Origin of the sequence: uncultured Halomonas sp., from assembly GCF_947501415.1 — a bacterium.
Taxonomy (GTDB): Bacteria; Pseudomonadota; Gammaproteobacteria; order Pseudomonadales; family Halomonadaceae; genus Halomonas.
Window position 1 is genome coordinate 56,527 of the sequence record NZ_CANMVL010000021.1, and the last position, 54,990, is coordinate 111,516.

Consider the following 54,990-nt stretch of genomic DNA (forward strand, 5'->3'; position numbering starts at 1 on the left):
GCCTGCACGAGCTGGGTGCGGTTCGTGAGGAGAGCTTCTGTGAAGAGGGTCAGACGCGCCTGCAGGTACGCCTGCCGCGCCGTGACTTCCTGCAGTTGATGGCGCGGCTCGGTGAGCGTGCCGATGACTACCTGCCGGCGTCACTGAGCGAGCGTGAGGCGTGGGAAGAATCCCCGTAGGCGGGACAAGCACAAGACAGGATCGCAACCGAGGCCCCCGCCGGCACTTCCGGTCGGGGCAGCAACGCATAGTGGAGAAGACCTATGGCCTGGAATGAGCCTGGTGGTGGTGGCAACCAGCACGACCCCTGGAGTGGGGGCGGTCGCCGTGGCGGTGGAAACGGCGGCGGTGGCAAGGGCGGTGGCAACCAGCCACCGGATCTGGATGAGGCCCTGAAGAAGTTTCAGGACAAGCTTAACGGCATGCTGGGTGGCCGCGGTGGCAAGAAGGGCGGTTCCGGGGGCAAGGGCGGCGGTGGCAAGCCACGCAATGCCTTCACCCTGCCGGGTCTGTTGCTGCTGGTGGCCCTGGCCATCTGGGCGGCGTCGGGCTTCTATCTGGTCGACCAGTCCGAGCGGGGCGTGGTGCTGCGCTTCGGCAAGTTCCAGGAAGTTGTCACGCCTGGCCTGCAGTGGAATCCGCCGCTGATCGACGACGTGCGCATGGTCAACGTGACCCGCGTGCGCTCGCTGACCCAGACCCAGTCGATGCTGACCCGCGACGAGAACATCGTCGAGGTCGAAATCTCGGCTCAGTACCAGGTCGCCGACCCGCGTGACTTCGTGCTCAACGTGCGCAACCCGCAGCTCTCCATCGAGAATGCTCTCGACAGCGCCCTGCGCCATGTGGTCGGTGGTACCGACATGATCGATATCCTGACCTCCGGTCGTGAGATTCTCGGCAGCTCGGTGGCCAGTCGCCTGCAGTCCTATCAGGACAGCTATGGCACCGGTATCCGCCTGCAGACCATCAACATCGAGTCCACCTCGGCACCCGACCAGGTCATCGATGCCTTCGATGACGTTATCCGGGCCCGCGAGGATCGTCAGCGCACCATCAACCAGGGCATGGCCTACGCGAACGCCATCATCCCCGAGGCTCAGGGTCAGGCGCAGCGTATCGTCGAGCAGGGCCAGGGTTATCGCGAATCGGTGGTCGCCGAGGCGCGGGGTCAGGCGAGCCGTTTCAACGCCCTGCTGGGCCAGTATGAGGAAGCGCCCTCGATCATGCGTGAGCGTCTCTACCTGGATGCCATCAGCGAGGTCTTCGGCAGCACGCCGAAGGTGATGGTCGATGTCGCCAACGACTCGCCGCTGATGTATCTGCCCCTGGATCAGATGGGCAAGGGCGGCACCCGCAGCGCAGAGCCGCAGGGCGAGCAGGGTGAGCTCGATCCGCGAGTGCTGGAGCGCCTGCGGAGCTCGCAGGGCGCCTCGTCATCTTCCAGCAACACCAGCAACAGCAGCAACACCGGTGGTATCCGCAGGGAGGGCCGCTAAATGATCAATAATCGTTCCCTGCTCATTGTCGGCGGCCTGGCGGCCATCGCCTGGCTGGCCAGCAACAGCCTGTATGTGGTCGACGAGACCGAGCGTGCGGTCAAGCTGCGCTTCGGCGAGATCATCGAGGAGGACATCCAGCCCGGGCTGCACTTCAAGGTGCCGATCACCCAGACGGTGCGTACCTTCGATACCCGGCTGCTGACCCTGGACACCGATCCCAGCCGTTACCTGACCCTGGAGCAGAAGGCGGTCATCGTCGACTCCTACGTCAAGTGGCAGGTGGTCAATCCGACCCAGTACTACGAGGCCACGGCCGGCGACGAGCTGATGGCCAGTCGCCTGATCCAGCCGCGGGTCGACGAGAGCCTGCGTAACGCCTTCGGCCGCCTCGACCTGCAGGAGATCATCGCCGAGCGTCGCGATGATCTGATGACAGGACCGACCGAGGAGCTCGATACACTGCTGCGCGACGAGCTGGGGGTGGCCATCCGGGATATCCGGGTCAAGCGCATCGATCTTCCCGAGGATGTCTCCTCGGCGGTCTACGAGCGGATGCGCTCCGAGCGTGAGCGTGAGGCCCGCGAGTGGCGTGCCCAGGGTCAGGAGGAGGCCGAGCGCATCCGTGCCAACGCCGACCGTCGGCGTCAGGTGCTGCTGGCCCAGGCCAACGAGCGCGCCGAGACCTTGAGGGGTGAGGGCGATGCCGAGGCGGCAGCCATCTTCGCCGAGGCCTATGGCAAGGATGAGGAGTTCTTCACCTTCTGGCGCAGCCTGAATGCCTATCGCGACAGCTTCGCCAGTGATGGCAACATGCTGGTCCTCGATCCCTCCAGCGACTTCTTCCAGTACCTGAAGAGCCCCACGCCTTCCGCGGGGGAGTAGAACGACCGACCGGGCCTGCGGGCCCGGTCGGGGTTCATCCCGGGCCCAAACGTGATAGACTCCTGTAACCGGGCGTGGCCCGGTTTTTTTGTGGCCGTCTATCGCAAGCCCTGACCGCAAGCCCTGACATCAGTCAGACGCTCGCCGAGCTCTCGGCAGTGTCCCCAACACGGCCATTCATTGCCTTGCAGGATGATTGACATGACCATCGCTGACCGCTGGCTGCTGCCCGACGGCATGGACGAAGTGCTGCCGCCCCAGGCAAGCCGCATGGAAGAGCTGCGCCGAGGGTTGCTCGACCTCTATCACCGCTGGGGCTACGACCAGGTGATGCCGCCTACCGCGGAGTTTCTCGACTCCCTGCTCACCGGTACCGGCTCCGATCTGGCCCTGCAGACCTTCAAGCTGACCGACCAGCTCACCGGCCGCATGATGGGCATCAGCGCCGACGTCACCCCCCAGGTGGCACGCATGGATGCCCACTCCCTGAAGCGCCAGGGGCCGGTGCGACTCTGCTACTGCACCAACGTGCTGCGCGCCACGCCCGACCAGCATCAGTGCGGTCGCAGTCCCGTGCAGGTCGGGGTGGAGCTGTTCGGCCACGCCGGTCGCGAGGCCGACCTGGAGATCCTCAACCTGGCCCTGGCCTCGCTGAGTGCCGCCGGCGCCCGCGAGATTCACCTGGCGCTGGGCCACATCGGCATCTACCGTAGTCTGGTGGAAGCGTCCGGTCTCGAGGGAGATGCCGAGCGCGCGATGTTTGCGGCCCTGGAGCGGAAATCACCAGGCGAGCTGGCCGCCCGGGTCGAGGCGAGCGTCGGTGATCCTGGCCTGGCCGAGATGTTCATGGCGCTGGGCCGCCTGCATGGTGGCGTTGAGGTGCTCGACGAGGCCCAGGAGGCCTTCGCCGAGGCGCCTGCCGCCGTCACTGCCGCCCTGGAGCAGCTGCGTACCCTGTTGAGCGGTGTACAGGCCGCCCACCCCGGGGTATCGCTCTACCTGGACCTGGGGGAGCTGCGCGGCTATGCCTACCATACCGGCATGCTGTTTGCCGCCTATGTGCCCGGTTACGGGCAACCGCTGGCCAAGGGTGGGCGCTATGATGACACCGGGCGTGCCTTTGGCCGGGCTCGCCCCGCGACCGGCTTCTCCATGGACCTCAAGCAGCTGGCCACGCTGTCGCCCGCAGAACCGCCCCGTGATGGCATCTGGGCGCCGGCCGAGGGAGAGGGACTGGTAGACGCCGTGATGGCGCTGCGCGCTCGAGGCGAGCGTGTGGTGCAGGCGCTACCGGGACAACGTACCGGGCCCACAGAACACCGCTGTGATCGTCAGCTGGTGCTCGATGATGGCCACTGGCAAGCCGTGACACTGTAGACTGGGTTACCACCTTGGCGCGACGGCCCGCCGCCGCGCGGCAACGAGAGACGAGAGAGCAATGGGCAAGAATGTAGTCGTATTGGGCACCCAGTGGGGTGATGAGGGCAAGGGCAAGGTCGTCGACCTGCTCACCGAATCCGCTTCCACCGTGGTGCGTTTCCAGGGCGGTCACAACGCCGGCCACACGCTGGTGATCGATGGCGAGAAGACCGTTCTCCACCTGATCCCTTCCGGCATCCTGTGGCCCGGCAAGATGTGTGTCATCGGCAACGGCGTGGTGCTGTCACCGGAGGCACTGATCACCGAGATCCGCAAGCTGGAAGAGAAGGGCGTGCCGGTACGCGATCGTCTGCGCCTGTCGCCGGCCTGCCCGCTGATCCTGCCCTATCATGTGCGTCTCGATCAGGCCCGCGAGAAGGCCCGTGGCATCGCCAAGATCGGCACCACAGGGCGTGGCATTGGCCCGGCCTATGAGGACAAGGTGGCACGCCGTGGCCTGCGTCTGGGCGACATGCTCCATCGCGAGCGCTTTGCCGCCAAGCTCGGCGAGGTGCTGGATTACCACAACTTCGTGCTGACCCAGTATCACGGCGAGCCGGCGGTGGACTTCCAGGAAGTGCTCGACAGCGCCATGCAGATGGCCGAAGAGCTGCGTCCGATGGTGACCGATACCGTCAGCCTGGTGCATGGCGTGCGTCGCGAGCGCGAGAACATCCTCTTCGAGGGGGCCCAGGGCTCGCTACTCGATATCGATCACGGCACCTACCCCTACGTGACCAGCTCCAACACCACCGCGGGGGGAACTGCCACCGGTTCCGGCGTGGGTCCGCTCTACCTGGACTACGTGCTGGGCATCACCAAGGCCTATACCACCCGTGTCGGCTCCGGCCCGTTCCCCACTGAGCTGTTCGACGACCATGGTCGCCACCTGGCCGAGAAGGGCCACGAGTTCGGCGCCACGACCGGACGCGCACGCCGCTGCGGCTGGTTCGACGCCGTGGCACTTCGCCATGCCGTGCAGGTCAACTCCGTCTCCGGGATCTGCCTGACCAAGCTCGACGTACTCGACGGCCTGGAAAACATCCGCGTCTGTGTCGGCTACCGCAGCAAGGATGGTGAGCTGTTGGATAACCCGGTGGACTCCGAGGGCTACGAGGCCGTGGAGCCCATCTACGAGGACCTGCCGGGCTGGAGCGAGTCGACTCTGGGCGCCAAGCGCGTGGAGGATCTGCCGGCCAACGCGCGTGCCTACATCAGCTACCTCGAGGAGAAGACCGGCGTCAGCATCGATATCATCTCCACCGGCCCCGACCGCAACGAGACCATCGTGCTGCGTAACCCGTTCGACGACTGAGCGACTCGCCGCAGCGGTATGGCGCTATGATATGGCGCTATGAGGAAGGCCCCGCACAGCGGGGCCTTCTGCGTTTTCAGCGGGCCTAGGGCGTAGGCTTAGTAGTCGATGCCGCGTCGGGCCTGCACGCCAGAGTTGAAGGCGTGGCGCACCTCCTGCATCTCGGTGACGGTATCGGCCATGGCCAGCAGGTCGCGGTGGGCATTGCGACCGGTGATGATCACGCTCTGCTCGCCGGGGCGGTTCTCGAGGGCACGCCTGACGGTCTCGATATCCAGGTAGCCGAACTTGAGCATGTAGGTGATCTCGTCGAGCACGACCAGATAGACCTCGGGGTCGGCCAGCATGCGCTCCGCCTCGACCCATACCTCACGGCAGGCGGCGGTATCCGTCTCGCGGTTCTGGGTCTCCCAGGTGAAGCCGGTGCCCATGATGGCGACCTCGAGGTTGGGATCCTCGATCAGCCGTTCGCGCTCGCCGCACTCCCACTGTCCCTTGATGAACTGGATGACCCCGACCCGGTAGCCATAGCCCAGGGCACGGGTGACGGTGCCCCAGGCGGCGGTGGTCTTGCCCTTGCCGTTGCCGGTGAAGACCATCATCAGGCCGCGCTGCTCGGTGGCGGCGGCGACCTTGTCGTCGACGTGGCTCTTGAGTTTCTGCATCGACTGCTTGTGGCGGGTATCGCGATCGCTCATTGGGGCTCCAGTTCTGTACAAGGCTTGTCAAGGTGCGTCATAGCATACGCGAGCCATGGCGAGGCGTCAGCCTCCTCGCCTGACGAAAGCCGGGAATCGGCGGCGCTGAGAGGAGAGGGCTGATAGAATCCCTGCTTCCATCCCCTTTGCCAGGAGCCGCCATGCCCTCCTTCGATATCGTCTCCGAGTTTGACAAGCACGAGGCCAGCAATGCCGTCGACCAGGCCAATCGCGAGATTCAGACGCGCTTCGACTTCAAGGGCGTCGATGCCAGCTTCAGCCTCGAGGGTGACAGCGTGAGCCTCGAGGCCGAGGTCGACTTCCAGCTCAAGCAGATGCTCGACGTGCTGCGCAACAAGCTGATCGCCCGCGGCATCGATGCCCGCTGCCTTGACGTTCAGGAGCCGGTGCTTTCCGGGGTGCGTGCTCGCCAGGAGGCGCAGCTCAAGCAGGGCCTCGACCAGAAGGAGGCCAAGGATATCGTCAAGCGCATCAAGGACTCCAAGCTCAAGGTACAGGCTCAGATTCAGGGCGAGAAGGTGCGTGTCACCGGCAAGAAGCGCGATGACCTTCAGGCGGTGATGGCGCTGCTGCGCGGCGAGCAGGGCCCCGATCTGCCGCTGCAGTTCGATAACTTTCGCGACTGACGCCATCCGGCATCTGCTCGTCCAAGGTCACCATAGTCACCTCCGATTGGCGTGCCGGGGCAGGCTGCGCTTCAATACCAGTATCACTGGGAAAGGAGCGCGGGATGTCAGAGTTGAAGCGCCTTGTCTTGATCGCGATCGCCGGCATCAGCCTCGTGCTGGGTATTGTCGGCATGTTCCTCCCGCTGATGCCCACCACCTGCTTTCTGCTGTTGGCGGTATGGGCGGCATCGAGAAGCTCGCCACGCCTGGCCGGCTGGATACGTGAGCATCCTCGCTTCGGACCAGCCGTGGTGGCCTGGGAGGGCGAGCGGGCCATTCCGCGTCACGCCAAGTGGCTGGCCGCCGGCATGCTGGTCCTCTCCATGCTGGTGCTGGCGCTGACCGTCAGCCTGCTATGGCTCAAGCTTGCCCTGATCGCCGGGCTGACGCTGCTAGGCGCCTGGATCGTCACGCGTCCCGAGCCGGCGTTGTGAGGGTGCTTTGAGCTCGGCGGGCGAGGCGCCGTACAATGGTCGCAATTCTCGACAGGAGCATCACGCATGTCCGACCCCCAGGCGACCTACCTGAGCGACTACCGCCCCCCGGCCTACCGCGTTACCCATACCGAACTTACCTTTGATCTAGACCCCGGCGCCACGCGAGTCAAGGCGCGCCTGCATCTGGAGCGCCATCCGGAGCGTGAGGCGGGCGAGCCGCTGGTACTCGACGGAGAAGGCCTCGTCCTCAAGGCGATTGCCGTCGATGGCGAACCGCTGGAGGCTGACGAGTATGCGGTGGGCGACAGCAGCCTGACCGTGCACCGAGTGCCCGAGGCCTTTCTCCTGGATACCGAGGTGGAGATCGCCCCCGAGGCCAATACCGCCCTGGAGGGGCTCTATCTCTCCAATGGCATGTACTGCACCCAGTGTGAGGCCGAAGGCTTCCGGCGCATCACCTACTATCCGGATCGCCCGGATGTCATGGCGACCTTCTCCACCACCGTGATCGGTGATGACGAGCGCGAGCCGGTACTGCTCTCCAACGGCAATGCGGTGGAGCGGGGCAGCCTGCCGGGTGGCCGGCACTTCGTCACCTGGCAGGATCCCCATCCCAAGCCCAGCTATCTGTTCGCCCTGGTGGCCGGCGACCTGAAGAAGGTCGAGGATGATTTCACCACCATGAGTGGCCGCGAGGTGGCCCTGCAGATCTGGGTCGAGGAGGAGAACCTCGACAAGACCGACCATGCCATGGCCTCGCTCAAGCGCGCCATGCGCTGGGATGAACAGGCCTATGGTCGCGAGTATGACCTCGACCTGTTCATGATCGTGGCGGTCAATGACTTCAATATGGGCGCCATGGAGAACAAGGGGCTCAATATCTTCAACTCCGCGGCGGTGCTGACCCACCCTCAGACCGCCACCGATACCGCCTTCCAGCGGGTCGAGAGTATCGTCGCCCACGAGTACTTTCATAACTGGTCGGGCAACCGGGTGACCTGCCGCGACTGGTTCCAGCTCTCTCTCAAGGAGGGTTTCACGGTATTCCGCGACCAGTGCTTCTCGGCCGATACCAACTCCCCGGCGGTCAAGCGCATCGAGGATGTTGCCTTCTTCCGCACCGCCCAGTTCGCCGAGGATGCCGGGCCCACCGCGCACCCGGTGCGCCCCGATCACTATATCGAGATCGGCAACTTCTACACCCTGACCATCTACGAGAAGGGCGCCGAAGTGGTGCGCATGCTGGCCAACCTGGTGGGCGAGGAGGCCTTCCGCCGGGGTAGTGATCGCTACTTCGAGCGGTTCGATGGCCAGGCGGTGACCATCGAGGACTTCGTGGAGTGCATGGCCGAAGCCTCTGGCCTGGATCTCTCACAGTTCATGCGCTGGTACTCCCAGGCCGGCACCCCGGAGATCGACGCCTTCGGCGAGTATGACTATGCCAAATGTGAGTATCGACTGATCCTGCGCCAGCGCACGCCAGCCACCCCCGGCCAGCCCGACAAGCTGCCGCTGCATATTCCGGTCCGCCTGGGGCTGGTGGGTACCAAGAGCGGCCGTGACCTGCCGCTGTCACTGGATGGTGAAGCGCTTGGCAGTGACGCCGTCATCCATCTGTGCGAGGCGGAGCAGGAGCTCGTGTTCACTGATGTCTCAGAGGCCCCGGTGCCGTCGTTGCTGCGCGGCTTCTCGGCGCCGGTGAAGCTGCGCTTCCCCTATGGTCGCGAGGATCTGGCCTTTCTGCTGGCCAACGACTCGGATGGCTTCAACCGCTGGGAGGCCGGTCAGCGCCTGGCCATGCTGGCCCTGGACGACCTGATCGCCGCCCACCGCAATGGAGTCGAGAAGGTGATGGATTCGCGGGTCGTCGAGGCCTTCCGCGGGTTGCTCGAGGGGGAGCCCGAGGATCGTGCGGTGCTGGCCGAGATGCTTGTTCTGCCCAGCGAGGCCTATATCGCCGAGCAGCAGCCGCTGGTGGATGTCGACGCCATCCATGCGGCGCGGGAGTTCATGCGCCAGGGGCTGGCGGCCGCCCTGCGCGACGACTTCCTGCGCGTCTACCGCGAGAACCAGCACGATGAGCCCTATGCGCCGACACCCGAGCAGATCGCCCGACGCAGCCTGAAGAACGTGGCGCTTGCCTACCTGATGGCAATCGAGGACGAGGATGGCGTGGTGCTGGCCCGTGAGCAGTTCGAGGCCGATCACAACATGACCGATGTGCGTCATGCCTTGACCCTGCTGACTCACAGCAGCCGCGATGAGCTCAGCGAGCCGGCCCTCAAGGCCTTCGGTGAGCGCTGGGCGCATGACCCGCTGGTGATGGATCAGTGGTTCGCCATCCAGGTCGGTCGCCCGCAGCCCGACGTGCTCGAGCGCGTCCGCTTCCTGATGGAGCATCCCGCCTTCTCGCTGAAGAACCCCAACAAGGTACGTGCCCTGATCGGCACCTTCGTCGGTCAGAATCGCATCAATTTCCACCGTCTGGACGGGGAGGGCTATCGCCTGCTGGCCGACACCGTGATCGAGCTCGATCGCCTGAACCCGGAGATCGCGGCTCGCCTGATCATTCCGCTGACACGTTGGGCGCGCTTCGATGAGCAGCGTCAGGCCTTGATGAAGGGGGAGCTCGAGCGCATCCGTGCCGAGAGGCTCTCGCCCAACGTCTATGAGGTGGTGGAAAAGGCACTGGCCTGATCATCCGCCCGCTTCACCAACGGAAAGCGCCGCCCCTTGGGGCGGCGCTTTCACGTTGCAGGGAGTCAGTAGATCAGCCAGCTCAACACGGCGAAGCCCAGCAATAGCCAGACCAGGGTGGCGACGATGGCCCGGCGGGTCAGGGCGCGGAAGGCCTTCCACAGCATCCACAGGCCCACCGCCAGGATCAGCAGACTGACGATCGATGTGGAGATCCCAAGCGAGCCGGCCAGTTCCTGCAGGAAGCTCCTGGCGGAGGCGCCGAGGTTGGCGAAGAAACCGGTCAGCAGGTCGACGACGAAGCGGATGACCTCGCCGAGGGTGCGGCCGATCCAGGCGAAGAACTCTTCCATGTTCTGGTTCCCTCGTTGTTCGGTAAGGTGCCAAAGGTAGCATGCCGGAGACGATTGTCATCATCGGCATGCATGGCGTTTCATCCAAGCTGGCTTGAGATCGGCTCGATCCCCGACTCCTCGGCGGCGCTGTCCGCCAGGGCCCGGCCTGCCTTGTCATAAACATGAAAGACGGCGCTGGCGCCCAGCTCACGAATGGGTTCGATCTCCTCGGGGAACTCGACCACGGCGGTGATCCTGCCATCGAACTGGCGCGAGCGCAGCTGCTTGAGGGCGAAGAGGTTACCGGCATGGTGAGGCATCGACAGCACCACCATGCGCACGTCGGGAGACATCAGCAGCTTGTCCCAGAAGTCGGAGTCCAGGGCATCGCCTTCAACGATGTTGAACCCACGTTCGGCCAGCATCTTGACGCTGGCCGGGTTGCTGTCGATGCCGAGTACACGCAGACCGTACTGCTTCTGCAGACGGCGATAGACGCTGCGCCCGATCCGGCCCATGCCCAGCACTACCGCTTCGGCATCACCGACCTCGATGGGCCGGTCGCTGGGGGAGAGCTCACTTGGGTCACGCTCGGGCAGGCGCGGCTCCAGCCAGCGGTAGATGCCCTCGCTGACGGCGTTGAGCATTGAGGAGAGACCAAAGCTGAGGGCGACCGCCAGCGAGATGACGACCAGCCAGTTTTCGTCGAGCAGGCCGCCTGTTACCGCGATGGCCCCGACGATCAACCCGAATTCGGAGTAGTTGGAGAGGCTCAGGGTGGCCAGGACCGCGGTGCGGTTACGCATCGGAAAGCGCATGAACACCAGCAGATAGAGCAGGCTCTTGAGTGGCAGCAGAGCGACCAGCAGCAGCGCCATCTGGATGTGGTTGGCGTTCGGCATGGCGGTGAGGCCGATGCTCAGGAAGAAGCCGACCAGCAGCAGCTCCTTGATATTGAACATCGAGCGCGAAAGGGTCTGGGCGGCTGGGTGGGGAGCCAGCAGCAGGCCGATAATCAGCGCGCCGAGATCCCCCTTGACGCCCAGCGCCTCGAACAGCGCATAACCCAATACCAGGGCCAGCAGCATGCCGAACAGAATCTGCATCTCGCCGTGCCCCAGACGATCCAGCAACTGGCGCAACAACGGGGCCAGTGGAATCAGCAACACCAGGCCCAGCGCCCAGGGGCTCGGCAGCTTGCCGGTTGAGGCGGTGATGAACAGCACGGCGAAGATGTCCTGCATGATCAGCACACCGATGGCCAGTCGGCCATAGGCGGTCTGGGTCTCGCTGCGCTTCTCCAGTACCTTGATCACGAAGACCGTACTCGAGAAGGAGAAGGCGAAGCCCAGCAGCAGCAGCGTATGCCACTGACTATCGACCAGCAGCGACAGGCCGAGCCCCTTGAGCCCGACCAGCAACCCGCAGAACAGCAGCGATGAGCCGATCATGTGCAGGCTGGTCCCGCCCCAGACCTCACGGCGCAGCAGGGTGCGTACGTCGAGCTTCAGGCCAATGGTGAACAGCAGCAGAGTGACGCCAACCTCGGAGACCAGCGCGAGCAAGGGGGTCTTGTCGTAGCCTATCGCGTTGAGCACGAAGCCGGCGGCAAGGAAGCCGACCAGCGGTGGTAGCCGAATGGCCAGGGCGGCGACGCCGCCCAGAAAGGCGGCGAGAAGAAAGGCCGGTTCGATCATGCACGCTCCATGTTCGTTCAATCACGCGATGACGATAGTCTACGGAAGACGGTCGAGGAATGGCACGAGTTCGTGGCGGGGTCGAGTGATGCGGTCTGTCCGCCGCCGAAAGCGCTGGGTGAGAGAAATCGTCAACGGCCCCGGCAGCGGTTAAGGTAGCTGCTGGGCGCCGGTAAGCGGCGCTACCCCACTCCCTGTTCGCCACTCGAGGATGCCATGGACCTCTCGATGATCCTGCCAGTCGTGCTGCTGGCTGCCCTGCTGATCTATGCCGTCAGCATCTACAATCGCCTGGTGGCGTTGAAGAACCGCTTCCAGAATGCCTTCGCCCAGATCGAGGTACAGCTCAAGCGGCGCCACGACCTGATCCCCAACCTGGTGGAGACGGCTCGGGCCTACATGAGCCACGAGCGTGAGACACTGGCTGCGGTGACCGAGGCCCGCAATGCCGCAGAGGTTGGCCTGAAGCACGCCGCCGCTGCCCCCGGCAACGCCGCCGCCATGGCCGAGCTGGCCGGAGCCGAGGGAGCGCTGGGAGCCGCTCTTGGCCGTCTCAATGTGGTGATGGAGGCTTATCCCGATCTCAAGGCCTCGGAGAACATGCAGCAGCTCTCCGAGACCCTGACGAGCACCGAGAACCGTGTCGCCTTTGCCCGCCAGGCGTTCAACGATGCCGTCATGCAGTACAACACCTACAAGCAGAGCTTCCCCCCGGTGGTCCTGGCGGCTTCCTTCGGCCACAAGCAGGATGCTGCACTGCTCGAGTTCGAGGACAGCGCCGAGATCCAGACCGCCCCGCGCATCAGCTTCTGAGCGGGGGGCGCATGGACTTCTTCACGGCACAGGATCGCGCCCGGCGCCTCTCCGGACGACTTGTCCTGCTGCTTCTGCTCGCCGTCGTGGCGCTGGTGGCATTGACCTGCATACTGGTGTCGCTGGCGGTGGTCATGCTGGATACGACGGGAATGCATACCGGCGATCCGCTGACGGCGGCGCTCGAACCGCGCCTTCTCGCCATGGTGGCCGGTGGAGTGATGACGGTGGTGATCCTCGGCGGCCTGGTGCGTCATCTGCAGCTGCGCGTGGGGGGCTATGCGGTGGCCGAGGCGCTGGGCGGGCGGCCACTGGCACTGGACACCCGCGATGCGGGTGAGCGCCGCCTGCTTCACGTGGTGGAGGAGATGGCCATCGCCTCAGGGCTGCCGGTGCCGCCGGTCTATCTGCTGGATGACGATGCCATCAATGCCTTCGCTGCCGGTCATGATCCTAACGATGCCGTCATCGGCATCACGCGTGGTGCCATCGAGCATCTCGATCGCGACCAGCTGCAGGGCGTCATCGCCCATGAGTTCAGCCATATCCTGCATGGCGACATGCGGCTCAACCTGCGCCTGGTGACCTTGCTGCATGGCATCCTGGTGATCGGCCTGGCAGGGCGCTTTCTGCTGCGAAGCATGGCCGGGGGACGGCGGCGAGACTCGCGCCGAGGCGGCGGGCATGTGGCGCTGCTGGGCTTGGGAGTGGCGCTGATGGTGGTGGGGTATGCCGGCACCCTGTGCGGCAATCTGATCAAGGCCGCGGTGAGTCGCCAGCGCGAGTTCCTGGCCGACGCCAGCGCCGTGCAATACACCCGTAATCCCGAGGGCATCGGGGGTGCGCTCCAGACCCTGGCCGCCTATCGGCTCGGCTCGCGCCTGCTGGCAGCCAATGCCGCCGAGTTCAGCCATCTCTACTTCGGTAGCGGCGTACGTAGCCTGAGCCGATGGACCTCGACTCACCCGCCGCTTGAGACGCGCATTCGCCGTGTGCTGCCGCGCTGGGACGGCCGCTTGCCCGAGCCCTTCGCGCCGACCCCGCGTCAGCACGCCCCGCAACGGAGGCCATCTGCGGCGCCGTCCATAAGCGCCGTGAGTGAGGCAGTGAGCGCAGGGGCGAGCGGGGAGGCGAGCAAGGTGGTAAATGAGGAGATCACTGCCGGAACCGGCGTTGCCGCCGCCGCCGTGGCCAGTGTCGGCCGTCTCGACGATAAGGCACTGGCCAGGGCTCGCCGTCGCCTGGCGGGCATCGACAAGCGGTTGATGGAGTCGGCCCATGAGCCCTTCGGGGCTCGTGCGCTGGTCTATGCCATCCTGATGGGGGTCGACTCGAAGAGCCGTGATGCCCAGCGTGAGGTGCTCCAACGCCAGGCACTACCCGAGGTGCTGGCGGAGCTTGAAGCCCTGGATGAGCCCATGAAGAGCCTGTCGGCCGGCGATCGACTGCCGCTGATCGAGCTTTCGTTGCCCGCGCTGCGCGCATTGAACCCCGCTCAGGGGGCGCGCTTTCGCACCTGTCTGGATGGTCTGATGAGTGCCGAGCAGGCTCCGGGGGCACTGCAGTGGGCACTGCACCGGCTGGTAAGGGCGGGTCTGGAGGGTGAGCGGCGAGCCCTGCGGGATCGGCGCCTTGCCGACCTGGCCGGACCGTTGTCGCGGCTATTGTCGACGCTGGCCCTGGCTGGCCAACCCGAGCCTGATGCGGCCCGGGCGGCACTGGAACGAGTCGCTGCGGTGCTGGGCGTGGCGTTGGATCTGGTCACCGAGCCGGCTGATCCCCGGGAGCTGGACTGGGCGCTGGGCCGCCTGGCGCGGCTGCGCAACCAGGAGCGTGGTCCGCTGCTTGCCGCCATGGTCTGCTGCGTGGAGCAGGATGGTAGGGTCGACCCTGAAGAAGCCGAGCTGCTGCGTGCGGTGGCCTGGACGCTTGGAGTTCCATTGCCACTGGGGAGCCTCGGTGATGGGGAGCCTCTGTGATAGAGAGGTGAGGGTGACAGTAAAGGCTGTTGGAACAGGGTGAAGAGAGCAACAGCCGCCATTGCCTGGTGCTGGCGTCCCTGGCGCCACCCCGAGCCAACGGGCCAACTATTTGCCATGATTGTAGCTGCAGTTGCCTTGCGAGGAGTGGGGCGCTCTGCTGCAATGTGGCCTTTTCGTGATGGAGACGCTGGATGACCCCCACACTCTGGAAATCGATCCTGCTGGCCACATTGCTGGTACTGGGCCTGGCCGGTTGCGGTGATGGTAATGAGCAGGCACCCGATGCCGATGCGTCCCGGCCGGCACAGGATGTCGAGAGCGAAACGGCCCCGGCCGTCGACAAGACAGATGGCGTGGAAGCTTCAGGAGAGATGGAGGAAGCGCCAGTCCCGGATGAGCTGAACCAGGAGGGGGCGGCTACTGCGGGCCAGGGTGAGGAGCCGGCAGCGCCGGATGAGTCTGGCACAGCCGAGGAGACCCCTGACGATGCAGCGGTTTCCGCCGACGCCGAGACCCTAGCCGAGTCACCCGCCACACCTCTGGAGGATGATGCCGCTCTGCCCGGAGAGGCGACGCGTGAGGATGTCGATGCCATCATCGAGGAGAACGAGCGGCGCTTTGAGGAGGCCCAGCGGCGCATCGACGAACAGTTCCAGCAAGCCGAGCAGGAAAGGGTGGCCCCCGAGCCCATGGCGGATGGCGATATCGAGAGTGGTATCGATATCGACTCCTCCCTCGGTGAGGACCCGCTGGCCGGCGAGGAAGCCGCCAGGTCGGACATCGACGCGATCATCGAGGAGCAGGAGCGCCGCTTCGAGGAGGCGCAGCGAGAACTGGAGCAGCAGTTCGAGGAGATTGAGCGGGAAGTGCCCGAACTCGAGGGCTTCGACGGTGAGCCGTTGGACAGCGAGGTGTCGGCACCCGCCGAAGAGGCCCGCGAGGAGTAGCGGGCGGTCCATTCGACATGTTGCTGCCATAATGCTGTTTCACCAACAAGAAGGCCCACCGAACGGTGGGCCTTGCTCGTTGGTTCGGCGATGCCGTCCCATCGAGTCGACGCTTAGTCAGCGGCGCGGATATTGGAGGCCTGAAGGCCCTTCTTGCCCTGAGTCACCTCGAAGGTAACCTTCTGGCCATCCTGCAGGGACTTGAAGCCATCAGCCTGAATCTCGGAGAAGTGCGCGAACAGGTCATCGCCACCGTCGTCCGGGGAGATGAAGCCGTAGCCCTTGGTGTCGTTGAACCACTTGACAGTGCCAGTTGCCATTTATCAATTTCCTTAACATACGGATAGTGTTGCCGGCGCGAGTGCGTGGATCGCCCTCTTGCCGCGGTGCCCGGCGGGAAAGGTCATGTCGACCGCTCGCCTGCCAGTGCATCGATTGCGGTGCCCCGACAAGGCTTGCGCACGCTGTGTGACGCAAGGAGACTATGCCGAGCCCGCAAGATCACTCTAGTTGGAAACCCCCGAGGCGTCCAGCACGCCCGGAACCACTCTCCCACCAGATTCGAGAGCGCCATGACCGCCCAGCCCCTCACCTCCCGCGACACCCACAGCATGCTGCTCGGCTACCTGCTCTGGCTGTTCGGCTTCCTCGGTGCCCACCGCTTCTACTATGGCAAGCCGGTGACCGGTACCATCTGGTTCTTCACCCTTGGCCTGCTCGGCATCGGCTGGCTCATCGATCTCTTCCTGATTCCCGCCATGGACCGTCAGGCGGACCTGCGCTTCACTTCGGGGCCCATCAACTACTCACTCGCCTGGTTGCTGCTCACCTTCCTCGGTGTCTTCGGCCTGCATCGTTTCTATCAGGGCAAGTGGCTGAGCGGCATCGTCTATCTGCTGACCTTCGGTCTGTTCGGGCTGGGGGTGCTCTACGACTTCTGGACCCTCAACGACCAGATATCCATGCGCCACGCTCGCCGCGCGGAGTAGGCCAGCCATCATGTGGATCGATGCCCAGTTCTGGCCCTTCCTGGTGGCCATCACCCTGCTCTCGATCACCCCCGGAGTGGATACCCTGCTGGTGATCCGCAACACCGCGCGTGGCGGGGTGCGAGATGGGGTGTTCACCAGCCTGGCGATCTGCTGCGGCCTCTTCGTGCACGCCGCCGTCTCGGCCCTGGGGATCTCGCTGATCCTGCTGCAGTCGGCCTGGGCCTTCGGTGTGCTCAAGCTGGCCGGGGCCATCTATCTGGTCTGGCTGGGGGCTCAGGCGCTTCTGGTGGCACGGCGCGGCCAGGGACTGCCGGTGGCCGGGGTGAGCGTCGAGAAGCGTGTGCTTCCGGCCTGGAAGCCCCTGCGTGAGGGGCTGCTCTCCAATGTGCTCAACCCCAAGACCGTGGTCTTCTATATGGCCTTCCTGCCGCAATTCATCGCCCCAAGCGACCCGGCACTGGCCAAGTCGCTGTTCCTGGCGGGCGTCCACTTCGTGATCGCCAATCTGTGGCAGATCGGGGTGGCCTTGATGGTGGGCGGGGCAGGTCGATGGCTGGCCAGCCCTCTCTTCGCACGTTGGCTCAACGGGCTGACTGGCTCGGTATTGATTCTCTTCGGCATCAGGCTGGCGCTGGAGCGCCAGCCCGGCTGAGGCCGGGCTTCGCCCGGAGCTGTAAGCGATAAGCTTGACGCTGTAAGAAAACCCCATGATGTGAGTTTTGGTGGCGTTAGCCTGGCTTACGGCTTACGGCTTACGGCTTACTGCCGGGCTAGTAGCGAGCCGTCGTAGCGCACCCGCTTCTCGGCGGGGGTGAGCATCGAGACACCCTCGCTGCTGCTGCCGTTGGCCAGGCTTTCGAAGATTGCCCGATAGGTCAGCACCGCCTGCACATAATGGCGCGTCTCGCGAAACGGAATACCTTCGACGAACAGGTCGAAGGCCTCTGTCTCGCCGCTCTGTAGCCAGCGGTCCACGCGGCCGGGGCCGGCGTTGTAGGCCGCCGTGGCGGCCAGACGATTGCCACGGTAGCGTTCGAGCATATCGCGAATATAGGTGCTGCCCAGACGGATGTTGGTCTGGGGGTCGAGGACTCCATAGGCGCCTGGGTCGGCGATGCCCAGCTGGCGAGCCAGCTGGGTGGCGGTGGCGGGCATCACCTGCATCAGCCCGCGGGCACCGGCGGGTGATACCGCCTCGGGGTTGTAGGCACTCTCGCGACGGGCGATGCCCATCAGTAGATAGGGGTCTACTCCGGTCCGGCGGCCCCATGTCATGAAGTCGCCACGATAGGCTTCGGGAAAGCGCCACTCGAGGGCATCCCATAGTTGGCCGACGATGGTGGTCTGGACCAGCTTGGCATGCCAGCCGCGCCGGCGGGCGTAGTCGCCCAGCGCCCGGGCATCGCGTGGGGAGGCTCGACGCACCGCGGCGTACCATTCACTGGCGGCCAGGCCGGGCTCGTTGATGCGTAGCAGGGCTTCGGTACGCCTTACGGCCGGCCAGCGCGAAACCCGGTCTCGGTAGGCGGCGTCGATCTGGTTGCGCTCCATGTTGAGCGCGTAGGGACGACCCAGCCGGTCGGCGGCGGCAAAACCATAGAAGCTACGCTCCTCGGCGGCGGCGGCATAGGCACGCTCGGCGGCGGACTTGTCACCCAGCTGCTCCAGGGCGCGTGCTCGCCAATACTGCCAGCGTTCGTCCCCGCGGTTGTCCTCCGGCATGCGCTGAATCCAGTCGAGCACGCCGCGCCAGTCGCGATCGGCCAGGGCCGTGCGTACCCGAAGCTCGAGCAGGTCCGGTGAGGCGAGCTGGGGAAGGGTGGCATCCACCCAGGCGCGATTCGAGCGTACGTCCCGGACCAGGGAGTAGAAGATCAGGTCATGCTCGATCGCCTGACGATGCTCGGCCGCGATTCTCAAGCCTGGAGCAATCCTGCGCCACGCCTCAAGGGCTTCTGCGGTGTCGGCGCGCACATGGTCATGCATGGCGGCAGCGAAGAAAGGGCCGCTGCCGCGGCACTCGGGACCCAGGCAGTCGGGTATCTGAGTGATCGCGACAGGGTCCGCCTGGACGCGCGCCATGGCCTGCTGAGCGGTGTGCCAGCGATTGCCCAGCAGGCCCCCCAGATAGCTTACAAGGCCACTCTGCCCGGCCTGCCAGGCGAGCATCTGGCGCTCCCAGATCTGCTCCTCGCCGATTTCACCGCGGCGCCGCAGGGTGTCGAAGAGAGTGTCGCAGGCCTCGGGCTGGGAGCGCCCGACTCGCCAGAGCCGACGGCCTCCTGCGGCCGCCAAGGCGGGGTCACGGTCGAGCATGGCGGTGTAGTAATGACAGCGCCGGGCGGTGCCTTCGGGCTCTCCGGCGGCGACCTCGAGCAGGTCCGTGCGGCGCCCGGCCTGGCCGTAGCGATCGATGGCCTGGCCACGCATCCACTCGGCGAGGGGCGAGTCGGCGTGACGCTCGATAAAGTCGAGCACCCTCCGGGGCGCCACATCGGGCAGACGGTCGCGCAGGCGGTGATAGGCCACATAGCCGGCCAGTTCATGATCGGCAATGGCGGCTTCGTCGACCCGCTGCCAGTCACCGGCTCGGGCGGCCTGCAGGGCCTCGCGCATGCTGCGGTCGTCGGCCTGCCCCAGCAGCGGCAGGCAGCACAGGGTGGCGGCGGCCAGGGCACGCCAGGGTACGGAGAGGCGCAACGACATGGGGAACCCTCCAGCGTCGATTCGAGTGTAAATCCCCATCGTCGCCGATGGAGTGGCTAGGGGATAGTGTCGCCCGACCACGACAGCGTCGTCGAGGCTGTCGTCGTCTCATCGAATCGCTTATCGTGGCGTTCTATTCTCGCGTACGACCTGGTCACGCGCTCGCGCGCAGCGCATGACCTTTTTGCGCATATGACTTTTTTTCGCAAATGGCAAGGAGAGGCCCATGGCAGGCAAGGGTGACAAGTTGAAGACCCGGCTACGCGGGCGCTCCCGTGTGATCGGCCAGATTACCCGGGCCCTGCGGCTGTTCGTGCCGATGCTCGGCGATGTGCTGCGTGGCCGCTATCGTCCGGTGCCCTGGATGGCCATCCTGTGGATGCTGGCGGCGCTGGTCTACCTGATCTCGCCTCTGGATCTGATTCCCGACTTTCTGGTGCTGGTGGGCGTGCTCGACGACGCTGTGATCGTCGGCTGGTTGCTGACCCGGGTGGATAGTGCCCTGGGTCCCTATCGTGCCTGGCGGGAGGAGAGCGTTGACAGGAGCAAGGATAACTCCAGCGGAGTTTGATACGCTCGTTTGACTGTCAGCTGTTTATCACAACACGCCAAGCCGAGCCGCCCATGCACGCCGACTCCCGTCCCGACGCCGCCGACTGGCGGCGTGCCCTGACCCGTTTCGTCAACGTGATACCTCACACGCGTGAGCTGGGCCTCGAGGTGCTCGAGGCCTCGCCACGGTTCACTCGCATGCGCCTGCCCTGGCACGCGGAGCTGCTGGGCGACAGCAGACGCGGGCTGGTCCATGGGGGTGTGTTGACCATGCTGCTGGACACCGCCTGCGGCTCGGCGGTCCTGCCGGCATTGCCGGCGCCGGAAGTGTGCCCGACCCTTGACCTGCGCATCGATCACTTCCGTCCGGCGGTGGCCGGTCAGGACCTGCTGGTGGAGGCCCGGGTCGTGCGATTTACCGCCTCGATAGTATTCACCGAGGGGCGCGTCTGGCAGTCGGCCGAGGGGGAGGTGGCGCGTGCCGTCGGCAACTTCGTGCGGCTGGGGCCGCGCAACACCCCGCCGGCATTTGCCGAGGCGCTGTTTGCCGAGGAGGAGGGGCATGCCTGAAGGCATTCATGGAGTGGAGTGGCTGACCAGGACCCGTGACGAGGGTGATCTGTCGGCCTGGCTCGAGCTGATGCCCTATGCGCGGCGCATCGGCGTCACGACGTCTCCGGACCCAAAGGGGGACGGCCTGCTGTTCCGTCTCGACCCCCGCGCGGGCAATGTCGGCAACGTGATGCTGCCGGCGTTGCATGGTGGTGTGGTGGCGGCCTTTATGGAGACCGCGGCGACCCTGGACCTGATGCTGGCCACCCGCGAGCCGCGCTTGCCGCGCATCGTCGATATCTCCATCGACTACCTGCGTACCGCCCGGCTGGTGCCGACCCATGCGCGCTGTTCGCTGCTGCGCGAGGGGCGACGCCTGGCCAATGTCACGGTCAGTGCCTGGCAGAAGGAGGAGGCCACACCGGTGGCCACCGCCAGGCTGCACTTTGTGCTGGATGATCCCGAAGGAGGGCAGGCGTGAGCCACCCAGGGGCTTGAAAACCCCTGCGGAAACCCCATATCGATTGCCAGTTCCGAGTCGGTGGCCCGTCCACCGTCGTCATGTCGAAAGAGGGGGTTCACGCCACATGACCACTGCCACGCAACACGAAGAGACCCTTGGCTTCCAGACCGAGGTGAAGCAGCTGCTGCACCTGATGATCCACTCCCTGTATTCCAACCGGGAGATCTTCCTGCGCGAGCTTATCTCCAATGCCGCCGACGCCTGCGACAAGTTGCGCTATGCGGCCCTGGACAACGATGCCCTCTACGAAGGCGATAGCGAGCTGCGCATCGAGATCGAGCATGATGCCGAGGCGGGCACCGTGACGGTTCGCGACAACGGCATCGGCATGAGCCGCGATGAGGTGATCGCGAACCTCGGCACCATCGCGCGCAGCGGCACCGCCGAGTTTCTCAAGCAGCTCTCCGGCGAACAGCAGAAGGACGCTCGCCTGATCGGTCAGTTCGGTGTCGGCTTCTACTCCGGCTTTATCGTCGCCGATGACATCACCGTGCGTACCCGCAAGGCGGGCACCGAGCAGGGGGAAGGCGTGGAGTGGCGCTCCAGGGGCGAGGGCGAGTTCACCGTCGCCGATGTCGAGCGCGAGACCCACGGCACCGAGATCGTGCTCCATCTCAAGGAGGACGCCCGCGAGTTCGCCGATGACTTCCGCCTGCAGAGCCTGGTGCGCAAGTACTCCGATCACATCGAGGTGCCGGTGCGCATGCCCAAGGTCGAGACGGCCCGCGACGAGGATGGCAAGGAGATCGAGGGCAGCGAGACCGTCAGCTGGGAGACCGTCAACGAGGCCACCGCCCTGTGGGTGCGCCCCAAGAGCGAGCTCAGCGACGATGAGTACAAGGCGTTCTACAAGCACGTCGCCCATGACTTCAGTGATCCGCTGACCTGGAGCCACAACAAGGTCGAGGGCAAGCTCGAGTACACGAGCCTGCTCTACGTGCCTAGCCGCGCGCCCTTCGATCTCTATGAGCGCGATGGCGCCCGCGGCGTGAAGCTCTATGTGCAGCGCGTCTTCATCATGGACGACGCCGAGCAGTTCCTGCCGCTCTACCTGCGCTTCATCAAGGGCGTGCTGGATACCCGCGACCTGTCGCTAAACGTCTCCCGCGAGCTGCTGCAGCAGGACCCCCAGGTCGACAAGATCAAGAGCGCGCTAACCAAGCGCTCCCTGGACATGCTCAAGAAGCTGGCCAAGGACAGTGATGCCTACCAGACCTTCTGGAACACTTTCGGCAGCGTGCTCAAGGAGGGCCCGGCGGAGGACTTCGCCAACCGTGAGAAGATCGCCGGCCTGTTGCGTTTCTCCACCACCCATACCGACAGTGCCACTCAGGACCAGTCGCTGGCCGACGTGGTGTCGCGCATGAAGGAGGGCCAGGAGAAGATCTACTACATCGTCGCCGACGGCTTCAATGCAGCGAAGAACAGCCCGCATCTGGAGATCTTCCGCAAGAAGGGCATCGAGGTGCTGCTGCTCCACGACCGCATCGACGAGTGGCTGATGAGCCACCTCACCGAGTTTGAGGGCAAGGCCTTCGTCGACGTCGCCAAGGGCGAGCTCGACCTCGGCGAGATCGAGGACGAGGAGGAGAAGAAGGCGCAGGAGGAGACCGCCAAGGCCAAGGAGGATCTGGTCAAGCGCGTCAAGGAGGCGCTGGGCGATACTGTCCAGGAGGTCAAGGTGACTCATCGTCTGACCGATTCACCGGCCTGTGTGGTGCTGCCCGAGCACGAGATGGGCTTCCAGATGCGGCGCATCATGGAGGCAGCTGGCCAGGCCCTGCCCGAGGTCAAGCCGATTCTCGAGCTCAACCCCGAGCACGCCCTGGTGGCGCGCCTCGAGGGCGTCGAGGGCGAGGGCTTCGACGATCTGGCCCATATCCTGCTCGACCAGGCGATCATTGCCGAGGGGGGGCATCTCGACGACCCCGCCGCTTACGTCAAGCGCCTCAACGCTCTGCTGAGCGCCTGATACCGCTGTATTGACTGACCAATCTGCAGGCCGCCTTCGGGCGGCCTGCTTGCGTTGGGCCCGCTGTTGAACACTTGCCTTTTCGACTGTTTCCGGTCAGCGTGGCACTTCTCCAAGTGTCACTCCGATGCTGCGTTACTCCTTGCCTTCGACGCTGAATCGACGGTTGTGCAATGCGGCATTGTACGGTATGAATAAAAAGCCTGACCTATGCACGAATTCAATAACCAACCGGGAGATCCAACGTGAAGATTGGTGCACCCAGGGAGCTCGCCAAGGGCGAGGCGCGCGTCGCGCTGACCCCTGACAGCGCGAAGTTCATCCAGAAGCTTGGACACGAATGCTTGATCGAGAGCGGCGCCGGCGTGGCCGCCGGCTTCGATGACGAGGCCTATCGCAATGCCGGCGTCACCGTGGTTGACGGTGCCGAGGCGCTGTGGAGCGAGGCCGAGGTGGTGATCAAGGTTCGTGAGCCCGAGGAGGCGGAGGCCGAGCGCCTGCGCGAGGGTCAGACCCTGATCAGTTTCTTCTGGCCGGCCCAGAACGAGGCGCTGCTCGAGAAGTGTCGCGCCCAGGGCGCCACCGTGGTGGCCATGGACATGGTGCCGCGTATCTCGCGGGCCCAGAAGATGGACGCGCTGTCGTCGATGGCGAATATCGCCGGCTATCGCGCGGTGATCGAGGCGGGCAACAACTTCGGGCGCTTCTTCACCGGTCAGGTGACGGCCGCCGGCAAGGTGCCGCCGGCCAAGGTGCTGGTGATCGGCGCCGGGGTGGCAGGGCTGGCCGCCATCGGCACGGCCACCAGCCTGGGGGCCGTGGTGCGCGCCTTCGATGTGCGTCCCGAGGTCGCCGAGCAGATCGAGTCCATGGGCGCCGAGTTCCTGTTTCTCGACTTCGACGAGAGTCAGGATGGCTCCGAGACGGGCGGCTACGCGGCTCCCTCCAGTCCCGAGTTCCGCGAGAAACAGCTCGAGTGCTTCCGCGAACAGGCCCCCGACATCGATATCGTCATCACCACGGCACTGATCCCCGGAAAGCCGGCGCCCAAGCTGTGGCTGGAGGATATGGTCCAGGCCATGAAGCCGGGCTCGGTGGTCATCGACCTGGCCGCGGAGAAGGGCGGCAACTGTGATCTGACCGTCGCCGATGAGCGTGTGGTGAGTGATAACGGCGTGGTGGTGGTCGGCTATACCGACTTCCCGTCGCGCATGGCGACCCAGTCGTCACTGCTCTACGCCACCAACATTCGCCACATGCTGACCGATCTGACCCCCGAGAAGGATGGCCAGATCAACCATGACATGGAGGATGACGTCATCCGTGGCGCCACGGTGGTCCACGCCAGTGAAGTCACCTTCCCGCCACCGCCGCCCAAGGTAAAGGCGATCGCTGCGGCCAAGCCCAAGCCCAAGGAGAAGGAGCCGACACCGGAGGAGAAGAAGGCCGCCGAACTGGCCACCTTCAAGGCTCAGACCAAGCGTCAGGTAACCCTGCTGGGCGTTGGTGGTGCGCTGATGCTGTTGCTCGGCCAGGTGGCGCCGGCCTCGTTCATGCAGCATTTCATCGTCTTCGCGCTGGCCTGCTTCGTGGGCTTCCAGGTGATCTGGGGCGTCAGCCACTCGCTGCATACACCGCTGATGGCGGTGACCAATGCCATCTCCGGGATCATCATCCTGGGGGCACTGCTGCAGATAGGTTCGGGCAGCGGGCTGGTAACGCTGATGGCGGCCATCTCGGTGCTGGTGGCGACCATCAATATTGTGGGCGGCTTCCTGGTGACACGCCGGATGCTGGCCATGTTCCAGAAATCGTGATCCGCGGAGACAACCCATGCTGAGTCAAGGATTCGTGTCTGCCGCGGCGATCGCGGCAAGTGTACTGTTCATCCTCTCCCTGGGGGGGTTGAGCAATCAGGAGAAGGCCAAGCGGGCGGTGTGGTACGGCATCGTCGGCATGGCCGTGGCGGTGTTCTTTACCGCCTTGGGGCCGGGAATCGGCGCCTATGGCTGGATGATTCCGATGATGGTCATTGGCGCCGGTATCGGTGTCTATGTGGCCAAGAAGGTCGACATGACCGAGATGCCGCAGCTGGTGGCGGCGCTGCATAGCTTCGTCGGCCTGGCCGCGGTGTTCGTCGGCTGGAGCGCCGACCTGGAGCGTCGTCGTGTGCTGGCAGCGCGTGCCATCGAGGCGAGCACCGATCAGTTCTCGGCCTTTGCCGGCCTGGTGGCCACCAAGGCGCCCGACGAGCTGATGTTCCTGCAGATCGAAGTGGTGCTGGGCGTGTTTATCGGTGCGGTGACCTTCACCGGCTCGATCATCGCCTTCGGCAAGCTGGCCGGCAAGATCGACGGCAAGCCGCGGCAGCTGCCCGGCGGCCATATGCTCAATGCCGGCGCCGCGGCACTCTCGCTGCTGCTCGCCATCCTCTACCTCAACGGTGCCGGCTTCTGGACCCTGCTGCTGATCGCCGCCCTGGCATTCTTCATCGGCTATCACCTGATCATGGGCATCGGCGGTGCCGACATGCCGGTGGTGGTATCGATGCTCAACAGCTACTCCGGCTGGGCCGCGGCGGCCATCGGCTTCACGCTCTCCAACGACCTGCTGATCGTCACCGGTGCCCTGGTGGGCTCCTCCGGTGCCATCCTGTCGTACATCATGTGCAAGGCGATGAACCGCAACTTCCTCAACGTCATCCTCGGTGGCTTCGGTGGTACCCAGGGGCCGGCGGCGGAGATCGAGGGCGAGCAGGTCGCCATCGACGCGGGTGGCGTGGCCAGTGCGCTCAATGATGCCGACAGCGTGATCATCGTGCCGGGCTACGGCATGGCGGTGGCCCAGGCCCAGAATGCGGTGAGCGAACTGACTCGCAAGCTGCGGTCCGCGGGCAAGAATGTCCGTTTCGGTATCCATCCGGTGGCAGGCCGCCTGCCCGGGCATATGAACGTGCTGCTGGCCGAGGCCAAGGTGCCCTATGACATCGTGCTGGAGATGGACGAGATCAACGATGACTTCGCCTCCACCGATGTGGTGATCGTCATCGGCTCCAACGATATCGTCAACCCGGCCGCCGAAGAGGATCCCAACAGCCCGATCGCCGGCATGCCGGTGCTCAAGGTGTGGGAGGCCAAGCAGGTGTTCGTCAGCAAGCGTGGCCAGGGTACCGGCTATTCCGGTATCGAGAACCCGCTGTTCTTCAAGGAGAACACCCGGATGTTCTACGGCGACGCACGCAAGAGCATCGACGACCTGCTGCCGCTGGTCGACTGACGCTCTCCTCCAACACGGCCCCGCCCCGGGGCCGTATTCCGGGACGCCCGGGCCGGTCACGGTCCGGGCGTCTTTTTCGCTACAATCCCCCCACTCAACCAACTCCAGTGGAGTGCATCATGGCAGAAGAACGCATGCGGGTGGCGGTGCTCGGGGGGGGCAGCTTCGGCACCGCCCTGGCCAGCATCGCCGCCGACAACGGGGCCGAGGTGCGTCAATGGCTGCGCGACCCGGTGCTGGCCGAGCAGATCAACCAAGAGCATGTCAACGGACGCTACCTGCCCGGCTATGCCATCAATCCGGCGGTGGTGGCCTCCACCGAGATGGCCGAGGTGCTGCCGGGCGCTGGCCTGGTGCTGGTGGCGATCCCCTCCAAGGCATTCGGCGAGGTGGTGCGACAGGCACGCACGCATCTGAGCCCCGATCAGATCCTGGTCAGTACCACCAAGGGCATCCAGGAAGAGGGCTTCAAGCTGATGAGCCAGATTCTCGAGGAGGAGACCGGCTTCCCCCATATCGGGGTGATCTCGGGGCCCAATCTCGCCTCCGAGGTGGCCGACAAGCAGCTCACCGCCACGGTGATCGCCAGCGACGACCCCGAGACCCGTACCCGGGTACAGGCGGCGCTTGGCTGTGACTACTTCCGGGTCTATGCCAGCAACGACCGTTATGGCGTTGAGCTGGGTGGGGCACTGAAGAACCTCTACGCCATCGCCGCCGGCATGGCCGCGGCCCTGGGCATGGGCGAGAACACGCGCAGCATGCTGATGACCCGGGCGCTGGCCGAGATGAGCCGCTTTGCCGTCTCCCTGGGCGCCAACCCCATGACCTTCCTGGGGCTGGCCGGGGTGGGGGATCTGATCGTCACCTGTTCATCGCAGCTGTCGCGCAACTACCGGGTCGGCTACGCCCTGGGCGAGGGACGCAGCCTGGACGAGGCGGTGGAGGCCCTGGGGCAGGTAGCCGAAGGGGTCAACAGCGTACGCCTGGTGCGCGACAAGGCCCGGGAGGAAGGGATTTACATGCCGCTGGCCGAGGGGCTCTATCAGGTACTGTTCAAGGGAGTGCCGGCCCAGGAGATGGCGCGACTGTTGATGCTGGGTGAGCAGAGCAGCGACGTGGAGTTCGTGCTGGCCCGGGAGGATGTACAGCGCGCCCACCGCGAGCAGAGTGGACCGAAACGGAGTGGAAGGGGGGATGAACATGGCTGAGCGGCTGCTGATCATGCGCCACGGCGAGGCGGGGCCAGGGAGTCCCGACGCCGAGCGCGAACTGACCCCTCGGGGGCTGCAGCAGGTGCGGCGCGTGGCGCAGTGGCTAAGCCGCCGCGACGACCTGGCGGGCCTGCGCCTGCTGGCCAGCCCCTATCGGCGCGCCCGCCAGAGCGCCGCGGTGTTGGGGGAGTCGCTGGGTGTTGAGGTCGAGACCCTGTCGATCATCACGCCGGATGACTCGCCCCACGCGGTGGCCGACTGGCTGCTTGAGCTGCCCCAGGGGCGGCCGCTGATGCTGGTCAGCCATATGCCGCTGGTGGGGGCGCTGGCCGGCGTGCTCGTGGAGGGGCGCGAGGATGGCGGCCTGGGCTTCCCCACCGCCGCCGTGGCCGAGCTAGAGGCCGATATCTGGGCGGCAGGTTGTGCGCGGCTGGCAAGGTTTGTCACGCCGGGCGAACTGGGCTGAGTTGGGGGCAGGGCTTGGCAGAACGCGAGGGGAGCTGAAGGCTTTCCGAAAAGCCAGCTCCCAGCGATGGAGCCCTTGGCGCTCAGGGGGCTAAGGCTATATCAGCCCGGCCATCTGTAGGCCGAACACCCCCAGGGTGATGGTGATGCTGGCCATCAGGGTGGTCAGTGCGATGATATTGGCGGTAAGCACGGCGTTGCCGCCCATGGCCTTGGCCATCACGAAGGCCGCCGCCGCGGTGGGGCTTGCGAAGAACAGGAACATTACCCCCAGCTCGCGCCCCTCGAAGCCGGCGAGCCAGGCTGTCGTGGTGGCAAGAACGGGGATCGTCACCATCTTCATCATGCTGGCACCGGCCGCCAGGCCCCCCGAGCGGCGAATGGCTTCCAGCGAGAGGGTGGCACCGACACAGATCAGTGCCAGCGGCAGGGTCAGAGAGGCGAAGTACTCTCCCGAGGTGATCACCCAGTCGGGCAGACCCAGCCCCGACAGTGCCACCGGCATGGCCAGGACGACCGCCAGGATCAGCGGGTTGCGCACGATCTGCATCAGCATCTGACGCCAGTCGGTCGTGACCTCCTCCTGATGGGTGGCGAGGGCGATCACCGAGAAGGCGTTGTAGGTCAGGATCACTACACCCAGCAGCAGGCCGCCGGCGGAGAGACCGTAGTCGCCGTACATTCCCGCCGCCAGGGCCAGGCCGACAATGCCGCAGTTGCCGCGAAAGGCGCCCTGGATATAACTGCCGCGGTCGGCCAGGGGGACGCGAAGCCAGGCCCAGCCCCAGGCGAGGAGGAAGCTGCCCAGGGTGGCCAGGGCAAACACCCCGAGCATCCGCGGGTTGAGGGTCGTCTCGAGATCGGCGCGGATGATGCTCAAGAAGATCAGCGTGGGCAGGGTCGCCTTGAACACCAGCTGTGAGGCGGTGGTGACGAAGGCCGAATCGATCCAGCGGGCGCGTTTGAGTCCCAGGCCGATAAACACCATGGCGAAGACCGGCAGGGTGATCTCCAGGGTGGCCTGGAAGGTCGCCAGGGCTTCCATCACCGTAGCAACCAGAAGCCGGCCAGCATGGCGGCGAGCACGGTAGCGAAGAAGAGTCGATTGCGAAGGCGGGTATCACGGGGCTTGCGGGCGGTCACAGGCGCTCCTGGTAGATGGATGTCGACTTGGCGAAACATGGTAATCCCGTTAGCCTGCTACCGCCATCCGTGCCTGAACTGCCCCGTCACAGGAAATAGACCATGTCCACCAACACCGACCGACCCACGTTGCTGTTCGCCCATGCCAATGGCTTCCCCGGGGCCTGCTATCACAGCTTCCTGGCGCCGCTGGGGGAGCGTTTCGACCTCCATCCCGTGGATCGCCTCGGCCACCATCCCGACTTTCCGGTGGGGCATAACTGGCAGGCACTGCGTGATGAGCTGCTGAGCGTCGTGGCCCGGTTCGACGCCCCGGTGATCGGGGTGGGCCACTCCATGGGCGGCGTGCTGATGGCCATGGCCGCCGAGGCGGCGCCGGAACGCTTTCGCTGTGTGGTAATGCTCGACCCACCGCTGATGCTGGGTATCGACGCCTGGGGAATGAAGGCGGCCAAGCGGATGGGGCTGGTGGATCGGGTGACGCCGGCTGGCAAGAGCCTGGGTCGCCGCACCACCTGGCCCGACCGGGAGGCGATGCGCCACTATCTGCGCCGACGAGGCCTGTTTCGGCGGTTCACCGAGCAGGCCCTGGACGACTACATCGAGGGTGGAACTCGACTGCTCGATGACGGCCGGGCTCTGCTGACCTACGACCCCGATATCGAGGTGGAGATCTTCCGCCACTTGCCGGACCATCTGGGCGACCTGCCTCGGCGGCTGCGGGTGCCCCACGCCATTCTGGCTGGCGAGGACTCCGACCTGTTGACGCCGCGCCGCCGCCGCCGGCTGATTCGCCATGGTGTCAAGGTGCGGCTGGTGCCTGGCACCCATATGTTTCCCATGGAGCACCCTGTCGAGGTGCGACAGGGACTGCTTGCCGCGCTGGACGAGTTGCTGGGGGAGGCGTCATGACCTCGCCACAGATCCTGAGCCTGGCCGAAGGGCGCCTGGCAGGACTGGCCTGGGGCGAGCCGGAGGCCCCTCTGTGGCTGGCCCTGCACGGCTGGCTGGACAATGCCGCCAGCTTCTCGCGCCTGGCCCCCGTGCTTGCCAGCCAGCTGGGGGTGCGTATCGTCGCCATCGACTTCGCCGGCCACGGTCACTCATGGCATACCCCCGGTGACTATGCCATCTGGGACTACTGCGACGATGTGCTCGATGCGGCGGACGCCCTGGGCGCCACGCGCCCGACCCTGCTGGCTCACTCCATGGGGGCCGGGGTGGCCTGCCTGCTGGCCGCCGCCCTGCCGGAGCGGGTGGCGCGGCTGGCGCTGATCGATGGGCTCGGGGCAGTGACCACTGCGGCCGAGGAGGCGCCGCGGCAGCTGCGCCGAGGCCTCTTGGGACACCGTCGCTCACCCTCGCGCCCGGCGCGCTATGCTGACGAAGAGGAGGCCGTGCTCGCGCGCGTCAAAGGGGGAGCCACACCGGTGCGTGCAGAGGCCATCCGTCCCGTGGTGCTCCGTAACCTGGAGGAGTCGGAGGACGGGCGGCTGGGGTGGCGAACCGATCCCCGTCTGGCGCGCCCCTCGCCGGTGCGATTGACCCCCGAGCAGGTGATGGCCTGCCTGGCCGAGATCGCCTGCCCGACGCTGCTGATCGAAGGGGAGGACGGCATCCTGGGCGAGACGGAGCGAGCGCGTTCAGCTCGTGCGGCGCTGCCTGGGCTCGAGCGCCGAGTATTGACGGGTGGTCACCACCTGCACCTGGAGCCGGAGGCGGTATCGGCGGTGGCCGAGACCATTGCTAGCTGGGTGTTGAGCGGCAGGGAGCCGTCGGACAGATGAGGAGACGCAAGGATATGAACGACAGGGCGGCAGCCTCCGGTGAGCCGAAACGCGTGGCGCTGGTGCTGGGTAGTGGCGGGGCGCGCGGATATGCCCATATCGGCGTGATCGAGGAGGTCGAGCGTCGCGGCTACGAAGTCGTGGCGGTCTCCGGTTGCTCCATGGGAGCGCTGGTCGGGGGGGTCTATGCCGCGGGGCAGTTGCCTGCCTATCGCGACTGGGTCTGTCGCCTGGACTACTTCGATGTGCTGCGGCTGGTGGATGTCTCCTGGAGTGCCATGGGCGCCATGAAGGCCAACAAGGTGATGAGCAAGCTGGAGAGCCTGGTGGGGGATACCCGCATCGAGGATTTGGCGATTCAGATGACGACCGTGGCCACCGACATGACCCACCAGCGCGAGGTGTGGTTCCAGAGCGGCCCGCTGCTCGAGGCGATCCGCGCCTCCATTGCCGTCCCCGGGGTGATCACGCCGGTCCATCGTGGCCAGCAGGTGCTGGTCGACGGGGGACTGCTCAACCCGCTGCCGATCACCCCCTCCGTCTCGGCGGCGGCGGACCTGGTATTGGCGGTGAACGTGACGGCCCACAGTCCGCGACCGGTGACTCTGGAGGAGTTGCTGCCTCCCGAGGCGGCGCGTCTGGAGCGCGAGGCCGCCGAAACCGCTTCGGGGAAGGAGTTCGGCGCCTGGATCGAGGAGGTGAAACGCGCGGCCGGGCGCTGGATCGATGGTCTGGGGGGAGGCTCGAATGGCTCTGAGTGGGAGGAGGGCGAGCAGGGGGAGCAGAGTGAAGAGAGCAGCCGTCGCCGTCAGTGGGGGCGCCTGGACATGGCGCTGGCCTCTTTCGATATCTCCCAGGCGGCGCTGGCCAAGTACAAGGTCGCGGGGTATCCACCGGATGTGCTGATCGAGGTGCCCAAGACGGTATGTGGCGCCTATGAGTTCCATCGTGCCGAGGCGCTGATCACCCTGGGGCGCCAGCTCGCGGTGGAGGCCCTGGATCGTTACGAAGGACGTAGCCATCCGGGGTGGGGGGGGCGTGGCATCGTCGTCGGGCCACGCCTGCCGGGTGACACGCGGTCGTCCGAATAACCCTCAGCGCTCGCCCCGCCGGCGCAGCAGCACATAGACGGCGCCGGTGCCGCCTTCGGCCTCCACGGCCGAGCAGAACGCCAGCACCCCGGGCCATTCGCGCAGCCAGGCATTGACGTGGCTCTTGAGCACCGGATAGTTGCCGTCCGTGCCCCACGCCTTGCCATGCACCACCAGCAGGCAGCGGCGTCGTTCCACGGCAGCATCACGCAGAAACCCCTCCAGCTGCTCGCGGGCTTCTTCCAGGGTGTAGCCGTGGAGGTCGAGCCCCGCCTCCCAGGCCATCTCGCCGCGCTTGAGGCGGCTACGGGTGCGCCATGGCAGGTCGGGCAGGGCGAAGTCGAGATATTCCGAGGGGCGCACCGCCTCCACGCGGCCATCCGAGGTTCGTCCGCTGGCGCTGTCGTCACCCGCCGACTGGGCGGCGGCTCGCCGCGCGGCGGCGGCGGCCTCCTCGCGGCGCGGGCGACCCGGGTCGGCGCGATTGCGCTTGATCGGCTTCACGCCGGCCTGCTGCAGGGCCTGGCGGAAGGCGCTGATCTCGTCATCGTCCGGGCGGTGGCGGTTTTGGCTCATGGGGCAGGGCTCATGGGGCAGGGCTGATGGGCAGTATCGGCTGGTTGGCGAGGGGGACCAGTATACCCGGCGTGGCGTGGCTGTGAACCGGTGGGCCGGGTTACAATCATTGACCCTTTATTTCACGACGTTCAGGTGCCCCCTTGGCCGATCAGCACGCCCCGCGCGCGACTTCCACTCTGACGCTCACCGATGACCGGCTCGCCGCCGAGCTCCTGACCCTGCGCGACTGCCTGCGCTGGGCGGCCAGCGAGTTCCATCTGGCCGGGCTGTTTCATGGCCATGGCAGTGATTCGCCCTGGGACGAGGCGGTGGCCCTGACCCTGGGCGCGCTGCATCTCCCCTGGAATGTCGACCCGGCGGTGCTCGACGCTCGCCTTCTGCCCATGGAGCGCAGCCGTATCGTCGCCCTGGTACGCAGCCGCATCGTTCATCGGCGACCGCTGCCCTATCTGCTGGGAGAGGCGTGGTTCGCCGGCCTGCCCTTCGATGTCGACGAGCGGGTGCTGATTCCACGCTCGCCCATCGCTGAATTGGTGGAGTCGGGCTTCGATGCCTGGTTCCCCGAGGAGCCACCACACCGGGTGCTCGACCTGTGCGCCGGCTCCGGCTGTATCGGTATCGCCACGGCGCTGCATCTGCCCACCAGTGAGGTTGACCTCGCCGATATCAGTCAGGAGGCGCTGGCGGTGGCCCGGCAGAACATCAGTCGTCATGATGTCGGCGACCGGGTGAGAGCAGTGGCATCGGATCTGTTCGATGCGCTTCCCGGCCGCTATGACCTGATCGTCTCCAATCCACCCTATGTGGATGCCCGCGATCTGGCCATCATGCCCGCCGAGTTCCGCCACGAGCCTGCGCTGGCACTGGGGTCCGGCGCGGACGGGCTGGATATCACGAGGCGTATCCTGCGCGAGGCTCGTGAACACCTGACCGAGCGCGGCGTGCTGATCGTCGAGGTGGGCAACTCCGATCACCATCTGGAGGCGGCCTTCCCCGAGGTACCCTTCCTGTGGCTCGACTTCGAGCGCGGTGGCCAGGGGGTGTTCGCCCTGACTGCCGATGAACTCGACGCCCATGCGGCGTCCTTCGCCTGATTCACCGACTTCCGATCACTCGAGGAACGCCCATGTCCGGCAATACCTTCGGCAAGCTGTTTACCGTCACCACCTTCGGCGAGAGCCATGGCCCGGCGCTGGGCGCCATCGTCGACGGTTGCCCGCCTGGCCTGCCGCTCAGCGAGGAGGACCTTCAGCGCGACCTGGATCGTCGTCGCCCCGGCACCTCGCGTCATACCACCCAGCGTCGCGAGCCCGATCGGGTGCGTATCCTCTCGGGGGTCTTCGAGGGGTTGACCACCGGTACCGCCATTGGTCTGCTGATCGAGAATACCGATCAGCGCTCCAAGGACTATTCGAAGATCAAGGACCAGTTCCGCCCGGCCCATGCCGACTACAGCTATCACCACAAGTACGGTATCCGTGACTACCGCGGTGGGGGGCGCTCCAGCGCTCGTGAGACCGCGATGCGTGTGGCCGCCGGGGCCATCGCCAAGAAGTACCTCGCCTCTCAGGGCATCACCGTTCGCGGCTACATGAGCCAGCTTGGCCCCATCGAGATCGCCTTCAGTAGCTGGGAGGCGGTGGAGGGCAACCCCTTCTTCTGTCCCGATGCCAGTCGTGTGGAGGAGCTCGAGGCCTACATGGATCAGCTGCGCCGCGACCAGGACTCGGTAGGGGCGAAGATCACGGTAGTGGCCGAGGGGGTACCGCCGGGGCTCGGCGAGCCGGTGTTCGACCGGCTCGACGCCGAACTGGCGCATGGGCTGATGAGCATCAATGCGGTGAAGGGGGTGGAGATCGGTGATGGCTTCGCCGCCGTGGCCAGCCGTGGCAGCGAGCACCGCGACGAGATGACGCCCGAAGGCTTCCTCTCCAACCATGCCGGCGGTGTGCTGGGCGGTATCTCCAGCGGACAGGCGATCATCGCGCACCTGGCGCTCAAGCCGACATCCAGCATCACCACCCCGGGGCGCAGCATCGATATACAGGGCAATCCGGTGGAGGTGATTACCAAGGGGCGCCATGACCCCTGTGTGGGCATTCGGGCCACGCCGATCGCCGAGGCGATGATGGCTCTTACCCTGATGGATCACCTGCTGCGTCAGCGTGGCCAGAACGCCGATGTCAGCGTCGAGACCCCGACGCTGCGATGAAGGCGCGTTGAGGGGCATCTCGTTGAGGGCAGGCCAGGAGAGGCTGCTACACTGCGAGGCAGACCAACGGACAGGGCTGACACCATGAAGATCAACGTCGAGTTTGACCTTACCCCCGATGAGTTTCGCCAGGCACTGGGGCTGCCGGATGTGGCGGCCTTCCAGAAGGATCTGCTGGATCGAATCCAGAAACAGATGGAGTCCGGGGTGGAGGGCTATGACCCGATGAGCCTGATGCAGCCGTTTCTGCAGCAGACCGGCATGGGGCAGGGCATGACCCAGGGGCTATCGCAGGGCTTGTCCCAAGGGCTCTCCCAGGGGCTATCCAGCTTCGGTACCTATCAGCAGATGATGCTCGACATGCTCAAGCAGGCCGGGCAGTCCGCCGCTCAGTCCGAGCCCGAGGAGGGGACGGAAAGTCGTGCGACCAAGACCGGCAACAAGAGCGAAAAGGCCGATACGGGTTCCAGGAGTGCTTCCGCCAAGACCAGCAGCGGCAACACCTCAAGCCGTGCCAAGTCCACCAAGGGAGCCGCGAGCGCTCGTTCACGAACCAAGCGCGACAGCTGATGCAAGCCGCCATGCTGATATAACCCCCAGGTGTTGCCGCATCCCGACGTCATGGCCTTGCAACTTGGTCTTGTAACATGGCCGTGCAACATGGTCTTGCAACACCGGTGGAGGCAGACTAGTCTTTGTGCAGTGCAACATGGCTGGGCGAGCCACTCGCCTAACACCACCCTTCGGGAGGATGTGTCATGCAGGACAAGATGATCGAGAACTTCAACGAGCAGACCCGTCAGCTCTTCGAGCCGATGCGCAAGCTCAACTCCCTGATGCTGAACAACATGGAGAAACTCTCCCAGTATCAGATGGAATCATTGAAGCGCTACAGCCAGATGGGCACCGAGCGTATGCGGGATGCCAGCGAAGTTCAGGATGCCGACAGCCTGCGTGATTTCGGCGCCCGCCAGGCCGAGATGATGAACGAGCTCTCTCAGCAGATGATGGCGGACGCCAAGGCGCTCTCCGAGATGAGCCTGGAGTTCAAGGCCGAGATGGAGAAGCTCTTTACCGAGCAGGCCAAGGCCATGGGCGAGGCTGCCAAGCAGACGTCCGCGGCGGACAGCGGGGAGCCGGCCAAGGCGAAGTCGTCACGAGGTGGCTCCAGCAAGAGCTGAGACAGTTCAGGCGCTGTTATCCAGCGCAATTCGGCTCCTCGCGGGGCCGCTGTCCGATCCGCCGCCCTCCGTGTGAGGGTGGCGGTGCATGTTATCTGATGTCGGCATGACATGGCCGACGGACCAGGAGGGGTCAATGCAGCCAGGGGTTCAAGCACCGACACAGGCCGAGCTGGAGGCGTGGAATGCCCAGCTTCAGCAGATCGGCGAGGAGTATCGGCATTTGATGGGTGATCTGCTGGAGCGCATGGTGCCCAGCGATGCCGCCGATTCGGTCTACGGGGACATGCGGGAGAGCTTCCAGGCGGCGGCCGAGTCGCTGATGAGCAATCCGCCCCAGCTCTGGCAGACCCAGGCTCGACTGATGCAGGATCAGGTCCAGTTATGGCAGAACGGGCTGCGGGCCATGGCGGGCGAGCAGGTCGAGCCGCTGGTAACGCCGAACAAGGGCGATCGTCGCTTCAAGGATGAGGCCTGGACCAGCGACCCCTACTATCTGGCGATCATGCAGCAGTACCTGCTCTTCTCGCGCCTGGTCGAGGAGCTGATCGATGGCCTGGAACTGCCCACCGAGCAGAAGAGCCGGCTGGGGTTCTATGCCCGCCAGATGGTCAATGCCATGTCGCCCACCAACTTCGTTGCCACCAATCCCGAGGTGATGCGCAAGACATTGGAGACCCGGGGCCAGAATCTGGTCGATGGCCTGGCTCGCCTGCGCCAGGACCTGAGCAACTCCGCCGAGGGGCTCAATGTCTCCATGACCGATCGCAGCGCCTTCGAGGTGGGCAAGAACATCGCAGTGACGCCTGGTTCGGTGGTCTATGAGAACGAGCTGATCCAGCTGATCCAGTACGCCCCCACCACCGAGCAGGTCTACAAGACGCCACTGCTGGTCGTTCCGCCCTGGATCAACAAGTACTACATCCTCGACCTGCGCGAGGACAACTCCCTCGTCAAGTGGCTGGTCGGTCAGGGGCACAGTGTCTTCCTGATCTCCTGGCGCAACCCGGGCCCGGCCCAGCGCGACCTGACCTGGGCCGACTACATGCAGCTTGGCCCCATCGCCGCCATCGAGGCGATCGAACAGGCCACCGGCGAGAAGTCGGTCAACCTGCTCAGCTACTGTGTTGGCGGTACCCTGGCGGCCTCCACCGTGGCTTATCTCACCAGCACTCGTCGTGGGCGCCGGATCAAGTCGGCTACCTACATGACGACGCTGCAGGACTTCCGTGACCCGGGCGAGATCGGCACCTTCCTCAGTGAGCCGGTGCTTGAGGGCATCGAGGCGAAGATGGAGCGTGACGGTTATCTGGATGGTCGCGTGATGGCCTTCAGCTTCAACCTGCTGCGCGAAAACGACCTGTTCTGGTCCTTTTATATCAGCAACTACCTGAAGGGCGATGTGCCGGCCCCCTTCGACCTGCTCTACTGGAACACCGACGGCACCAATCTTCCGGCGGCGACTCATGGCTGGTACCTGCGCCATATGTATATGGAGAACAAGCTGGTCGAGCCCGGTGGCATCGAACTCGACGGGGTCAAGATCGACCTGCGCAAGATCTCCACGCCCAGTTACTTCCTCTCGACCCGGGAGGACCATATCGCCAAGTGGAACAGTACCTACTATGGGGCGCTGCTGCCCAAGGGGCCGGTGACCTTTGTGCTGGGTGGATCGGGGCATATCGCCGGGGTGGTCAACCCGCCGCACAAGAACAAGTACGGCTACTGGACCAACGATTCGTTGCCCGAGACCCACGAGGAGTGGCTGGCCGGCGCCGAGCAGCACGAAGGCTCCTGGTGGCCCCACTGGCAGGCGTGGATGACCGACAATGGCTATGTCGATGCCAAGAAGATGGTGGCGGCACGCCAGCCCGGTGATGGCGAGCTCTCCATCATCGAGCCGGCGCCGGGACGCTATGTCAGGATGACCATCCCCGAGGTGCTGGGCGAAATCCCGACTTCGTCGGAAGCCTGAAGCTGTAAGTTGGACTTAAGGCTATAAGCTGGAAGAGTATCGCCCCCGTAGCCCTTGCTACGGGGGCGATTCGTTTGGCGCATCACCGTCCGGCCTGGGAGGGCACGTTGCATGAGGAGTGCTCCCCATCGTGTCAGGCGCCCGGTGGTGACTTCGTCCACTGTGTGCTTCCGCCGGGCGGCCTTCGGCCTCCTTCGCGAGGCAGAGCCTCCCTCCTACTGCTTGCGGCGAGGCCGAAGTCCCGGCAGCACCATCAGGGCGGCGAGCAGCCAGGTGGGCCAGCTGCCGGTGCGGGTGAAGGGGGTGAGCCCCTGCATGGGGATCGCCTCGCCGCCAAGGCTGGTCATCTCGAACTGGGGAGCCCGCGTGGTAATGCGCCCCTGGGCATCGATGATGGCGGTAACGCCATTGCTGGTGGCACGAATCACGTAGCGGCCGTTCTCCAGGGCGCGCAGCCGGGCCATCTGCAGATGCTGCAGGGGGCCGATGGAGCGGCCGAACCAGGTGTCGTTGGACACCGTCAGCAGCAGCGCCGCCTGGCGCGCCTGGGCGGCGACACGATCCGGGTAGATGATCTCGTAGCAGATGGCGTTGCCGATGGTGGTGCCGGCGGCCTTGAGCGGCGCCTGGCCTTCCGGCCCGGGCGTCATGGCCGGCATCGGCAGATTGAAGAAGGCGATGGTATCGGCAAGCAGGCTGTCCAGGGGGAGGTATTCGCCGAAGGGCACCAGACGCGTCTTGCGGTACTCCCCCTCGACATCACCCAGGCCGATCACACTGTTGTAGTAGAGTCCGGCGTCGTCACGCTGCAGGATGCCGGTAAGCAGGGCGGTGCCGGGGGTAAGATTGGACTGCACCCGCTCGAGTATGGGTCGCGCTTCGCGCTCGAACATCGGCAGGGCCGCCTCGGGCCAGATGATCAGGTCCGGGGCGTCGCCGCTGTGTGCTCGGGTCAGCGCGCTGTAGCGATTGGCGGCCTCGCGCTGGCCGGCTGGGGTCCACTTGATGGCCTGATCGAGGTTGCCCTGGAGCAGCGCCACGCGTAGCGGCTCACCGGCGGGGGTCGTCCACTGGGCGGGCAGCGTCATGGGGGCGAGCCACAGGGCGGCGACAGGGAGCGCGGCCCACCAGCGTCGACGGAGCAGCTCGACGCCCAGGGTGCCGGTCAGTGCGGTGATCAGGGAGAGCAGATAGACACCGCCCACTGGGGCCCAGGGGGCGAGGGGTGAGTCCACCTGCGAGGTTCCCAGCAGCAGCCAGGGAAAGCCGGTGAACAGCCAGGTGCGCAGCCACTCGCCCAGAACCCAGGCGCCGGCAAAGCTGAGCCAGGCCAGACGCGGGCCGGTGAGGCGGCGATAGAGCCACAGGGTCACGGCGGGGAAGAGTGCCAGCCCCGCGACGAACAGCGTGGTGAGCAACAGCGCCAGCGGGATGCCGGTATAGCCATAGTCGTGGATCGATACATAGACCCAGGAGGCGCCGGAGCCGAACAGCCCGAGACCATAGCACCAGCCGCGCAGGGCAGCCTGGGCGGGTGTCAGGGTGTGGATACCCAGATAGATGAGTCCCGCGGCTACCGGGCCCAGCCACCACAGTTCGAAGGGGGAAGCGGTAAGCGTGGTTAGAACACCGGCCGCGGCTGCCAGCAGGCAGCCGAGGGGAGTGGGGAGGCGAAACGCTGGCATCTTGGCCCTCCGTGGCAGGCGCGTCAGTCGTTGTCGTCGAGAGCGTCGTCGGGGTTGCAGGGTTCGGCTTCCAGTAGCCGGATGCGACGATTGTCGGCATTCAGTACCGTGAAGCGCCAGCCACCGATGATGGTATGCTCGCCCCGTGCCGGCAGGTGGCCGAAGCGCTGCATCACCAGGCCGCCGAGGGTGTCGAACTCCTCGTCGGAGAAGTGTGTCTCGAAGCGCTCGTTGAAATCCTCGATGGGGGTCAGGGCGCGGATGGCGTAGCGCCCCTCGCCCAGATCGCGAATATCCTCCTCGTCGTCGGCGTCATGCTCGTCCTCGATCTCGCCGACGATCTCCTCGAGAATATCCTCAATGGTCACGATGCCGGCGGTACCGCCGTACTCATCGACCACGATCGCCATATGGTTGTGCGTGCTCTGAAACTCCTTGAGCAGGCTGTTGAGACGCTTGGATTCCGGTACGAACAGCGTCGGCCGCACCACCTCCTCGAGGCGGAAGGGCCTGCCGCTCTCCTGGCCGTTGCGCAACAGTGGCAGCAGATCCTTGGCCAGCAGGATCCCCTTGACTTCATCGAGGTTCTCGCCGATGACAGGGTAGCGGGAGTGGCCGGTCTCGAGAATCACCGGCAGGTACTCATCCAGCGGCTGGTCGATGGCGATGGCCGTGACCTGGGAACGCGGGATAAGCACCTCGCGAACCTGCTGGTCGCTGATCTTCAGCGCCCCCTCGATGATCATCATGGCATCCTGCTCGAGCTTCAGGCGGCCTGCCGCCTGGCGCAGGAACTCCAGCAGCTCGTCCCGTGAGCTGGGCTCGTCACTGTCGCTGGAGAGCGCCCCCAGCAGTTTCTCGATCCAGGAACGGTTGCCCTGGCCACTCGATCGATCTTCGCTCATGAATCGGCTCTCTCGTCCTCGGGTGCGATCCGATAAGGGTCGGTGATGCCAAGCTCGGCCAGGATCTCGCGCTCCAGGGCCTCCATGGCCTCGGCCTCGTCATCCTCCAGATGATCGTAGCCGAGCAGGTGCAGCGTACCGTGAACCACCATATGAGCGTAGTGATCGCCTAGTGCCTTGTCCTGCTCGGCGGCCTCGGCCACCACCACAGGATGGCAGACCACCAGGTCGCCGAGCAGCGGCAGGGTCACGACGGGCGGATTCTCGAAGGGGAAGGAGAGTACGTTGGTGGGCTTGTCGCGACCGCGATAGTCGCGGTTCAGCGTCTGGCTCTCCGCCGTGTCCACCAGGCGCACGCTGAGCTCGCTCTCATCCTCCACCACATGGCGCGACAATACCGCGCCCACCCAGGCCTCCAGCTCGGCCTGGCTCGGCAGGCCCTCGGCCTCGAGGGCGACCTGGCGATCGACCCGGGGAGACGTCATGACTCGCCCCGCTCGCGACCGAGGCGCTCCTGGCGCTCCAGACGCAGGGTCTCGCGCTCCTGTTCCCGAGCCTCCTTGCGGGCACGCTCGGCGGCCTCCTGCTCGGCCTCGAAGCTATCGTAGGCCTCGATGATGCGCTGCACCAGGGGGTGGCGAACCACATCCTTGGCGGCGAAATGGGTCACGCCGATGCCGGGTGTTCCCTTGAGCACCTCGAGGACCTGAATCAGCCCCGAGCTCTGGCCGCGGGGCAGGTCGACCTGGGTGACATCGCCGGTGATCACCGCGGTGGAGCCGAAGCCGATACGAGTCAGGAACATCTTCATCTGTTCGCGGGTGGTGTTCTGGCTTTCGTCGAGGATGATGAAGGCATTGTTGAGAGTGCGCCCGCGCATATAGGCCAGAGGGGCGATCTCGATTACCTGGCGCTCGATCAGCTTGGCCACCTGCTCGAAGCCGATCATCTCGTAGAGGGCGTCGTAGAGCGGGCGCAGGTAGGGGTCGATCTTCTGGGCCAGGTCGCCGGGCAGGAAGCCGAGTTTCTCGCCGGCTTCCACCGCCGGGCGTACCAGCAGGATGCGTCGAACCTCCTGCTGGTTGAGGGCCTCCACCGCCGCGGCGACCGCCAGATAGGTCTTGCCGGTGCCCGCCGGGCCGATGCCGAAGTTGATGTCGTGGGAGCGGATGCTCTGCACATAGCCCTGCTGATTGAGGCCGCGTGGCTTGATCAGGGTGCGTGGGGTGCGGATCAGCACCTCGGCGCTATCGGCATCGCCCTCATCCTCCTCGAGCGCCTGCTGACCGGACTCCTGCAGGAAGAGGTGCACGGTATCCGGCTCCAGGTCACTGGCCTCGGTCTCGCGGTAGAGGTGTTCGAGCACGTTGGCGGCGGCCTTGACCCGATGGATGGGCCCGGCCAGCTGGAAGATGTTGCCGCGGTTGCGCAGGGTGATGCCCAGGCGGGACTCCACCAGCTTGAGGTTCTCGTCGCGCTGGCCACAGAGGTTGGCCAGGCGGCGCGGGTCGTTGGGTTCGAGGGTCAGAGTGATGATGCGGTTGGCCTGGGAGGCTGTCTGGCTCAAGGCGGGCGGATCCCCTGGAAGATGAGTGTGGAGTCAGCATACTGCCGCGGCGGCCGCCGCGGCAATCATTGGTCGAGCAGAGACGACGGGTCTCAGTAGGTCGCCGGGGAGACGAGCTCGCCACGCAGCGAGTTCGGCAATGCCTCGCTGATTTCGACGTCGACGAAATAGCCGATCAGCTCGGTGGGGTTGGGGGCACGGAAGTTGACCACCCGGTTGTTCTCGGTGCGGCCGGAGAGCTGACCCGGGTCGCGTGGCGCGAAGCCGGTGACCAGGATGCGCTGGGTGGTGCCCACCATGCGCCGGCTGATCTGCATGGCCTGTTGGTTGATGCGTTCCTGAAGGATCGCCAGGCGCTGCTTCTTGACGCTCTCGGGGGTGTCATCCTCGAGGCTGGCCGCCGGTGTGCCGGGGCGTGCCGAGTAGACGAAACTGAAGGAGTGGTCGAAGCCGATGCGATGAATCAGGTTCATGGTGGCCTCGAAGTCCGCATCCGTCTCGCCCGGGAAGCCGATGATGAAGTCCGAGGAGAAGCTGATGTCGGGGCGTAGCGCGCGAATGCGCTCCAGTTTCTCGACATACTCCTCGACGCCATGGCCGCGCTTCATGGCGGCGAGCACGCGGTCGGAGCCGGCCTGTACCGGCAGGTGTAGATGGCTGACCAGCTCCGGAATCTCGCCATAGGCCTCGATCAGGCTGTCGGAGAACTCCACCGGGTGAGAGGTGGTGAAGCGAATGCGGTCGATGCCTTCAACGGCCGCCACGCAACCGATCAGCTCGGCCAGGTCGATCTCATCACCCAGCTGGTTCAGGCCACGGTAGGCGTTGACGTTCTGTCCCAGCAGGTTGATCTCGCGCACGCCCTGGTCGGCCAGGTGAATGACCTCGTCCATCACCGCCTCGAAAGGCCGCGAGACCTCCTCGCCCCGGGTGTAGGGCACCACGCAGAAGGTGCAATACTTGGAGCAGCCCTCCATGACCGAGACGAAGGCGGTGGCGCCGTCGGAGCTGGGCTTGGGCAGGTGATCGAACTTCTCGATCTCCGGGAAGGTCACGTCGACGACCGAGATCTGGTCCTGCTGGCGCGAGTCGAGCATGGAGGGGACCCGGTGCAGGGTCTGGGGCCCGAACACCATATCGACATGGGGCGCGCGCTTGCGCAGCGCCTCGCCTTCCTGACTCGCCACGCAGCCGCCCACACCGATCACCAGATCGGGGTTGTTCTCCTTGAGCTTCTTCCAGCGTCCCAGCTGATGGAACACCTTCTCCTGGGCCTTTTCGCGGATCGAGCAGGTATTGAGCAGGATGACATCCGCCTCCTGCTCGTCGTCGGTGAGTTCGAGACGGTGAGATTCGCCGAGCAGATCCGCCATGCGGGCGGAATCGTACTCGTTCATCTGGCAGCCGTGTGTCTTGATGAAGAGTTTCTTCGCCATAAGAGTAGGGGTCGTGGCGTCAGGCGCCCGACGTCTGTCACCGGTGGGTTCTGGGGTGCGCGGCGCTCACGGCTCAAGTTAGCCGGAGGCACGGCAATGGATGGCGGTGGCCGCCTGGGCCATCGTTGAAAACAGCCCTATATTATACGTGCCGTGACCGCCTGGAGCCAGCCCGATGCCAGGTGGCACAGGGCTGTTGCAGTTAACTTGACAGCTCGGTAGCCCGGGGCTGATCTGGAGACAAGCCCCGGAGCGCCGGACCGACGAGGAGGCGCTGTGAACCCTTCCCTGGGCGCTACCGACGCCATCCCTGGCGTAGGACCTCCTCTTCAGCTTGTCCCCAGCGCCCCTTGGATCGGTAGCCCTGCCAGGTGGCACGAGTGTGCTAACCTAGCGACCCCCGGCTGGATAGCACCGGGGCCTGGGACCTGAAGAGCGTTCGATGAGCCGGATAACACTGGTCATGCACTGACCAGCAGCCGTCGAGCCAAGGTGTGGCGGGGGCAGCGGACGACTTTCCCACGGTTGTCCCGCGGGTTGTCCACAGAAGCTGTGCATAACCCTTGCGGACAGCTGGTGGGCTGTCACCTGTGTGTGGAGGTGGCGTCAGTTATCGCCTCCAGGGCCTTGGGCGTCGCAGCGTTTCCCCGCCAGGGCACCACCTTCAGGACGTTTCCAGGAAACACCTTTCAGTCAGGACGCTTCAGGCAAGGACTCTACAGTCAGGATCATGGCATGACGAAACACCACAGCACACGAACCGGTCTGGGCGTATGTCTGGGCACCCTGCTAGGCCTGCTGGCGCTGCCGCTGGCGGCTCAGGAGCAGAGCGACACCGTCTGGGTCTCCGACTCGCTGACCACCTATGTACGCAGCGGTCCCACCGACGGCTACCGCATCGTCGGCACCCTTACCGCCGGCGAGCCTGTCGAGCGGCTGGAGACCAGCGGCGACTATACCCGCGTTCGAGGTCCCGGCGGCGACGCCGTCTGGGTGCTTAGCCGCGAGATCCAGGAGGTGCCCAGTGCTCAGGTGCGCCTGCCCGAGCTGGAGCAGCGGGTGGCAGAGCTCGAGGCTGAACTCGACGGCATCGATGAGGCGTGGGAGCAGCGCACGGCCGCGTTGCGAGAGACCCTCGAGGTTCGCGAGGCGCGGGTTGCCGAGCTGGAGTCACGTAACCACCAGCTGGATAGCGAAGCCGAGCACTCCCGCCAGACGGCGCGTGAGCTGGAGGCTCGCCTCAATACCCAGGAGGAGGACCTGCTGATGCGCTACTTCATGTATGGCGGCGGCGTGGCCGGTGCCGGTCTGCTGGTTGGCTTGATCGTTCCTCATCTGCCGCGCCGCCGTCGCAAGCGCGATCGCTGGTTCTAAGCCGTCATGGTGAATGAATGGCTGACCCGTTGGCGTGAAGGGCGTATCGGTTTCCATCGTGACGCACCGCACCCCGTCCTGTGCCACCACTGGCCGCTGCTGGGGGTGAGCTCCGGTGTCAAGGTGCTGGTGCCGCTATGCGGCAAGAGCCACGACATGCGCTGGCTGGGCCATCGCGATCATCCGGTGCTGGGTATCGAGCTGGCGCCCCAGGCGGTCGAGCAGTTTCTCGCCGAGGGGAGCGAGCCCGTTTCCCGCTACCACCAGGCGGGGTTCGAGATAAGTCGCCAGGCCAATGTCGAGCTCTGGTGCGGCGACTTCTTTCATTTCCATATCGAGCAGGCGGCCGAGATCGGTGCCTTCTATGACCGTGCCGCGCTGATCGCCCTGCCACCCGCCACCCGCCAGCGCTACGCCTTCCATCTGGCGCAGCTGATACCTCCGGGGGCCAGCGGGCTGCTTATCGGCCTTGAGCGTGCGGCCGGAGAGGAGCAGTCCGGGCCGCCATTTCATGTGCCGGAAGAGGAGGTGCGGGAGCTGTTCGAGCCCAACTTCAGGATCACGTTGCTGGAGAGAGGCGCCCCGGAGCCGGGCAGCGGCTTCCGGGAGCATGTCTGGGCCATGGTGCGCCGAGGTCCCGTCGAGTGACACTCAGCGGGCCAGCAGGCGGCCCAGCTCCGGGTCACGGAAGGCCCGGTTCAGGCCGTCGACGAGCAGGTCGTTGACCATTCGGGTATTGCTCTCCTTGTCCGGCCGTACGGCGTAGCTCTGGGTGCGCCGTGAGGTGTAGGTGCCGGTGTAGGTGGTGCCGCCATTGGTCGCCTCGGCCACAAACACCGCCTCCAGGCGTGACTCGCCGATCACGGGCCGACTCTTGCCGCGCTCGTAGCCCAGGTGGTCGAGTGTCAGGGTCAGGTGGGGGCGGCCTTCGGCACGCTGGGTGGTGGGTGTAAAGCCCATTTCGCGCACTGCCCGCTCGGCCTCGCGCTGCAGTTTCGGCATCAGCTCGTGGGCATGGACGGTGATCGTGGCCGTGGACATGGCGCTGCCGGTACGGGTGCCGATCACCTCTCCGTCACGTCCATCCGCGGCGATCACCGTGACGGCCTGCCCATTGCCCGCGGCCGGTACCGCGGCGCTGCGCTTGGGGTCGAGTTGCAGGGTCTGGGGGGCGGTGCAGCCGGCAAGCCAGCCAGCGGCGACCAGGGCCAGGGAGAGGCGAAGAAAGCGTCGACGTAGCATGGGGAGCTCCCGTCCAGGGTGAATGTCGAAGCGCAGTATAGCGTCCTCGAGATCACTCAGGGTACGTCCTTGCCTCCTCGATTACACTGTCGGTACGCCTAGCAGGAGCCGTGTGATGATTCGCCCCGCCACCGCCGAGGATATCCCTCTGCTTGCCGATATCTGGCTGCGTGCCTCGGTGCGCGCCCACGACTTTATCCCCGAGACCTTCTGGGTATCCCGCGCCGAGCTCATGGTGCAGGAGCGGCTGCCTCAGGCCGAGGAGGTCACGGTGCTCGAGGTGGAGGGCAGGGTAATCGGCTTCACCGCCCTCGATGGCGACCACCTGCAGGCGCTTTTCATCGACCCCAGGGTGCAGCGCTATGGCCATGGTTCACGGCTGATGGCCCATGCCATGTCCGGTCATGAGCGCCTCACCCTGAGTGTCTATTCGCGTAATGTGCGTGCCGTCTCCTTCTACCACCGACTGGGGTTTCATGCGGTGGAGGAGCGCCTCGAGCCACTGACTGGGGAGAACGAGACCCTCATGGCCTGGGATCGGTAGGCCCGGGATGTCCGTGACCTGTCGGTCGAGACCACTGCCCGTTCGGCATGGCCGATCCCCGTTCGTTGCGGCCTGTCCGCAAGCGTCAGGGGTGGGGCAATAGAAGAAGAGCTAATAGAAGGGGGAGTAGAAGGAGGGTAATAGAAGGTGGCCTAGGACGCGCGGCCTAACCGGTAGCGTAGTCTGGGCAGTGTTCGGGCGACCGGCGGCAGACGGGTCGCCATGATCAGTGCCGAGATCGCGGCATACAGCAGCCACTCGCCGAGGTCGGCGCGCACGATCCAGAAGAAGTGCAGCAGGACCAGACCGAGAATGCCGTAGACCAGGCGGTGCAATGACTTCCAGCGCTTGCCAAGTCGACGCATCGACCAGCGGTTCGAAGTCACGCCCAGCGCGACAAGGCCGCTAAGGGCCAGAGTGCCGACGATGATATAGGGGCGCTTCACCAGCTCGCTGCCCAGCATGCCCCAGTCGAGCCCCAGGATGAACAGGGCGTAGCTGAGCATGTGCAGAGTGGCGTAAGCCAGCGTCCAGAGGCCCAGCTGACGGCGGATCAGCACAAAGCCCTTCCAGCGAGTGAGCCGGGAGAGTGGCGTCAGGCTCAGGGTGAGCAGTAGCATCCACAGCGCGCCGAGGCCGATATTCAGCAACAGATAGCGGCCCGGCTCGGGGCCGGCGGCGTTACTGGCCACCTGCCAGCCCCAGATCACCAGTGGGGCCAGGGCCGCCAGAAATACCCCCAGGCGCCAGAGCTGCCAGCGGTTCGGGAGGGTCTTCAAGCGGTTCAGGATGGCCATTAATAGTGTGTCCGTAGATCCAACCCCGCGTACAGGTCGGCGACCTCGTCGGCGTAGCCGTTGAACATCAGGGTATCGATGGTGTTGGGGCTGAACAGGCTGTTGGGCAGCCGGCGCTCGGTGGCCTGGCTCCAGCGCGGGTGGTCTACCCGGGGATTGACGTTGGCGTAGAAGCCATACTCATTTGGGGCGATCTGTTGCCAGGAGTTGAGTGGCTGCTCCTCCACCAGCGAGATGCGCACGATCGACTTGATGCTCTTGAAGCCGTACTTCCAGGGCACCACCAGTCGCAGGGGGGCGCCGTTCTGGTTGGGCAGCTCGCGGCCATACATGCCGAGGGCGAGCAGGGTGAGGGGGTGCATGGCTTCGTCGAGGCGCAGTCCCTCGACATAGGGCCAGTCGATCAGCGAGAACGCGGAGCGCTGCCCCGGCATCTGCTCCGGGTCGACCAGGGTTTCGAAGCGCACGTATCTGGCCCTGCTGGTGGGTTCCGCGCGCCTGATCACCTCGGCGAGGGGGATACCCAACCAGGGAATCACCATCGACCATGCCTCCACGCAGCGCAGCCGGTAGATCCGCTCCTCGAAACACGAGGGACTGGCGAGATCCTCCAGGGCGAAGCGGCCACCGTTGTTGACCTCGCCATCGATCACCACGCTCCACGGCTGGGTCTTCAGGCTGCCGGCGCGGCGTGCGGGGTCGGCCTTGCCGGAGCCAAACTCGTAGAAGTTGTTGTAGCCGCTGGCATCGTCGAAGGGGGCCAGCTTGTCCTTCTCGGGATCGCGAGGGGTGACCGCTTGCCAGCGTGTGGCGTCGATCTTCTCCTTCAGCCACGCCGGCCCATCACCGTCAGGTACATCCGCATAATCGACATCGGCGTGGGCCGGGCTGCCAAGCGCAAGTCCAGCCCCCAGCCCCGCCATGCCGCCCATGAAGCGGCGACGGGAGAGATAGATGGACTCAGGCGTCACATCGGACTCGCTCAGGTCGTGTGGTTTGGCGATCTTGATCAGCATCGTGGGCCTCGACTGGGCTGGCTGGGAGAGAACGAGAGCCGTTGGCACCGATGGGCGTCGGGCTGGGCGTCGGGAACTGTCCGGTGCACCGCATCGAGCGGGCTCCTGACATCAGAGAGATGACGGCGTGAAAAGTTCACGCGGGAACGGCCGGCGAACCCGTGGGAGGAGGGGCTGTCCGCCGCGGGCGCCCGGCGGACAGAGGGCGTCATCAGGCCGTGATGGCCTGACGCTGCCGGGTGCCTTCGGCACTGAAACGGTGCCAGTGGCGCGGAATGGCATACAGCCGCTGGCCGCGAGTGAGCGCCAGGCGCTCATAGTCGGCGTGGCGTACGGTGGCCAGCCAGGGCTCGACCAGCCAGTCTGCGGCGACCTCGATGCGCACCTCGGCTCCCACAGGGGAGATGGCGGTGACGGTGACGGGCAGCTGGGCCTCCGGCGTGGGCGCCTCTGCCAGGCGCACCTCATGGGGCCGCAGCAGCAGTTCCTGGTGGCCGTCGGGAAGGTCCACCACAAGCTTCGCCTCACCGCAGGTCAGGGTGCCGCCACGCACCTCGCCCTCCAGATGATTGACGTCGCCCAGAAACTCGAACACGAAGCGGTTGGCCGGTGTGCGGTAGAGCGCATCCGGGGTGTCGATCTGTTCAATGCGGCCATGGCTCATCACCGCCACGCGGTCGGAGAGCTCCAGTGCTTCTTCCTGATCGTGGGTCACGAACAGACTGGTGAAGCCGAGTTCGTCGTGAAGCTGGCGCAGCCAGCGGCGTAGTTCCTGACGCACCTTGGCATCCAGGGCACCGAAGGGTTCGTCGAGCAGCAGGACATCGGGGCGCAGGGCCAGGGCCCGGGCCAGGGAGACCCGCTGCTGCTGGCCGCCTGAGAGCTGGGCCGGATAACGCCCGGCGAAGTGCTCGAGCTGCACCATCTCCAGCAGGCGATGGACCCGGGCGCGGATCTCGCCGCTGGAGGGCCTCTCTCGCCGCGGCAGCACGGTCAGGCCGAAGGCGACATTGTCGAACACCGTCATATGGCGGAACAGCGCGTAATGCTGGAAGACGAAGCCAATGCGGCGGTCGCGGACATGCACGTCGGTGACGTCACGGTCGCCGAACAGGATGCGCCCGGCCGGGTCGCGGTCCGGCGACTCGAGGCCGGCGATGATGCGCAGCAGGGTGGTCTTGCCCGAGCCCGAGGGGCCGAGCAGGCCGACCAGCTCGCCTTTGGCGACCTCCAGACTCACCGGCTCCAGGGCGCGTCCCCCGGCCTGGCCGGGGCTACCCTTCCCTGCATGACCATAGTGCTTGGCGATATCGGTCAGTCGGATGCTCATGGGGTAACCTCCTGGCGCGCGGTACGCCATTCCAGGCCGGCCTTGGCGGCCAGGGTGAACAGGGCGATCAGCGCCAGCAGGGCGGCGCTGGCGAAGGCGCCCACGGCGTTGTAGTCCTGATAGAGCTGCTCCAGATGCAGGGGCAGGGTCATGGTCTGGCCACGGATGGCCCCGGAAACGACCGAGACGGCACCGAACTCACCCACCGCTCGGGCGTTGGTCAGCACCACGCCGTAGAGCAGTGCCCAGCGGATATTGGGCAGGGTGACCCGGCGGAAGATGGTCCAGCCCGGTGCTCCCAGGGTCACGGCGGCCTCCTCCTCGCGGGAGCCCTGGGCCTGCATCAGCGGGATCAGCTCCCGGGCCACGAAGGGACTGGTGACAAATACCGTCACCATCAGAATGCCCGGCCAGGCGAACATCAGCTGGATATCGTGAGCGTCGAGCCAGCCACCGATCCAGCCGTTACGGCCGTAGAGCAGCAGGTAGATGAGCCCGGCCACCACCGGCGATACCGCAAAGGGAATATCGATCAGTGTCTGCAGCAAGCGCCGACCGGGGAAGTCGAAGCGGGTCACCAGCCAGGCCAGGGCCACCCCGAACACCAGACAGATGGGGATGGTCAGGACGGCAATAAACAGGGTCAGGCCGATCGCCGCCAGGGTGTAGCGGTCGCTGATATTGTGCCAGAACACCCCGACACCCTGGGAGAAGGCCTGGGCGAAGATGGCCGCCAGCGGCAGCAGCAGGAACAGCGCCGCCAGCAACACGGCGGCGGTGATCAGGGCGCGGCGCACCGCGGGGGCATCACCGATACGTTGCATCAGCCACGACCTCCATGGAGCCGCTTGATGAAGTGCCCCTGCCAGATATTGATCACCAGCAACAGGGCGAGGGAGACGGCCAGTACCACCGAGGCGATCGCCGAGGCGCCGGCATAGTCGTACTCCTGAAGCTTGACGAAGATCATCAGCGCGGTGATCTCGGTCTCGAACGGGGCATTGCCCGCGATAAAGATGATCGCGCCGAATTCGCCCAGCGAGCGCACGAAGGCGAGCCCGGTGCCGGTGACCAGTGCTGGCCACAGGTAGGGAAGGATCACGCGGCGAAAGCCGGTGGCGTCCGAGGCGCCCAGGGTCATGGCGGCTTCATCCACCTCGTGGGGCAGGTCCTCCAGCACGGGCTGTACCGTCCGCACCACGAAGGGGATGCTGGTAAAGGCCATGGCCAGGGCGATCCCGACCCAGGTGTAGGCCACCTTTAGACCCAGCGGCTCGATCAGGCCGCCGACCCAGCCGTTGCCGGCGTAGAGGGTGGCCAGGGTGATGCCCGCCACCGCCGTGGGCAGCGCGAAGGGCAGGTCCATCAGGGCATCGAGCAGACGTTTGCCCGGAAAGTCGTAGCGTACCAGCACCCAGGCCAGCAGCAGTCCGAACACGGCATTGGCCAGTGCCGCCACCGCGGCGGCGCCGATGGTGACCGTGTAGCTGGCCACCACCCGGGCATCGCTGATGATCGCCCAGTATTCGGCGAGGCTGAGCCCCTTGAGCTGGCCCACCAGGCCGGTCAGCGGCAGCAGCAGCACCAGCGACACGAATGTCAGGCTGATGCCCAGTGACAGACCGAAACCGGGCAGCACGCGGCGACGTGGCAGGCGGAGGGCCAGGGAGCTCATCGATCGTCCCTCCAGGCTCAGCGGCGCTGCAGCTGATCGAGCTGACCGCCGCTGCTGAAGTGGGCCTCCATGGCCTCATCCCAGCCGCCGAAGACTTCTTCGACACGCAGCAGCTCGGTTTCCGGGAACTGGTCGGCAAATTCCTCGGCCACAGACTCGTCATGCACACGGTAGTTGAAGCCGGCCAGCTGACGCTGTGCCTCCTCGCTGTAGAGGTACTCCACATAGGCGCGGGCCAGCTCTTCGGTGCCATTGCGCTCGGTATTGGGCTCGACCACTGCGACCGGGAACTCCGCCAGAATGCTTACCGGCGGCACGATCACCTCATAGTCATCGCTGCCGTATTCGCCACGAATGTTGTTGACCTCGGACTCGAAGCTGATCAGCACATCGCCGATGCCGCGCTCGATAAAGCTGGTGGTGGCGCCGCGACCGCCGGTGTCGAACACCACCACGTTGCCCAGGAAGTCACCCATGAAGTCCTGGATCCTGGCCTCGTCTCCATCGAACTGGTGATCCGCGAAGCCCCAGGCAGCCAGGTAGGTATAGCGGCCATTACCCGAGGTCTTGGGGTTGGGAAAGACGATCTCCACCCCTTCATCGTCCAGGTCGTCCCAGCTCTCGATGCCCTTGGGATTGCCCTTGCGCACCAGGAAGGCGGTGGTGGAGTAGTAGGGCGAGGCGTTGTTGGGCAGCTGCTGTTGCCAGTCCTCGGCCACCAGGCCGTCGTCGGCCAGTACCTGTACATCGGTGACCTGGTTGTAAGTCACCACGTCGGCGCGCAACCCCTGAAGGATGGCGCGAGCCTGAGCGGAGGAGCCGCCATGGGACTGCTGGATGGAAACCTCCTCGCCCTCGTTCTCCTGCCAGTGGGCGATGAACTCGGGGTTAATCGCCGCGAAGAGCTCCCGGGCAATATCGTAGGAGGAGTTGAGCAGCTCTCGGTCGGCCGCCGCCGCCGGCGCGGCCAGGCCGGCACCCAGGGCAATAGCGAGCAGTGAGCGCGAAAAACGCAGATCGAGGGTCATGACGAGGCTCCGGATATTATAGGTGTGTCGCGGTGAAAGCAGGTTATGATCCATCAAAGGTAATTACAATGGTGTTTATTATTCGTTTTTAGAATATATCTCTGCGTCCCAGGTATTCTCGCACCTGCCCGGGACGGGGCAGTCTGATAGAATCCTGCCTCTCGTCATCGACCCGAGCCCCCTTTCATGACCGACCCGATCCGTGACTTCCAGATTGCGCCCTCGATCCTCTCCGCCGACTTCGCCCGCCTCGGCGAGGAGGTGGACAATGTGCTGGCCTCCGGCGCAGACATCGTCCATTTCGATGTGATGGACAATCACTATGTGCCCAATCTGACCATCGGGCCCATGGTCTGTGAGGCCCTCAGAAAGCACGGCGTAACCGCCCCCATCGATGTTCACCTGATGGTGCGTCCAGTGGACCAGCTGATCGGCGACTTCATCGACGCCGGGGCCAGCATCATCACCTTCCACCCCGAGGCCTCCGACCATATCGACCGCTCCCTGCAGCTGATCCGTGACGGCGGCTGCCGTTCCGGCCTGGTCTTCAACCCGGCCACACCGCTCTCCTACCTCGACTATGTGATGGACAAGATCGATATGGTGCTGCTGATGAGCGTCAACCCGGGCTTCGGTGGTCAATCGTTCATTCCCGCCACCCTCGACAAGTTGCGCGAGGCACGCCAGCGCATCGATGCCTCCGGCCGGGACATTCGCCTCGAGGTGGATGGCGGGGTCAAGGTGGACAATATCGCCGAGATCGCGCGTGCCGGGGCCGATACCTTCGTGGCCGGCTCGGCGGTGTTCAAGGCTCGCAACGAGGCAGATCCGCATCGCTACGACGGTGTGATTCGCGACTTCCGCGAACAGCTGGCCAGCGTGCGCTGAGGTGAGTGCCGACTCGTCCGGCGCTGAGGCACACCAGGCCGAGACACCCAAGGCCGAGATACCCCAGGCCAAGGCGTCCCGCTGGTATCTCTACGTGATCGAGACGGCCGCGGGGGCCCTCTACACCGGCATTACCACCGACGTCGACCGGCGCCTGGCCGAGCATCGGGCGGGGCGGGGGGCCAAGGCGCTGCGCGGCAAGGGGCCCCTGACGCTGCGCCATCACGAGCCAGTCGGTGACCATGGCACGGCGCTGCGCCGTGAGGCCGAGATCAAGCGCCTAACGGCCGCCCGCAAGCGGGCCTGGCTGCGTCAGCGGACCGAAGAGGCCTCAGTGTAGCTTGAGGCGCGGGCGTATAAACCGGTTCAGTCCATCTACCAGCATGATGATCCCTGTCTTCAGATTGCCGTGAACGGCTCGCTGGTGCAGACGGTAGAGCGAGATATAGAAGAACTTGGCCAGGTGGCCCTCGACGAACAGGCGACGGGCCGAGGTGCCACGCATCAGCGTGCCGATCGCCTCGAAGTGGGCCAACGAGATCAACGAGCCGCGGTCGCGATAGACGAACGGCTTGAGCGGCTTGCCGTCGAGCTGGGCGCGCAGGTTGCGGTAGAGGTGCAGGGCCTGCTGGTGAGCGGCCTGGGCACGTGGCGGCACCGTGCCGCCGTCCTCCTGGGGGCAGCTGGCGCAATCGCCGAGGGCGAAGATATGAGGGTCGTCGACGCTCTGCAGGGTGTCGTGAACGACGAGACGCTGACCCTTGGCTTGGGTCAGGTCCAGCTCGGCGAGGATGTCGGGCGCCTTGATGCCTGCCGCCCAGACAGCGAGATCGGTGGCGATACACTGCTCGTCGGCGGTATGGATGGCGTCGGCATCGATCTGCGTCACCCGCGTTTCGGTGTGCACCTTGACGCCGAGGCCCTGGAGTTCATCACGCACCGCCTGGCGGACGCGTTCGGGCAGGGCCGGCAGCACGTCATCGGCGGCCTCGATAAGAGATATCTCGAGCTGATGGCGCTCCAGCTCGGTGACCCCGTAGCTGTGCAGCATCAGCAGGGCATCGTAGAGCTGGGCGGCGAGCTCCACTCCGGTGGCGCCACCCCCCACGATGCCTACCCTCAGTCGCGGAGATTGGTCCTGCGTGCTGGCGCTGAAGCGCAGGAAGGTATCGAGCATATCGCGCCGGAAGGCCTCGGCCTGCTCGGGGCAGTCGATAAAGTGGCAGTGTTCGGCCACTCCCGCCGTGCCGAAGTCATTGCTGACGCTGCCCAGCGCCAGTATCAGTCGGTCGTAGGCCAGCTCGCGAGACGGCAGAATCTCCTGGCCGTCATCGTCAAGCACGGCGGCCAGCTGCAGCCGCTGCCGCTGTCGGTCGAGACCGCACAGGGTGCCACGTTGAAATCGATAGCCATTGGCGCGGGCATGGCTGGGGTAGGCGATCTCGTCGAGGCCCGAGTCGAGGGCACCGGTGGCGACCTCATGCAGCAGTGGCTTCCAGATGTGTGTCGGGCTACGGTCAACCAGCACGATCTCGGCCCGACCGCGCCGACCCAGCCGACGGCCCAGGCGAGTTACCAGCTCCAGGCCGCCGGCGCCGCCGCCTACTACCACGATTCTCGGTATGCTCATACGGACACTCCCTGGCACGTGAAAACACCAGCATAGGCCGGTTGGCATTCCCTGCCCATGACCCGTACGGCACAATATGGCTTTCATTCTCCTGGAGTCAGCGCATGCACCCCATTCTGGAAGGCATCGAACTGGTGGCCTTCGACCTGGACGGTACCCTGATCGACTCGGTGCCCGACATGGCCATCGCCGTGGACGCCGCCCTGACCGAGCTGGGCCTGCCCGCCGTCGGCAAGGCGC

At 65.4% G+C, this 54,990-nt stretch carries 55 protein-coding genes (2 of these 55 cut by a window edge); 35 read left to right on the forward strand and 20 right to left on the reverse strand.

The features are described 5' to 3' along the window. The 5 genes from hflX to Q0894_RS13025 form a co-directional block, all read left to right on the forward strand. On the forward strand, positions 1-179 hold the 3' end of the coding sequence (hflX, locus tag Q0894_RS13005) for a ribosome rescue GTPase HflX (protein ID WP_299236067.1). Its footprint begins 1,144 nt before the window's first position; the window shows 179 of its 1,323 coding nt (coding positions 1,145-1,323); its start codon lies off the left edge, out of view; the stop codon is at positions 177-179. Positions 180-263: 84 nt separating this feature from the next. After that, on the forward strand, positions 264-1,499 hold the full coding sequence (hflK, locus tag Q0894_RS13010) for an FtsH protease activity modulator HflK (protein ID WP_299236069.1): 1,236 nt from the start codon (positions 264-266) through the stop codon (positions 1,497-1,499). Next, positions 1,500-2,384 carry a protease modulator HflC gene (hflC, locus tag Q0894_RS13015; RefSeq protein ID WP_299236071.1) on the forward strand — a complete coding sequence of 295 codons (885 nt, stop codon included), beginning with the start codon at positions 1,500-1,502 and terminating at the stop codon, positions 2,382-2,384. Positions 2,385-2,585: 201 nt separating this feature from the next. After that, positions 2,586-3,761 carry an ATP phosphoribosyltransferase regulatory subunit gene (locus Q0894_RS13020; RefSeq protein ID WP_299236073.1) on the forward strand — a complete coding sequence of 392 codons (1,176 nt, stop codon included), beginning with the start codon at positions 2,586-2,588 and terminating at the stop codon, positions 3,759-3,761. Positions 3,762-3,822: 61 nt separating this feature from the next. Beyond that, complete coding sequence (locus Q0894_RS13025; protein WP_161423192.1) at positions 3,823-5,118, forward strand: adenylosuccinate synthase; 1,296 nt, start codon at positions 3,823-3,825, stop codon at positions 5,116-5,118. A 98-nt stretch (positions 5,119-5,216) separates the two neighbouring features. Here Q0894_RS13025 and cobO read toward each other — a convergent pair whose 3' ends face one another. Beyond that, positions 5,217-5,816: a cob(I)yrinic acid a,c-diamide adenosyltransferase gene (cobO, locus tag Q0894_RS13030; RefSeq protein WP_299236077.1), complete on the reverse strand. Its 600-nt coding sequence runs from the start codon at positions 5,814-5,816 to the stop codon at positions 5,217-5,219. A gap of 161 nt (positions 5,817-5,977) precedes the next feature. On the opposite strand from cobO, the gene Q0894_RS13035 reads away from it, so the two are divergent. The 3 genes from Q0894_RS13035 to pepN all read left to right on the forward strand — a co-directional run bounded on the left by Q0894_RS13035 (position 5,978) and on the right by pepN (position 9,639). Continuing rightward, entirely contained in the window at positions 5,978-6,463 is a 486-nt protein-coding gene (locus Q0894_RS13035) for a YajQ family cyclic di-GMP-binding protein (protein ID WP_299236080.1), read from the forward strand. Between the two features lie 104 nt (positions 6,464-6,567). Beyond that, complete coding sequence (locus Q0894_RS13040) at positions 6,568-6,939, forward strand: YbaN family protein (RefSeq protein ID WP_132043277.1); 372 nt, start codon at positions 6,568-6,570, stop codon at positions 6,937-6,939. Between the two features lie 66 nt (positions 6,940-7,005). Further along, positions 7,006-9,639: an aminopeptidase N gene (gene pepN / locus Q0894_RS13045; RefSeq protein ID WP_299236085.1), complete on the forward strand. Its 2,634-nt coding sequence runs from the start codon at positions 7,006-7,008 to the stop codon at positions 9,637-9,639. Between the two features lie 65 nt (positions 9,640-9,704). On the opposite strand, the gene Q0894_RS13050 is transcribed toward pepN, so the two are convergent. Both Q0894_RS13050 and Q0894_RS13055 read right to left on the reverse strand, forming a co-directional pair. Continuing rightward, positions 9,705-9,992 (reverse strand): hypothetical protein, encoded by a 288-nt coding sequence (locus Q0894_RS13050; protein ID WP_299236087.1) that lies wholly within the window; start codon positions 9,990-9,992, stop codon positions 9,705-9,707. A gap of 80 nt (positions 9,993-10,072) precedes the next feature. After that, positions 10,073-11,671: a cation:proton antiporter family protein gene (locus Q0894_RS13055; RefSeq protein ID WP_299236089.1), complete on the reverse strand. Its 1,599-nt coding sequence runs from the start codon at positions 11,669-11,671 to the stop codon at positions 10,073-10,075. Between the two features lie 216 nt (positions 11,672-11,887). Between Q0894_RS13055 and Q0894_RS13060 the strand changes: the two genes are divergently transcribed. The 3 genes from Q0894_RS13060 to Q0894_RS13070 all read left to right on the forward strand — a co-directional run bounded on the left by Q0894_RS13060 (position 11,888) and on the right by Q0894_RS13070 (position 15,413). Continuing rightward, positions 11,888-12,484: a LemA family protein gene (locus tag Q0894_RS13060; protein ID WP_299236091.1), complete on the forward strand. Its 597-nt coding sequence runs from the start codon at positions 11,888-11,890 to the stop codon at positions 12,482-12,484. An 11-nt stretch (positions 12,485-12,495) separates the two neighbouring features. Beyond that, positions 12,496-14,463, forward strand: coding sequence for a M48 family metallopeptidase (locus tag Q0894_RS13065; protein WP_299236093.1), 1,968 nt, complete (start codon positions 12,496-12,498; stop codon positions 14,461-14,463). A 194-nt stretch (positions 14,464-14,657) separates the two neighbouring features. Further along, a complete protein-coding gene (locus tag Q0894_RS13070) occupies positions 14,658-15,413 on the forward strand; it encodes a hypothetical protein (protein ID WP_299236095.1) in 756 nt (251 codons plus the stop codon). 113 nt (positions 15,414-15,526) lie between these two features. Here Q0894_RS13070 and Q0894_RS13075 read toward each other — a convergent pair whose 3' ends face one another. Then, the gene (locus Q0894_RS13075; RefSeq protein WP_195687299.1) at positions 15,527-15,733 is read right to left on the reverse strand and encodes a cold-shock protein; all 207 of its coding nucleotides are present in this window, start codon (positions 15,731-15,733) and stop codon (positions 15,527-15,529) included. 252 nt (positions 15,734-15,985) lie between these two features. Here Q0894_RS13075 and Q0894_RS13080 point away from each other — a divergent pair, with 252 nt between their 5' ends. Both Q0894_RS13080 and Q0894_RS13085 read left to right on the forward strand, forming a co-directional pair. Further along, entirely contained in the window at positions 15,986-16,402 is a 417-nt protein-coding gene (locus tag Q0894_RS13080; protein ID WP_132043265.1) for a TM2 domain-containing protein, read from the forward strand. A 10-nt stretch (positions 16,403-16,412) separates the two neighbouring features. Continuing rightward, on the forward strand, positions 16,413-17,057 hold the full coding sequence (locus Q0894_RS13085) for a LysE family translocator (protein WP_299236098.1): 645 nt from the start codon (positions 16,413-16,415) through the stop codon (positions 17,055-17,057). A 107-nt stretch (positions 17,058-17,164) separates the two neighbouring features. Here Q0894_RS13085 and Q0894_RS13090 read toward each other — a convergent pair whose 3' ends face one another. Further along, positions 17,165-19,111, reverse strand: a complete 1,947-nt coding sequence (locus Q0894_RS13090; RefSeq protein WP_299236100.1) for a transglycosylase SLT domain-containing protein — start codon at positions 19,109-19,111, stop codon at positions 17,165-17,167. 226 nt (positions 19,112-19,337) lie between these two features. Here Q0894_RS13090 and Q0894_RS13095 point away from each other — a divergent pair, with 226 nt between their 5' ends. The 8 genes from Q0894_RS13095 to sixA all read left to right on the forward strand — a co-directional run bounded on the left by Q0894_RS13095 (position 19,338) and on the right by sixA (position 27,666). Continuing rightward, positions 19,338-19,682, forward strand: coding sequence for a DUF1232 domain-containing protein (locus Q0894_RS13095; protein WP_161423181.1), 345 nt, complete (start codon positions 19,338-19,340; stop codon positions 19,680-19,682). A gap of 53 nt (positions 19,683-19,735) precedes the next feature. Next, positions 19,736-20,233 (forward strand): PaaI family thioesterase, encoded by a 498-nt coding sequence (locus Q0894_RS13100; protein WP_299236102.1) that lies wholly within the window; start codon positions 19,736-19,738, stop codon positions 20,231-20,233. Continuing rightward, entirely contained in the window at positions 20,226-20,696 is a 471-nt protein-coding gene (locus tag Q0894_RS13105) for a PaaI family thioesterase (RefSeq protein WP_195687293.1), read from the forward strand. Before Q0894_RS13100 ends, Q0894_RS13105 begins: the two co-directional genes overlap by 8 nt. A gap of 106 nt (positions 20,697-20,802) precedes the next feature. After that, entirely contained in the window at positions 20,803-22,710 is a 1,908-nt protein-coding gene (gene htpG, locus Q0894_RS13110) for a molecular chaperone HtpG (protein WP_299236105.1), read from the forward strand. A 245-nt stretch (positions 22,711-22,955) separates the two neighbouring features. Beyond that, positions 22,956-24,527 carry a Re/Si-specific NAD(P)(+) transhydrogenase subunit alpha gene (locus tag Q0894_RS13115; RefSeq protein ID WP_299236107.1) on the forward strand — a complete coding sequence of 524 codons (1,572 nt, stop codon included), beginning with the start codon at positions 22,956-22,958 and terminating at the stop codon, positions 24,525-24,527. Between the two features lie 16 nt (positions 24,528-24,543). Continuing rightward, the gene (locus tag Q0894_RS13120; protein ID WP_299236109.1) at positions 24,544-25,986 is read left to right on the forward strand and encodes an NAD(P)(+) transhydrogenase (Re/Si-specific) subunit beta; all 1,443 of its coding nucleotides are present in this window, start codon (positions 24,544-24,546) and stop codon (positions 25,984-25,986) included. 119 nt (positions 25,987-26,105) lie between these two features. Further along, positions 26,106-27,197 (forward strand): NAD(P)H-dependent glycerol-3-phosphate dehydrogenase, encoded by a 1,092-nt coding sequence (locus tag Q0894_RS13125; protein ID WP_299236111.1) that lies wholly within the window; start codon positions 26,106-26,108, stop codon positions 27,195-27,197. Further along, entirely contained in the window at positions 27,190-27,666 is a 477-nt protein-coding gene (gene sixA / locus Q0894_RS13130; RefSeq protein WP_299236197.1) for a phosphohistidine phosphatase SixA, read from the forward strand. Before Q0894_RS13125 ends, sixA begins: the two co-directional genes overlap by 8 nt. Positions 27,667-27,762: 96 nt before the next feature. Here the strand turns inward: sixA and Q0894_RS13135 are convergent, their stop codons facing one another. Further along, positions 27,763-28,710 (reverse strand): AEC family transporter, encoded by a 948-nt coding sequence (locus tag Q0894_RS13135; protein ID WP_299236198.1) that lies wholly within the window; start codon positions 28,708-28,710, stop codon positions 27,763-27,765. A gap of 200 nt (positions 28,711-28,910) precedes the next feature. Here Q0894_RS13135 and Q0894_RS13140 point away from each other — a divergent pair, with 200 nt between their 5' ends. From Q0894_RS13140 to Q0894_RS13150, 3 genes are read left to right on the forward strand one after another with little or no spacing between them, the layout of a single operon-like run. Next, positions 28,911-29,720 carry an alpha/beta hydrolase gene (locus tag Q0894_RS13140; protein ID WP_299236113.1) on the forward strand — a complete coding sequence of 270 codons (810 nt, stop codon included), beginning with the start codon at positions 28,911-28,913 and terminating at the stop codon, positions 29,718-29,720. Then, the gene (locus Q0894_RS13145) at positions 29,717-30,595 is read left to right on the forward strand and encodes an alpha/beta hydrolase (RefSeq protein ID WP_299236115.1); all 879 of its coding nucleotides are present in this window, start codon (positions 29,717-29,719) and stop codon (positions 30,593-30,595) included. The genes Q0894_RS13140 and Q0894_RS13145 overlap by 4 nt, the downstream gene beginning before the upstream one ends. Before the next feature lie 14 nt (positions 30,596-30,609). Beyond that, positions 30,610-31,686, forward strand: a complete 1,077-nt coding sequence (locus Q0894_RS13150) for a patatin-like phospholipase family protein (protein ID WP_299236117.1) — start codon at positions 30,610-30,612, stop codon at positions 31,684-31,686. 3 nt (positions 31,687-31,689) lie between these two features. Here Q0894_RS13150 and Q0894_RS13155 read toward each other — a convergent pair whose 3' ends face one another. Then, complete coding sequence (locus Q0894_RS13155; RefSeq protein WP_299236119.1) at positions 31,690-32,262, reverse strand: Smr/MutS family protein; 573 nt, start codon at positions 32,260-32,262, stop codon at positions 31,690-31,692. A 143-nt stretch (positions 32,263-32,405) separates the two neighbouring features. Here Q0894_RS13155 and prmB point away from each other — a divergent pair, with 143 nt between their 5' ends. The 5 genes from prmB (at position 32,406) to phaC (ending at position 37,633) form a co-directional block, all read left to right on the forward strand. Further along, the gene (prmB, locus tag Q0894_RS13160) at positions 32,406-33,359 is read left to right on the forward strand and encodes a 50S ribosomal protein L3 N(5)-glutamine methyltransferase (protein WP_299236121.1); all 954 of its coding nucleotides are present in this window, start codon (positions 32,406-32,408) and stop codon (positions 33,357-33,359) included. A 32-nt stretch (positions 33,360-33,391) separates the two neighbouring features. Beyond that, positions 33,392-34,477 (forward strand): chorismate synthase, encoded by a 1,086-nt coding sequence (aroC, locus tag Q0894_RS13165; RefSeq protein WP_299236123.1) that lies wholly within the window; start codon positions 33,392-33,394, stop codon positions 34,475-34,477. A gap of 84 nt (positions 34,478-34,561) precedes the next feature. Beyond that, positions 34,562-35,047, forward strand: a complete 486-nt coding sequence (locus Q0894_RS13170) for a hypothetical protein (RefSeq protein ID WP_299236125.1) — start codon at positions 34,562-34,564, stop codon at positions 35,045-35,047. Positions 35,048-35,235: 188 nt separating this feature from the next. Next, positions 35,236-35,658 carry a phasin family protein gene (locus Q0894_RS13175; protein WP_299236127.1) on the forward strand — a complete coding sequence of 141 codons (423 nt, stop codon included), beginning with the start codon at positions 35,236-35,238 and terminating at the stop codon, positions 35,656-35,658. Positions 35,659-35,794: 136 nt separating this feature from the next. After that, positions 35,795-37,633: a class I poly(R)-hydroxyalkanoic acid synthase gene (phaC, locus tag Q0894_RS13180; protein ID WP_299236129.1), complete on the forward strand. Its 1,839-nt coding sequence runs from the start codon at positions 35,795-35,797 to the stop codon at positions 37,631-37,633. A 215-nt stretch (positions 37,634-37,848) separates the two neighbouring features. Here phaC and lnt read toward each other — a convergent pair whose 3' ends face one another. The 5 genes from lnt to miaB form a co-directional block, all read right to left on the reverse strand. After that, a complete protein-coding gene (lnt, locus tag Q0894_RS13185) occupies positions 37,849-39,318 on the reverse strand; it encodes an apolipoprotein N-acyltransferase (protein WP_299236131.1) in 1,470 nt (489 codons plus the stop codon). Positions 39,319-39,341: 23 nt separating this feature from the next. Beyond that, positions 39,342-40,223 carry a transporter associated domain-containing protein gene (locus Q0894_RS13190; RefSeq protein WP_299236133.1) on the reverse strand — a complete coding sequence of 294 codons (882 nt, stop codon included), beginning with the start codon at positions 40,221-40,223 and terminating at the stop codon, positions 39,342-39,344. Continuing rightward, the gene (ybeY, locus tag Q0894_RS13195; protein ID WP_299236136.1) at positions 40,220-40,708 is read right to left on the reverse strand and encodes an rRNA maturation RNase YbeY; all 489 of its coding nucleotides are present in this window, start codon (positions 40,706-40,708) and stop codon (positions 40,220-40,222) included. Before ybeY ends, Q0894_RS13190 begins: the two co-directional genes overlap by 4 nt. Beyond that, complete coding sequence (locus Q0894_RS13200; protein WP_299236138.1) at positions 40,705-41,790, reverse strand: PhoH family protein; 1,086 nt, start codon at positions 41,788-41,790, stop codon at positions 40,705-40,707. Before Q0894_RS13200 ends, ybeY begins: the two co-directional genes overlap by 4 nt. Positions 41,791-41,882: 92 nt before the next feature. Next, entirely contained in the window at positions 41,883-43,226 is a 1,344-nt protein-coding gene (gene miaB / locus Q0894_RS13205) for a tRNA (N6-isopentenyl adenosine(37)-C2)-methylthiotransferase MiaB (RefSeq protein ID WP_299236140.1), read from the reverse strand. Between the two features lie 735 nt (positions 43,227-43,961). Here miaB and Q0894_RS13210 point away from each other — a divergent pair. Both Q0894_RS13210 and Q0894_RS13215 read left to right on the forward strand, forming a co-directional pair. Then, the gene (locus tag Q0894_RS13210) at positions 43,962-44,600 is read left to right on the forward strand and encodes a TIGR04211 family SH3 domain-containing protein (protein ID WP_299236142.1); all 639 of its coding nucleotides are present in this window, start codon (positions 43,962-43,964) and stop codon (positions 44,598-44,600) included. Positions 44,601-44,606: 6 nt separating this feature from the next. Further along, positions 44,607-45,248 carry a thiopurine S-methyltransferase gene (locus tag Q0894_RS13215; RefSeq protein ID WP_299236144.1) on the forward strand — a complete coding sequence of 214 codons (642 nt, stop codon included), beginning with the start codon at positions 44,607-44,609 and terminating at the stop codon, positions 45,246-45,248. 3 nt (positions 45,249-45,251) lie between these two features. Here Q0894_RS13215 and Q0894_RS13220 read toward each other — a convergent pair whose 3' ends face one another. Then, positions 45,252-45,842 (reverse strand): YajG family lipoprotein, encoded by a 591-nt coding sequence (locus Q0894_RS13220; RefSeq protein ID WP_299236146.1) that lies wholly within the window; start codon positions 45,840-45,842, stop codon positions 45,252-45,254. 115 nt (positions 45,843-45,957) lie between these two features. Between Q0894_RS13220 and Q0894_RS13225 the strand changes: the two genes are divergently transcribed. Continuing rightward, positions 45,958-46,386: a GNAT family N-acetyltransferase gene (locus tag Q0894_RS13225; protein ID WP_299236148.1), complete on the forward strand. Its 429-nt coding sequence runs from the start codon at positions 45,958-45,960 to the stop codon at positions 46,384-46,386. Positions 46,387-46,538: 152 nt separating this feature from the next. On the opposite strand, the gene msrQ is transcribed toward Q0894_RS13225, so the two are convergent. From msrQ to cysP, 6 genes are all read right to left on the reverse strand, one after another. Continuing rightward, the gene (msrQ, locus tag Q0894_RS13230; protein WP_299236150.1) at positions 46,539-47,183 is read right to left on the reverse strand and encodes a protein-methionine-sulfoxide reductase heme-binding subunit MsrQ; all 645 of its coding nucleotides are present in this window, start codon (positions 47,181-47,183) and stop codon (positions 46,539-46,541) included. Further along, positions 47,183-48,199: a protein-methionine-sulfoxide reductase catalytic subunit MsrP gene (gene msrP, locus Q0894_RS13235; protein ID WP_299236152.1), complete on the reverse strand. Its 1,017-nt coding sequence runs from the start codon at positions 48,197-48,199 to the stop codon at positions 47,183-47,185. The genes msrQ and msrP overlap by 1 nt, the downstream gene beginning before the upstream one ends. A gap of 211 nt (positions 48,200-48,410) precedes the next feature. Next, the gene (locus Q0894_RS13240; protein ID WP_299236154.1) at positions 48,411-49,529 is read right to left on the reverse strand and encodes a TOBE-like domain-containing protein; all 1,119 of its coding nucleotides are present in this window, start codon (positions 49,527-49,529) and stop codon (positions 48,411-48,413) included. Beyond that, on the reverse strand, positions 49,526-50,353 hold the full coding sequence (gene cysW / locus Q0894_RS13245; RefSeq protein WP_299236156.1) for a sulfate ABC transporter permease subunit CysW: 828 nt from the start codon (positions 50,351-50,353) through the stop codon (positions 49,526-49,528). Before cysW ends, Q0894_RS13240 begins: the two co-directional genes overlap by 4 nt. Next, positions 50,353-51,204 carry a sulfate ABC transporter permease subunit CysT gene (gene cysT / locus Q0894_RS13250; RefSeq protein ID WP_299236158.1) on the reverse strand — a complete coding sequence of 284 codons (852 nt, stop codon included), beginning with the start codon at positions 51,202-51,204 and terminating at the stop codon, positions 50,353-50,355. Before cysT ends, cysW begins: the two co-directional genes overlap by 1 nt. A 17-nt stretch (positions 51,205-51,221) precedes the next feature. Beyond that, a complete protein-coding gene (cysP, locus tag Q0894_RS13255) occupies positions 51,222-52,232 on the reverse strand; it encodes a thiosulfate ABC transporter substrate-binding protein CysP (RefSeq protein WP_299236160.1) in 1,011 nt (336 codons plus the stop codon). A gap of 186 nt (positions 52,233-52,418) precedes the next feature. Here cysP and rpe point away from each other — a divergent pair, with 186 nt between their 5' ends. Together rpe and Q0894_RS13265 are read left to right on the forward strand one after the other, a co-directional pair. Next, complete coding sequence (gene rpe / locus Q0894_RS13260; protein ID WP_299236162.1) at positions 52,419-53,120, forward strand: ribulose-phosphate 3-epimerase; 702 nt, start codon at positions 52,419-52,421, stop codon at positions 53,118-53,120. Position 53,121: 1 nt separating this feature from the next. Further along, complete coding sequence (locus Q0894_RS13265; protein ID WP_366131021.1) at positions 53,122-53,460, forward strand: GIY-YIG nuclease family protein; 339 nt, start codon at positions 53,122-53,124, stop codon at positions 53,458-53,460. Here Q0894_RS13265 and Q0894_RS13270 read toward each other — a convergent pair. Beyond that, positions 53,452-54,750: an NAD(P)/FAD-dependent oxidoreductase gene (locus tag Q0894_RS13270; RefSeq protein WP_299236164.1), complete on the reverse strand. Its 1,299-nt coding sequence runs from the start codon at positions 54,748-54,750 to the stop codon at positions 53,452-53,454. The genes Q0894_RS13265 and Q0894_RS13270 overlap by 9 nt on opposite strands. 104 nt (positions 54,751-54,854) lie before the next feature. On the opposite strand from Q0894_RS13270, the gene Q0894_RS13275 reads away from it, so the two are divergent. Further along, on the forward strand, positions 54,855-54,990 hold the 5' portion of the coding sequence (locus Q0894_RS13275; protein WP_299236166.1) for a phosphoglycolate phosphatase. 563 nt of this gene lie beyond the right edge of the window; the window shows 136 of its 699 coding nt (coding positions 1-136); the start codon lies at positions 54,855-54,857; its stop codon lies beyond the right edge, outside the window.

What these genes read in the sequence shown, in the direction of transcription:
- hflK (WP_299236069.1), top strand. Translation starts at nt 264, where the DNA reads ATGGCCTGGAATGAGCCTGGTGGTGGTGGCAACCAGCACGACCCCTGG.
- hflC (WP_299236071.1), top strand. Translation starts at nt 1,500, where the DNA reads ATGATCAATAATCGTTCCCTGCTCATTGTCGGCGGCCTGGCGGCCATC.
- Q0894_RS13020 (WP_299236073.1), top strand. Translation starts at nt 2,586, where the DNA reads ATGACCATCGCTGACCGCTGGCTGCTGCCCGACGGCATGGACGAAGTG.
- Q0894_RS13025 (WP_161423192.1), top strand. Translation starts at nt 3,823, where the DNA reads ATGGGCAAGAATGTAGTCGTATTGGGCACCCAGTGGGGTGATGAGGGC.
- cobO (WP_299236077.1), bottom strand. Translation starts at nt 5,816, where the DNA reads ATGAGCGATCGCGATACCCGCCACAAGCAGTCGATGCAGAAACTCAAG.
- Q0894_RS13035 (WP_299236080.1), top strand. Translation starts at nt 5,978, where the DNA reads ATGCCCTCCTTCGATATCGTCTCCGAGTTTGACAAGCACGAGGCCAGC.
- Q0894_RS13040 (WP_132043277.1), top strand. Translation starts at nt 6,568, where the DNA reads ATGTCAGAGTTGAAGCGCCTTGTCTTGATCGCGATCGCCGGCATCAGC.
- pepN (WP_299236085.1), top strand. Translation starts at nt 7,006, where the DNA reads ATGTCCGACCCCCAGGCGACCTACCTGAGCGACTACCGCCCCCCGGCC.
- Q0894_RS13050 (WP_299236087.1), bottom strand. Translation starts at nt 9,992, where the DNA reads ATGGAAGAGTTCTTCGCCTGGATCGGCCGCACCCTCGGCGAGGTCATC.
- Q0894_RS13055 (WP_299236089.1), bottom strand. Translation starts at nt 11,671, where the DNA reads ATGATCGAACCGGCCTTTCTTCTCGCCGCCTTTCTGGGCGGCGTCGCC.
- Q0894_RS13060 (WP_299236091.1), top strand. Translation starts at nt 11,888, where the DNA reads ATGGACCTCTCGATGATCCTGCCAGTCGTGCTGCTGGCTGCCCTGCTG.
- Q0894_RS13065 (WP_299236093.1), top strand. Translation starts at nt 12,496, where the DNA reads ATGGACTTCTTCACGGCACAGGATCGCGCCCGGCGCCTCTCCGGACGA.
- Q0894_RS13070 (WP_299236095.1), top strand. Translation starts at nt 14,658, where the DNA reads ATGACCCCCACACTCTGGAAATCGATCCTGCTGGCCACATTGCTGGTA.
- Q0894_RS13075 (WP_195687299.1), bottom strand. Translation starts at nt 15,733, where the DNA reads ATGGCAACTGGCACTGTCAAGTGGTTCAACGACACCAAGGGCTACGGC.
- Q0894_RS13080 (WP_132043265.1), top strand. Translation starts at nt 15,986, where the DNA reads ATGACCGCCCAGCCCCTCACCTCCCGCGACACCCACAGCATGCTGCTC.
- Q0894_RS13085 (WP_299236098.1), top strand. Translation starts at nt 16,413, where the DNA reads ATGTGGATCGATGCCCAGTTCTGGCCCTTCCTGGTGGCCATCACCCTG.
- Q0894_RS13090 (WP_299236100.1), bottom strand. Translation starts at nt 19,111, where the DNA reads ATGTCGTTGCGCCTCTCCGTACCCTGGCGTGCCCTGGCCGCCGCCACC.
- Q0894_RS13095 (WP_161423181.1), top strand. Translation starts at nt 19,338, where the DNA reads ATGGCAGGCAAGGGTGACAAGTTGAAGACCCGGCTACGCGGGCGCTCC.
- Q0894_RS13100 (WP_299236102.1), top strand. Translation starts at nt 19,736, where the DNA reads ATGCACGCCGACTCCCGTCCCGACGCCGCCGACTGGCGGCGTGCCCTG.
- Q0894_RS13105 (WP_195687293.1), top strand. Translation starts at nt 20,226, where the DNA reads ATGCCTGAAGGCATTCATGGAGTGGAGTGGCTGACCAGGACCCGTGAC.
- htpG (WP_299236105.1), top strand. Translation starts at nt 20,803, where the DNA reads ATGACCACTGCCACGCAACACGAAGAGACCCTTGGCTTCCAGACCGAG.
- Q0894_RS13120 (WP_299236109.1), top strand. Translation starts at nt 24,544, where the DNA reads ATGCTGAGTCAAGGATTCGTGTCTGCCGCGGCGATCGCGGCAAGTGTA.
- Q0894_RS13125 (WP_299236111.1), top strand. Translation starts at nt 26,106, where the DNA reads ATGGCAGAAGAACGCATGCGGGTGGCGGTGCTCGGGGGGGGCAGCTTC.
- sixA (WP_299236197.1), top strand. Translation starts at nt 27,190, where the DNA reads ATGGCTGAGCGGCTGCTGATCATGCGCCACGGCGAGGCGGGGCCAGGG.
- Q0894_RS13135 (WP_299236198.1), bottom strand. Translation starts at nt 28,710, where the DNA reads ATGGAAGCCCTGGCGACCTTCCAGGCCACCCTGGAGATCACCCTGCCG.
- Q0894_RS13140 (WP_299236113.1), top strand. Translation starts at nt 28,911, where the DNA reads ATGTCCACCAACACCGACCGACCCACGTTGCTGTTCGCCCATGCCAAT.
- Q0894_RS13145 (WP_299236115.1), top strand. Translation starts at nt 29,717, where the DNA reads ATGACCTCGCCACAGATCCTGAGCCTGGCCGAAGGGCGCCTGGCAGGA.
- Q0894_RS13150 (WP_299236117.1), top strand. Translation starts at nt 30,610, where the DNA reads ATGAACGACAGGGCGGCAGCCTCCGGTGAGCCGAAACGCGTGGCGCTG.
- Q0894_RS13155 (WP_299236119.1), bottom strand. Translation starts at nt 32,262, where the DNA reads ATGAGCCAAAACCGCCACCGCCCGGACGATGACGAGATCAGCGCCTTC.
- aroC (WP_299236123.1), top strand. Translation starts at nt 33,392, where the DNA reads ATGTCCGGCAATACCTTCGGCAAGCTGTTTACCGTCACCACCTTCGGC.
- Q0894_RS13170 (WP_299236125.1), top strand. Translation starts at nt 34,562, where the DNA reads ATGAAGATCAACGTCGAGTTTGACCTTACCCCCGATGAGTTTCGCCAG.
- Q0894_RS13175 (WP_299236127.1), top strand. Translation starts at nt 35,236, where the DNA reads ATGCAGGACAAGATGATCGAGAACTTCAACGAGCAGACCCGTCAGCTC.
- phaC (WP_299236129.1), top strand. Translation starts at nt 35,795, where the DNA reads ATGCAGCCAGGGGTTCAAGCACCGACACAGGCCGAGCTGGAGGCGTGG.
- lnt (WP_299236131.1), bottom strand. Translation starts at nt 39,318, where the DNA reads ATGCCAGCGTTTCGCCTCCCCACTCCCCTCGGCTGCCTGCTGGCAGCC.
- Q0894_RS13190 (WP_299236133.1), bottom strand. Translation starts at nt 40,223, where the DNA reads ATGAGCGAAGATCGATCGAGTGGCCAGGGCAACCGTTCCTGGATCGAG.
- ybeY (WP_299236136.1), bottom strand. Translation starts at nt 40,708, where the DNA reads ATGACGTCTCCCCGGGTCGATCGCCAGGTCGCCCTCGAGGCCGAGGGC.
- miaB (WP_299236140.1), bottom strand. Translation starts at nt 43,226, where the DNA reads ATGGCGAAGAAACTCTTCATCAAGACACACGGCTGCCAGATGAACGAG.
- Q0894_RS13210 (WP_299236142.1), top strand. Translation starts at nt 43,962, where the DNA reads ATGACGAAACACCACAGCACACGAACCGGTCTGGGCGTATGTCTGGGC.
- Q0894_RS13215 (WP_299236144.1), top strand. Translation starts at nt 44,607, where the DNA reads ATGGTGAATGAATGGCTGACCCGTTGGCGTGAAGGGCGTATCGGTTTC.
- Q0894_RS13220 (WP_299236146.1), bottom strand. Translation starts at nt 45,842, where the DNA reads ATGCTACGTCGACGCTTTCTTCGCCTCTCCCTGGCCCTGGTCGCCGCT.
- Q0894_RS13225 (WP_299236148.1), top strand. Translation starts at nt 45,958, where the DNA reads ATGATTCGCCCCGCCACCGCCGAGGATATCCCTCTGCTTGCCGATATC.
- msrQ (WP_299236150.1), bottom strand. Translation starts at nt 47,183, where the DNA reads ATGGCCATCCTGAACCGCTTGAAGACCCTCCCGAACCGCTGGCAGCTC.
- msrP (WP_299236152.1), bottom strand. Translation starts at nt 48,199, where the DNA reads ATGCTGATCAAGATCGCCAAACCACACGACCTGAGCGAGTCCGATGTG.
- Q0894_RS13240 (WP_299236154.1), bottom strand. Translation starts at nt 49,529, where the DNA reads ATGAGCATCCGACTGACCGATATCGCCAAGCACTATGGTCATGCAGGG.
- cysW (WP_299236156.1), bottom strand. Translation starts at nt 50,353, where the DNA reads ATGCAACGTATCGGTGATGCCCCCGCGGTGCGCCGCGCCCTGATCACC.
- cysT (WP_299236158.1), bottom strand. Translation starts at nt 51,204, where the DNA reads ATGAGCTCCCTGGCCCTCCGCCTGCCACGTCGCCGCGTGCTGCCCGGT.
- cysP (WP_299236160.1), bottom strand. Translation starts at nt 52,232, where the DNA reads ATGACCCTCGATCTGCGTTTTTCGCGCTCACTGCTCGCTATTGCCCTG.
- rpe (WP_299236162.1), top strand. Translation starts at nt 52,419, where the DNA reads ATGACCGACCCGATCCGTGACTTCCAGATTGCGCCCTCGATCCTCTCC.
- Q0894_RS13270 (WP_299236164.1), bottom strand. Translation starts at nt 54,750, where the DNA reads ATGAGCATACCGAGAATCGTGGTAGTAGGCGGCGGCGCCGGCGGCCTG.